Origin of the sequence: Corynebacterium mustelae (genome assembly GCF_001020985.1) — a bacterium.
Taxonomy (GTDB): Bacteria; Actinomycetota; Actinomycetes; order Mycobacteriales; family Mycobacteriaceae; genus Corynebacterium; species Corynebacterium mustelae.
The window spans coordinates 1-42,805 of sequence record NZ_CP011544.1 but is presented as its reverse complement, the minus strand read 5'-3'; the positions used below and the strand labels follow the sequence as shown (position 1 = coordinate 42,805).

General features: G+C 56.4%; 54 protein-coding genes. 51 read left to right on the top strand and 3 right to left on the bottom strand.

Going from position 1 to position 42,805, the window contains the following annotated elements; all coding sequences use genetic code 11:
• Nucleotides 1-159 precede the first annotated feature (159 nt).
• Nucleotides 160-1,398 (top strand): tyrosine-type recombinase/integrase, encoded by a 1,239-nt coding sequence (locus CMUST_RS15670; protein ID WP_144414121.1) that lies wholly within the window; start codon nt 160-162, stop codon nt 1,396-1,398.
• Nucleotides 1,399-1,686: 288 nt separating this feature from the next.
• Here the strand turns inward: CMUST_RS15670 and CMUST_RS15660 are convergent, their stop codons facing one another.
• Together CMUST_RS15660 and CMUST_RS16250 are read right to left on the bottom strand one after the other, a co-directional pair.
• Nucleotides 1,687-2,112, bottom strand: coding sequence for an ImmA/IrrE family metallo-endopeptidase (locus CMUST_RS15660; protein ID WP_047261462.1), 426 nt, complete (start codon nt 2,110-2,112; stop codon nt 1,687-1,689).
• Entirely contained in the window at nt 2,090-2,572 is a 483-nt protein-coding gene (locus CMUST_RS16250) for a hypothetical protein (protein WP_052844521.1), read from the bottom strand. The genes CMUST_RS15660 and CMUST_RS16250 overlap by 23 nt, the downstream gene beginning before the upstream one ends.
• A 199-nt stretch (nt 2,573-2,771) precedes the next feature.
• Here CMUST_RS16250 and CMUST_RS15650 point away from each other — a divergent pair, with 199 nt between their 5' ends.
• From CMUST_RS15650 to CMUST_RS16685, 12 genes are all read left to right on the top strand, one after another.
• Nucleotides 2,772-3,017 (top strand): hypothetical protein, encoded by a 246-nt coding sequence (locus tag CMUST_RS15650; RefSeq protein WP_047261463.1) that lies wholly within the window; start codon nt 2,772-2,774, stop codon nt 3,015-3,017.
• A gap of 52 nt (nt 3,018-3,069) precedes the next feature.
• Nucleotides 3,070-3,252, top strand: coding sequence for a helix-turn-helix domain-containing protein (locus CMUST_RS15645; protein ID WP_047261464.1), 183 nt, complete (start codon nt 3,070-3,072; stop codon nt 3,250-3,252).
• 13 nt (nt 3,253-3,265) lie between these two features.
• Nucleotides 3,266-3,490, top strand: a complete 225-nt coding sequence (locus CMUST_RS15640) for a hypothetical protein (protein WP_047261465.1) — start codon at nt 3,266-3,268, stop codon at nt 3,488-3,490.
• Between the two features lie 572 nt (nt 3,491-4,062).
• On the top strand, nt 4,063-4,554 hold the full coding sequence (locus tag CMUST_RS15635; protein WP_047261466.1) for a hypothetical protein: 492 nt from the start codon (nt 4,063-4,065) through the stop codon (nt 4,552-4,554).
• A 53-nt stretch (nt 4,555-4,607) separates the two neighbouring features.
• Complete coding sequence (locus CMUST_RS15630) at nt 4,608-4,934, top strand: hypothetical protein (protein ID WP_047261467.1); 327 nt, start codon at nt 4,608-4,610, stop codon at nt 4,932-4,934.
• Complete coding sequence (locus tag CMUST_RS15625) at nt 4,931-5,218, top strand: hypothetical protein (protein ID WP_047261468.1); 288 nt, start codon at nt 4,931-4,933, stop codon at nt 5,216-5,218. Before CMUST_RS15630 ends, CMUST_RS15625 begins: the two co-directional genes overlap by 4 nt.
• Nucleotides 5,219-5,238: 20 nt before the next feature.
• Nucleotides 5,239-5,619: a hypothetical protein gene (locus CMUST_RS15620; RefSeq protein ID WP_047261469.1), complete on the top strand. Its 381-nt coding sequence runs from the start codon at nt 5,239-5,241 to the stop codon at nt 5,617-5,619.
• 2 nt (nt 5,620-5,621) lie between these two features.
• The gene (locus CMUST_RS15615) at nt 5,622-6,113 is read left to right on the top strand and encodes a hypothetical protein (RefSeq protein ID WP_047261470.1); all 492 of its coding nucleotides are present in this window, start codon (nt 5,622-5,624) and stop codon (nt 6,111-6,113) included.
• Nucleotides 6,110-7,270: a DUF2800 domain-containing protein gene (locus CMUST_RS15610; RefSeq protein WP_047261471.1), complete on the top strand. Its 1,161-nt coding sequence runs from the start codon at nt 6,110-6,112 to the stop codon at nt 7,268-7,270. Before CMUST_RS15615 ends, CMUST_RS15610 begins: the two co-directional genes overlap by 4 nt.
• 12 nt (nt 7,271-7,282) lie before the next feature.
• Nucleotides 7,283-7,876: a DUF2815 family protein gene (locus tag CMUST_RS15605; RefSeq protein ID WP_047261472.1), complete on the top strand. Its 594-nt coding sequence runs from the start codon at nt 7,283-7,285 to the stop codon at nt 7,874-7,876.
• An 82-nt stretch (nt 7,877-7,958) separates the two neighbouring features.
• Nucleotides 7,959-9,956: a DNA polymerase gene (locus CMUST_RS15600; protein WP_047261473.1), complete on the top strand. Its 1,998-nt coding sequence runs from the start codon at nt 7,959-7,961 to the stop codon at nt 9,954-9,956.
• A gap of 34 nt (nt 9,957-9,990) precedes the next feature.
• A complete protein-coding gene (locus CMUST_RS16685; RefSeq protein WP_144414122.1) occupies nt 9,991-10,224 on the top strand; it encodes a hypothetical protein in 234 nt (77 codons plus the stop codon).
• Here the strand turns inward: CMUST_RS16685 and CMUST_RS17265 are convergent.
• Entirely contained in the window at nt 10,154-10,453 is a 300-nt protein-coding gene (locus tag CMUST_RS17265; protein ID WP_407922016.1) for a DUF4145 domain-containing protein, read from the bottom strand. The genes CMUST_RS16685 and CMUST_RS17265 overlap by 71 nt on opposite strands.
• A gap of 610 nt (nt 10,454-11,063) precedes the next feature.
• Between CMUST_RS17265 and CMUST_RS15585 the strand changes: the two genes are divergently transcribed.
• From CMUST_RS15585 to CMUST_RS15400, 38 genes are all read left to right on the top strand, one after another.
• Nucleotides 11,064-11,531, top strand: coding sequence for a hypothetical protein (locus CMUST_RS15585; protein WP_047261476.1), 468 nt, complete (start codon nt 11,064-11,066; stop codon nt 11,529-11,531).
• Nucleotides 11,494-11,790, top strand: a complete 297-nt coding sequence (locus tag CMUST_RS15580; RefSeq protein ID WP_047261477.1) for a hypothetical protein — start codon at nt 11,494-11,496, stop codon at nt 11,788-11,790. Before CMUST_RS15585 ends, CMUST_RS15580 begins: the two co-directional genes overlap by 38 nt.
• The gene (locus tag CMUST_RS15575; protein WP_047261478.1) at nt 11,787-11,975 is read left to right on the top strand and encodes a hypothetical protein; all 189 of its coding nucleotides are present in this window, start codon (nt 11,787-11,789) and stop codon (nt 11,973-11,975) included. The genes CMUST_RS15580 and CMUST_RS15575 overlap by 4 nt, the downstream gene beginning before the upstream one ends.
• Before the next feature lie 12 nt (nt 11,976-11,987).
• Nucleotides 11,988-12,230: a hypothetical protein gene (locus CMUST_RS15570; protein WP_047261479.1), complete on the top strand. Its 243-nt coding sequence runs from the start codon at nt 11,988-11,990 to the stop codon at nt 12,228-12,230.
• A gap of 99 nt (nt 12,231-12,329) precedes the next feature.
• Nucleotides 12,330-14,762 carry a virulence-associated E family protein gene (locus CMUST_RS15565; RefSeq protein WP_201779221.1) on the top strand — a complete coding sequence of 811 codons (2,433 nt, stop codon included), beginning with the start codon at nt 12,330-12,332 and terminating at the stop codon, nt 14,760-14,762.
• Between the two features lie 245 nt (nt 14,763-15,007).
• Nucleotides 15,008-15,319 (top strand): VRR-NUC domain-containing protein, encoded by a 312-nt coding sequence (locus CMUST_RS16485; RefSeq protein ID WP_047261480.1) that lies wholly within the window; start codon nt 15,008-15,010, stop codon nt 15,317-15,319.
• Nucleotides 15,270-16,625 carry a DEAD/DEAH box helicase gene (locus tag CMUST_RS15555; RefSeq protein ID WP_047261481.1) on the top strand — a complete coding sequence of 452 codons (1,356 nt, stop codon included), beginning with the start codon at nt 15,270-15,272 and terminating at the stop codon, nt 16,623-16,625. Before CMUST_RS16485 ends, CMUST_RS15555 begins: the two co-directional genes overlap by 50 nt.
• Complete coding sequence (locus CMUST_RS15550) at nt 16,622-16,897, top strand: thioredoxin domain-containing protein (protein WP_047261482.1); 276 nt, start codon at nt 16,622-16,624, stop codon at nt 16,895-16,897. The genes CMUST_RS15555 and CMUST_RS15550 overlap by 4 nt, the downstream gene beginning before the upstream one ends.
• On the top strand, nt 16,894-17,502 hold the full coding sequence (locus CMUST_RS15545) for a hypothetical protein (protein ID WP_047261483.1): 609 nt from the start codon (nt 16,894-16,896) through the stop codon (nt 17,500-17,502). Before CMUST_RS15550 ends, CMUST_RS15545 begins: the two co-directional genes overlap by 4 nt.
• A gap of 109 nt (nt 17,503-17,611) precedes the next feature.
• Nucleotides 17,612-17,899, top strand: coding sequence for an HNH endonuclease (locus tag CMUST_RS15540; protein WP_047261484.1), 288 nt, complete (start codon nt 17,612-17,614; stop codon nt 17,897-17,899).
• A 143-nt stretch (nt 17,900-18,042) separates the two neighbouring features.
• Complete coding sequence (locus CMUST_RS17260) at nt 18,043-18,747, top strand: bifunctional DNA primase/polymerase (protein ID WP_407922015.1); 705 nt, start codon at nt 18,043-18,045, stop codon at nt 18,745-18,747.
• Between the two features lie 15 nt (nt 18,748-18,762).
• Nucleotides 18,763-19,194, top strand: a complete 432-nt coding sequence (locus CMUST_RS16680; RefSeq protein WP_144414123.1) for a phage terminase small subunit — start codon at nt 18,763-18,765, stop codon at nt 19,192-19,194.
• A 4-nt stretch (nt 19,195-19,198) separates the two neighbouring features.
• Entirely contained in the window at nt 19,199-20,992 is a 1,794-nt protein-coding gene (locus tag CMUST_RS15525) for a terminase (protein ID WP_236690218.1), read from the top strand.
• Nucleotides 20,989-22,458 carry a phage portal protein gene (locus tag CMUST_RS15520; RefSeq protein ID WP_047261487.1) on the top strand — a complete coding sequence of 490 codons (1,470 nt, stop codon included), beginning with the start codon at nt 20,989-20,991 and terminating at the stop codon, nt 22,456-22,458. The genes CMUST_RS15525 and CMUST_RS15520 overlap by 4 nt, the downstream gene beginning before the upstream one ends.
• A gap of 24 nt (nt 22,459-22,482) precedes the next feature.
• Nucleotides 22,483-23,814 (top strand): VG15 protein, encoded by a 1,332-nt coding sequence (locus CMUST_RS16240; RefSeq protein ID WP_052844522.1) that lies wholly within the window; start codon nt 22,483-22,485, stop codon nt 23,812-23,814.
• Nucleotides 23,811-24,167 (top strand): hypothetical protein, encoded by a 357-nt coding sequence (locus CMUST_RS15510; RefSeq protein ID WP_144414124.1) that lies wholly within the window; start codon nt 23,811-23,813, stop codon nt 24,165-24,167. The genes CMUST_RS16240 and CMUST_RS15510 overlap by 4 nt, the downstream gene beginning before the upstream one ends.
• Nucleotides 24,168-24,302: 135 nt before the next feature.
• Nucleotides 24,303-24,854 (top strand): hypothetical protein, encoded by a 552-nt coding sequence (locus CMUST_RS16235; protein WP_052844523.1) that lies wholly within the window; start codon nt 24,303-24,305, stop codon nt 24,852-24,854.
• Nucleotides 24,855-24,907: 53 nt separating this feature from the next.
• A complete protein-coding gene (locus CMUST_RS15500) occupies nt 24,908-25,291 on the top strand; it encodes a hypothetical protein (RefSeq protein ID WP_047261489.1) in 384 nt (127 codons plus the stop codon).
• Nucleotides 25,291-26,331, top strand: a complete 1,041-nt coding sequence (locus tag CMUST_RS15495) for a major capsid protein (RefSeq protein WP_047261490.1) — start codon at nt 25,291-25,293, stop codon at nt 26,329-26,331. The genes CMUST_RS15500 and CMUST_RS15495 overlap by 1 nt, the downstream gene beginning before the upstream one ends.
• Nucleotides 26,332-26,345: 14 nt before the next feature.
• Nucleotides 26,346-26,633, top strand: coding sequence for a hypothetical protein (locus CMUST_RS15490; protein WP_047261491.1), 288 nt, complete (start codon nt 26,346-26,348; stop codon nt 26,631-26,633).
• Complete coding sequence (locus CMUST_RS15485; protein ID WP_047263768.1) at nt 26,617-26,991, top strand: hypothetical protein; 375 nt, start codon at nt 26,617-26,619, stop codon at nt 26,989-26,991. Before CMUST_RS15490 ends, CMUST_RS15485 begins: the two co-directional genes overlap by 17 nt.
• Before the next feature lie 17 nt (nt 26,992-27,008).
• The gene (locus tag CMUST_RS15480; RefSeq protein ID WP_236690156.1) at nt 27,009-27,353 is read left to right on the top strand and encodes a hypothetical protein; all 345 of its coding nucleotides are present in this window, start codon (nt 27,009-27,011) and stop codon (nt 27,351-27,353) included.
• Nucleotides 27,350-27,553: a hypothetical protein gene (locus CMUST_RS15475; RefSeq protein ID WP_047261492.1), complete on the top strand. Its 204-nt coding sequence runs from the start codon at nt 27,350-27,352 to the stop codon at nt 27,551-27,553. Before CMUST_RS15480 ends, CMUST_RS15475 begins: the two co-directional genes overlap by 4 nt.
• Entirely contained in the window at nt 27,528-27,761 is a 234-nt protein-coding gene (locus CMUST_RS15470; protein ID WP_047261493.1) for a hypothetical protein, read from the top strand. Before CMUST_RS15475 ends, CMUST_RS15470 begins: the two co-directional genes overlap by 26 nt.
• The gene (locus CMUST_RS15465) at nt 27,758-28,105 is read left to right on the top strand and encodes a hypothetical protein (RefSeq protein WP_047261494.1); all 348 of its coding nucleotides are present in this window, start codon (nt 27,758-27,760) and stop codon (nt 28,103-28,105) included. Before CMUST_RS15470 ends, CMUST_RS15465 begins: the two co-directional genes overlap by 4 nt.
• A gap of 29 nt (nt 28,106-28,134) precedes the next feature.
• Nucleotides 28,135-28,728: a hypothetical protein gene (locus CMUST_RS15460; RefSeq protein WP_047261495.1), complete on the top strand. Its 594-nt coding sequence runs from the start codon at nt 28,135-28,137 to the stop codon at nt 28,726-28,728.
• Between the two features lie 85 nt (nt 28,729-28,813).
• The gene (locus tag CMUST_RS15455; protein ID WP_047261496.1) at nt 28,814-29,140 is read left to right on the top strand and encodes a hypothetical protein; all 327 of its coding nucleotides are present in this window, start codon (nt 28,814-28,816) and stop codon (nt 29,138-29,140) included.
• 38 nt (nt 29,141-29,178) lie between these two features.
• Complete coding sequence (locus CMUST_RS15450) at nt 29,179-29,529, top strand: hypothetical protein (RefSeq protein WP_047261497.1); 351 nt, start codon at nt 29,179-29,181, stop codon at nt 29,527-29,529.
• A gap of 22 nt (nt 29,530-29,551) precedes the next feature.
• On the top strand, nt 29,552-35,374 hold the full coding sequence (locus tag CMUST_RS17105; protein WP_052844524.1) for a tape measure protein: 5,823 nt from the start codon (nt 29,552-29,554) through the stop codon (nt 35,372-35,374).
• Between the two features lies 1 nt (nt 35,375).
• On the top strand, nt 35,376-36,149 hold the full coding sequence (locus tag CMUST_RS15440) for a hypothetical protein (RefSeq protein ID WP_047261498.1): 774 nt from the start codon (nt 35,376-35,378) through the stop codon (nt 36,147-36,149).
• Nucleotides 36,140-37,033, top strand: coding sequence for a hypothetical protein (locus CMUST_RS15435; protein ID WP_052844525.1), 894 nt, complete (start codon nt 36,140-36,142; stop codon nt 37,031-37,033). The genes CMUST_RS15440 and CMUST_RS15435 overlap by 10 nt, the downstream gene beginning before the upstream one ends.
• Entirely contained in the window at nt 37,030-38,100 is a 1,071-nt protein-coding gene (locus tag CMUST_RS16225; RefSeq protein WP_052844526.1) for a hypothetical protein, read from the top strand. The genes CMUST_RS15435 and CMUST_RS16225 overlap by 4 nt, the downstream gene beginning before the upstream one ends.
• 11 nt (nt 38,101-38,111) lie before the next feature.
• On the top strand, nt 38,112-39,350 hold the full coding sequence (locus CMUST_RS16220) for a hypothetical protein (RefSeq protein WP_052844527.1): 1,239 nt from the start codon (nt 38,112-38,114) through the stop codon (nt 39,348-39,350).
• A gap of 16 nt (nt 39,351-39,366) precedes the next feature.
• The gene (locus CMUST_RS15420) at nt 39,367-39,777 is read left to right on the top strand and encodes a hypothetical protein (RefSeq protein WP_047261499.1); all 411 of its coding nucleotides are present in this window, start codon (nt 39,367-39,369) and stop codon (nt 39,775-39,777) included.
• A gap of 77 nt (nt 39,778-39,854) precedes the next feature.
• Complete coding sequence (locus CMUST_RS16215; protein WP_052844528.1) at nt 39,855-41,351, top strand: glycoside hydrolase domain-containing protein; 1,497 nt, start codon at nt 39,855-39,857, stop codon at nt 41,349-41,351.
• 2 nt (nt 41,352-41,353) lie between these two features.
• Nucleotides 41,354-41,842, top strand: coding sequence for a hypothetical protein (locus CMUST_RS16210; protein ID WP_052844529.1), 489 nt, complete (start codon nt 41,354-41,356; stop codon nt 41,840-41,842).
• 17 nt (nt 41,843-41,859) lie between these two features.
• Nucleotides 41,860-42,303 (top strand): hypothetical protein, encoded by a 444-nt coding sequence (locus CMUST_RS16205; protein ID WP_052844530.1) that lies wholly within the window; start codon nt 41,860-41,862, stop codon nt 42,301-42,303.
• Nucleotides 42,296-42,649 (top strand): hypothetical protein, encoded by a 354-nt coding sequence (locus CMUST_RS15400; RefSeq protein ID WP_047261500.1) that lies wholly within the window; start codon nt 42,296-42,298, stop codon nt 42,647-42,649. Before CMUST_RS16205 ends, CMUST_RS15400 begins: the two co-directional genes overlap by 8 nt.
• Nucleotides 42,650-42,805: the final 156 nt, after the last annotated feature.

The window sequence follows — 42,805 nt, the reverse complement described above, 5'->3', positions numbered from 1 at the left end:
CCCGGCGGCTCCACTGGTTGTGATTCCCCCGCCCCTTGTGGGTGGGGGTTTTATTGTTTTACCTGGTGTTTTGTTTTTACTATTAACCCGCTTATGTGGTCTGGGGTAGTCTTAGGTTGTCTTATATTTGGCACGTTTTTGGCACGAAAGATCTCCACCATGGCACAATTCGGAAGCATACGTAAACTCCCCTCTGGGCGCTGGCAAGCACGGTACAGCCACCACGGTGGTCAATACAAAGCACCCGGCACCTTCAAAACCCAACGGCTTGCCATAGCCTGGCTAGCGGAGGAAGAAAAACTCATCACATTCGGAGGGTGGACACCGCCCAGCCAACGCGAAGCTCCCACTACTGGGGCCACAGCCGCCCTAACGGTCGGTGAGTGGGTAACAGAGTACAACGAGGGGCTCCGCACCCGAATTAACCCGATTAAACCCTCAACACACGCCAACTACGTAAAGGTCACCGAGAACCGAATCACCCAGCCACAACCACCCGGCGACGCCGATCTCCGCATCACCGGCCTAGCCGCAACACCCCTAGCGGAGCTAACAAAAACCAAGGTGTATGCTTGGTGGTCCGCCATTTGCGAGACATACGACTCCCCGACAGTAAACCAACAGGCGTACAAACGCCTGAAGGCCGCATGCGCGGAGGCGGTCGAGCGCGAAATGATACCCCGCAGCCCCGTCGAAATTAAGGAAGCAGGTAGACGAGTCAAAAGCGACGAGAAGTATTTACCTACTGACGCGGAGCTGCACGCCATTTTGGGGCATATGAACCCGAGATATAAAGCTCTAACCTCGTTGGTTCTTTTCCACGGGCTGCGGTTAGGCGAAGCCCTCGCGCTGGAACAACACCACGTAAGGGTTACTGGGGAGGTGCCTTTTGCGCCTCGTGTGGTGGTGCGCGTGGAGCAGAATGCACAGCGGATCAATAAACGCGGCGAGCGGACGTACATGCTATGGCAGTCGCCTAAAACCACCGCCGGGTACCGCGACGTGCCTATCCTGCGGAGTCATACCCAGATATTTTTAGACCACCTTGCCAACTACGCCCCCACTGAAACGTGCGCCGTGCAGGTGTTTGAGAAAAACCGCGAAGCGCTGCAAGAAAAGCTGCTGCTGACAGTGACGGAGAAAGGTGCTCCGATGATGGATACCAGTTATCGTAGCGTGCTAGGCCGTGCGAAAGAACGCGCTGGGGTGTGCATGGACATAGACCCTCATTGCGGTAGGAACTGGCTGATTACTAGGTTGGCGGAGCAGGGGGCGCACTTGAAAGAGATTGGCCGACTGTTGGGACAAGAGGACATTTCGACGATCCTGGGGGTGTATATGAAGGTGCGTGCGGGGCGGGTGGATACGCTGATGGATCGCGTGGACGACTCGCTGTAGCCGAAAAAATAGGACCCTCTCCAATCGGGGAGGGTCTTTCATTTTATTGGTTTATTTGGTGCGCGGGGTTTGCGGGGTGCACACCTGCGGGCATCTGTGGCCTTTGCATACCCGGCGGGATTCTCGAAGGTTCTGGTAGTCGGTCTGCGATTTCGCACAGAACCCACAGTATCCCTGAGCTCATGAGGCCGGTCACCATGGTGGTGATTATGGATATCCCTTCTTCCGGATAGGCGAAGAAGGTTAGTATGCCGATTACTATTCCTATGGCGCTGAGGCTTCCGAACCCTATGGCGAGGTTTTTAAAGAGTTTAAGCACGCTGGTTTCCTTTCGTATATTCGTCTCCAGATGAGTACCGTTTGGCGGGCTACCCCGAGTTCGTGGGCTATCGCTCCTGGGTGCTCTCCGTATAGTTTCTCAGCTTCTGCATATGCTAGCGGATCTATGAGCAGCTCCGCAGCAAAACGGTCTGCTTGCCATTCCTGCCGGGTGTTAAAGCACCCCTCATGCCCGTGGTAGGCGTGGCCTAGTTCGTGTGCGAGTGTATGTAAATAGTCGCCCCTACCTAGGTCTTTGGCTAAGAGTATGGTACGGGCTTGTGGGAACCAGCCGCCGAGATCTAGGGGGTGCAGCACCCCTTGAGTGTCCGTGAGTACTTGGATTCCTAGGTCTTCGGCTAACTGGAGGAGTTTAGGCTCCTGATCCGTAATCATCGTCTCCTTCTTGTGGTTCTCTCATCCTCCTATCAGCAGCATAGCGGCTACCTCTTACATGAGACAGGTCGTCGATGTGGGTGACGCTCGCCGGGTTGAATTCGACCGGGCCTTCGGCGAGGTCGATCACGTTCGGGTCGGCGTCGTTTGTGAAAAGCAACCGCGCTTCGGGGTCGGAGCGTTTGAGTATTTCGTCAAGTATTTGCTGGTTGGTTGCTTTTCGCAAAGCATACTCAATACCGATGCCGTCAGTTTCGTGCTCATGGATGTAGCCGTTTTCAATCAGCCCAGTTATGGGCGACCGTCCATAGGAGCGGCATAGTGCGATAACCATTTCCGGGGATAGGGAACCTTTTTCCATCTGTCGTTGGATTGTGGTTTGTGCGTACCCGACTTTTGCTGATGCGCTCCGCATGGAGTCGGTGCCTATCAGGTTTTGTAACCATTGTTTAACATCCATGGGCCCCATCGTATAGCGTTTTGTGGTCAACGTAAAGCTGAGGGTAAAGAACCAGTTTAACGGCGTTGTTGGGGGTGACTTGTGGGGGTGTTGTCCATTTCAGGTTTTGCACACTGTGGTCATTCTTGGCAAACTGTGGTCACAGGTTGCAACACGGCAACACGGAAAACAAAACACAAAAACCGAAAGGAGAACCCCCATGCAAAAAGCACCACGCTACCGCTTCCGGCCAGGCGCACTAGACCACATCATGCGATCACGGAACCTCACCACAGACGAACAACTCGCCGCCTGCATCGGAGTAAACCCAGACGACATCACCCAACTACGCGCCGGGGCAGAAGTCACACCCCGAGTAGCCCTCAAAGTCGCCACCATCCAAGGCGACCCAACCTTCATCAGCGGATACTTCGACCTCGTCAACGACCCCCTAGTAGCTGCTTGAGACAAGCGCCCACCACAACCACCATCAATTCCTCATACCAGGGAAATAACCAATGACAACCGAAATGCCCCCATGGCTGACGGTAACCGCAGCCGCTGACTACATGGGCTGCTCCAAAGAAACCGTCCGACGCCTCATCAACGAAAGAAAACTCGTGGCCACCTACTTCACGCCACGCACACTCCGAGTAAGCCGCGAATCCATAGACAATCTCGCCGCAAAAAACACCGCATAGAAAGCAACTGACCATGACCCTCCTACTCACAATCGCACTGCTCCTCATAACAATCTTCCTCGCCGCGTGGGTGGCCGATGCCGACCGCAAAGCAGAACAAGCCCTCGACTACATCAACGAGCTAGAACTCCAACTCATCCGACAAGAAGCCCGAACCCATGGAACCCCTAACCGCCTTCATCGTTCTATGCACCCTAGTCAACGTGTTGTTACTGACCGTCATTATCCGACTGCGTAAACACGCGAAAAAGCATTTAGCGCAATTAATGCCGGAGCGCCAGCGGTAAACCCTGGTGCGGCCTGCCCCGGCCGGGAACACACATGCGTGGGGTTCGACTCCCCACCCAGGCACACAGCCCCCAAGAACCACCCCACAGTAAAACGTCTGGGCGGAACTCGGGTGGGCGCGCTTTTTGAAAACTCGATAGTGAAACGCCCCTCAAAGGAAAAATACTGGCGGGAGAGCGCACCACGTGAGTGCGCCACGACCCCGCAAGCCCACCACCGTACTGGGCAGGAACCCCGCAGTGGCACGCGGGAGGCAAAACAAGGGGGGCAGTACAAATGAAGAACCTTCACGGCCAAGGTACGGAAAACAGATTGGCCGAAAAAGGGCATGTGCATTTTCCAGTTATGCAACCCCCGGGTGCAACCCCTGGGCATGCCACGAGGCCACCCGGGTGTGACGCCCCGCCGGAACAGTCACCAGCGGGGTACAAGCGCCGCCATGAACCCCAGCTCTCGAACAGGGGGAGCGGAACCGCTGCACCCGGGCAGCCCCACCACACACCAAAAAAATAGGGAAACACCATGAACGACTACCTCATTCACCAACTAGTGTGTGACCTGCCCGAATACATTCGGGACGCCGCAAAAAGCAACGGTTACACACTAGCTGAAACCAACTCGCCCCCACGGTGGGACGAGGCACAGCAACAGCAAGACCTACTGATCACCATCGCCAGCCGGAACATCCAGGCACGCGACCAACTCATACGAAACCTAGGGCACGCACTCGACGCCGCGAACCGTGAACGTCTAAACGAACAATCCCGCGCCCAAGGACTCAAGGAAAAGGTCAATAACCAAAAAGACTCGCTTTCAAAGATTATCGAGGAGCGCAAGACGCTCCAGATCGAAATAAAGAATCTAGGGCGGAAGCTCACGGTGTGGCACCAACGCCAAGCCAAAGCACAAAAAGCCCTCTATGAGCTCCGGGGAAAACACCCCGAGGTGGATTACACCGACCTTGCCGATGCGCTTAGTCTCACCCTCGAAGAACAGGGGGAGGTGGGGGAGTGAGTACGAAACCCAACCCCCTCGACCTGCTAGCAAAAGCCAGTAGGTGCATCGCAATGGCTAGAACACTCTCGGGGTTCACCGCGAAAAACCACGAGGAACTCAACCAAGCAGAACGCTCCCTCACCCGGGTTCAGCAACGCATATTAGCTGAGAAACAACCCCCGGCTAAACACCAGCCACACCCCACACAGGTGCAGCTGATGCACACCGAACGCGCCCTTATCCTCCGCGAAAAGCAAATGGAACTGGCCGCAATCGCCGCTAAATGGGTCGCGCCACAGCGAACCATCTCGGCCATGCAGGATGCGATTGATGCACTGACCCTGGAGATCAACCGGATACACCAGCTGCAGAAAATCCCCAGTAGGGAGACAACATGACACCAATCCCGCCCTGCTACGAGGTCGTGAATCTCGACCTACCAACACGGGACGCAGACTTTCATACACGTATCCGCTTCGCGGAAACCGCCAGAGCCCATGAGGCTACCCACCTCCTCACCATCACCGGTGAGGTACGCACCTGGTTGCGCTTCGGCTGCAACCAATCTTTGCCCGTGCGGGAGCCAGGGCAAAAGCACATCGAACTGATCCCCTACACAAACATTTTCGCGCTGCTACGCCGACGTCGGAATAACACCGACACCGGCACGGCCGCAGCCTAACCCCTGAAAGGACAAACCCCATGGATCTAACCACCCGACTGCTGGAGATCGCACAGAACTACCTCACAAATGATCTCGACCCGATGACCATCGCCGAGATGCAGGAATCCGGAACCCTGCCAGACGTCGACCCGGAGGTTATCGAGGAAGCAATCAAACAACTTGACCTCGTGAAACTACACCAATCCACGCTGCTGCCAGAGGGCACGGAAACCCGAGTCGAGCCACTCGCAGACTCCATACGCGCCATTGCCGAGCATTGCTTCAGGAGCGTAGACATCGACAACCCGGTAGAAACCGCAACCCTGAAAATCAACATCCGGCTCGAATTGGAGGACAACGGAGAGTTCATAGAGTGCGATGCCCAAACCGATATCACCAAGTTTTTTAAGGAGGACTAGCCATGACACCCACCACGCAGATACAAGATTTCCTCAACGCCGCCGCCAGGGTCAAAGCTGGGCTCACGGATATGTATATAGCACTAGGCGCTATCGAGACGGTCGCCCTCGACTGGGCGGAAGCGTCCGGAAACCTGGGGGAGTACAACACCCCACCAGCCCCGGAACCTGTGGTGACACAGGCACCTGAACCCACCCAAACAACCGTGCCGGCTCAACCAGACCCGACACCCGAAAACACGCCACAGCCAGCACAAACAACCCTGCCGGCCGACGTGCCGGCCGAAGTCGAAAAACCCACGCCGGAACCCACACCCACAGCACCAGAGCTGACCTTCGAGGACGTAAGAACACGGCTCGTCGACATAGCCAAACAAGGCCACGCCGACGCGGTGAAAAACATGCTCACCAACCTAGGCGTCAGCAAACTATCCGACATCCCACCAGAACGCTACCCCGAAGTCATGGCACTAGCAGACGGGATCATCCAATGACCGAAACACACCACGCAGACCGAGACCACGCCGTACTATCCGCATCCGGATCACACCGCTGGCTCAACTGCACCCCATCGGCAACCATCGAAGCCGAACTACCCGACACCACAACAACCGCCGCAGAGGAAGGAACCGCCGCCCACGAACTAGCCGAACACAAACTAAAAAAGAAACTCAAACTCCTCAAACCCCGCACCCGGAAACCAAAATCCGAATACGACAGTGCGGAAATGGACCAACACACCGACGACTACGTCACCTACGTCCTAGAGGCCTACAAAGAAGCCAAGAAACTCAGCACAGATGCTGAAATAATCTTGGAGCACAAAGTCGACTTCTCCCATCTCGTGCCCGACGGGTTCGGGACCGCCGACTGCATCATCATCGCCGACGGAACCCTCACCCTCATCGACCTGAAATACGGGAAAGGCGTACTCGTCGACGCGTGGGAAAACCCCCAGCTGAAAATATACGCCCTAGGGGCACTCAACGACCTCGGCATGCTCTACGACGTCGAACGCGTCAAAATGGTGATTTTCCAACCGCGCCGGGAAAACATATCGGTTTTCGAGCAAACCGTGGAGCAGCTGAACACCTGGGCGCAGGAAACCCTCGTACCCCAAGCCCAACTAGCCGTAAACGGCGACGGGGAATTCAAAGCAGGCGAGTGGTGCACCTTCTGCAAAATCCGAACCACCTGCCGGGCTAGGGCGGAAAACGCCCTAAAGCTAGCAAAGCTGGAGTTCAAAGACCCTCCGGAGCTCACCGATGAGGAGATAGCCGATGCGCTGAAGATCATCCCTGATCTGAAACGCTACGCCGAAGCGCTTCTCAACTACGCGACGGAAAAGGCCATGCAGGGCCATAACTGGCCGGGCTTCAAAGTGGTCGAGGGTCGAAGCATACGAAAGTACACCGACGAGCAGGCAGTCATCAGCGCCTGCGAAGAGGCTGGGTTCACCGACATTTTCCAAAAGAAGCTTCTCACCATCACGGCGATGCAGAAGAAGCTCGGCAAGAAGCAGTTCGAGGAGCTTCTCGGTGATCTGGTGCATAAACCGGCGGGTAAGCCCGCCCTGGTGGAGGCTAGCGACCCGAGGCCGCCACTTCATATCCCTACAGCTGCGGAAGAATTCGCAGAATTTCTCAACTAGAAAGGTACATTCATGTCTGTCAAACTTGTAACCCCTGATGAGGTTCGTTTCTCCTACGCTAACGTGTGGGAACCCCGTTCGATCAACGGCTCCGAGAAGGAAAAGTATTCCTGCTCGATCCTGATCCCGAAGACGGCTACCCGCACCCTCGCCCTGATCGAGCAGAAGATCAAGGAGGCCCTGGAAGAAGGCAAGGCCAAGTTCAACGGAAAGATCCCACCAATAGGCTCGCTGAAGCTCCCCCTGCGGGACGGTGACCTGGAGCGCGAAGACGAAGTCTACGCCGGGCACTACTTCATCAACGCAAACGCTAATGCGGACTATAAGCCACAGATCCTTGGCCCCGACGGTACCCCCATCATTGACCGCAATGAGTTCTACTCCGGCTGCTACGGTCGCGTAAGCCTGCAGTTCTACACATTCAACGTTAACGGCAACCGGGGTGTGGCCGCAGGTCTGGGGAACATCATGAAAACCCGCGACGGTGAGAACCTCGGCGGCGCGGGTGTGCGCGCTGAGGATGAGTTCGCTGAATACATTCAGGCCGCGCCGAGCGTGGTGGCTACGGATGGGTTCGGTAACTCTCTCGGCGGGATGCTCTCCTAAACCGAGTCCCCGTTAACCGCATCAGCCCCAACAGGCCTATCAACTGTTGGGGCTGATGTGTTCGGAAAAAAGGGAAACCACCATGGAACTAGCTATAGACATTGAAACCTTCAGCGGAACCCCAATCACACACGGCGTGTACAAATACGCCGCCGACCCAGACTTTACCCTACTGCTGTTCGCCTACAGCATCGACAACGGCCCCGTCACCCTCATAGACGTGGCATCAGGTGAGAAAATCCCCCAAGACATCCTCGGGGCGTTAACCTCCCCGATGGTGCACAAGTGGGCATTCAACGCCCAATTCGAACGAGTATGCATATCCCGCCACCTACGAGACCACCACGGCCTGAACTTCGACCTCCCACCAAAAGGCTGGCGCTGCTCCGCCGTATGGTCCAGCGCAATGGGGCTACCAGCCAGCCTCAAAGACGTGGCCAAAGCCCTCGACCTGGACGCCCAAAAACTTGACACGGGTAAAAACCTCATCAAGATGTTCTGCGAACCCACCAACAAAAAACAACCATGGGAACAGCAAACCGAGCTCTTTGCCGTAGAAAGCGCGCAACGGCGCAAGCCCACTAACCACCCGCAAGAGTGGGAAGACTTCAAAAAATACAACATCCAAGACGTCGTCGTGGAAAACCAGCTACGGCAACACCTCACCCATCTAGGCGCCCTGCCCGACTGGGTATGGCACCAATACGAGGTAGACCAGCAGATCAACGACCTTGGTGTACGGATCGACACCACCCTAGCCGAGGCCGCTATCCACATCGACCATGTGCATAAAGAAGAATGCCTAGACGAAGCCCGGGAACTAACCGGCCTGGAGAATCCGAACAGCCCCTTGCAGGCCCTCGCCTGGTTCCGGGACAACGGTATGGCGCTCCCAGACCTGACGAAAAACAGCGTCGAACAGGCTTTACAGTACGCCACCGGCACGGTGAAACGCGTCCTGGAGCTACGGCAAGAGCTGTCCCGGTCGAGTGTGAAAAAGTACCAAGCGATGCTCAACGGCGTGTGCCCCGACGAGCGCGCCCACGGGTTGCTGCAGTTCTACGGTGCGGGGCGGACAGGCCGGTGGGCGGGAAGGCAGATCCAGGTGCAGAACCTGCCGCGTAACTATCTGGAAGACCTCGACGATGCTCGGCAAACCGCCCTCATGGGTGATGCGGATCTTATGGGCATGCTGTATGGGAGCATTCCGGATACGTTGTCTCAGTTGATTAGGACGGCGTTCATACCCGCCGATGGGATGCGCTTCATTGTTGCTGACTATTCCGCCATCGAAGCGCGGGTGTTGGCCTGGCTGGCGGGGGAGGAGCATACTTTACAGGCGTTCCAGGACGGCAAAGACTTGTACTGTGTGACCGCGTCCCGCATGTTCGGTGTGCCCGTGGAGAAACACGGGCCCAACGCCGAACTACGGCAAAAAGGAAAAGTTGCAGTTTTGGCCTGTGGCTACCAGGGTGGTGCTGGGGCGCTCGAAGCAATGGGTGCGCTGCGTATGGGGTTGAAACCAGACGAACTGCAGCCCATCGTGGAAGCTTGGCGGTCTGCTAACCCCAACATTGTGAATCTATGGTACCGGGTGGAGGATGCCGCCAAAGCGGCCATAGCTACCCCCGGGTTTCCTGTTCCCCTGCCCGGGCACGGTCTTACGCTCCAGGTTGTGGAAGACCAGCTGCTCATCACACTGCCTAGTGGTAGGAACCTCGTGTACCCACAGCCCCAGATGGGCACCAACCGGTTCGGTAAACCCTCCATCACGTGTATGGGTTTCGACATCAACCGGCGCTATACCCGCATTGAAACATATGGCGGGAAGCTGGTGGAGAACATCACTCAGGCGGTGGCTAGGGATCTACTGGCGCACGCGCTGACAGTTGTAGCCGAGGCGAATCTTCGGACGGTTATGCATGTGCATGACGAAATTGTTGTGGAGGCCCCCACGAGTATTCGAGTTGAGACCGTGTGCCGGTTGATGACATCCAAACCGGAGTGGATTAGCAAGGTACCAAGAAATCTGCCGTTGGATGCTGATGGTTATGAGTGCGATTACTACAAGAAAGACTAGAAAGACTTGCAGGGTCTAGAAAAGGTAGAAAACCATGAACGAAAACAAGCTGAAATCGTTAACCGAGGCACTCACTGAACTGGCCTCGGCCGAACGCTACGAAGCAGAACTTATCCTGAAAGCAGACCCAGACACGGTCATCGCCCAAACCGTCGCAGCAGTGCGCAGGAGCTTCGCACTAGACATAGAAAAGCTACTCACTGAGATGGGCTTTCTTGACCCGACGACGCCGGAAAAGTGTAGACAATCTGCAGAAGCTGGTACATAAAATCAATAGCTTTCTCGGCCGTATCCTTATCGATCGACGCGAGGTCATGCGTGGCCTTATTTCCCCATACCCTAATGGACTCTACCCACTGATTCCTTTGCCGTGCGGTAATAAACCCCTCATCAACGAGATACTGCAAACACTCATCGAAATTAGGTGAGAATCCGTTTTCCTTCTTTTCCGAAAGGCCCATTTCCACGGCCATGTGGAAAAGAAGTTTCCGGCACATCAACGTGCTACTGGTGTAGGCGGAAGCCGCGAAACAATCTAACGCCTCTTCCCAGGCCAATCTAACCTGCGAGCTTAGATGATCTGGAACGTCCTTAGGTCTTGCTTCTGGGACTTTTATCGACAGCGAGCCCCCGTAAATTATCCCCCATACTCCCTGGCCGCAAGACAAGCACAATAACCACACGGAACTGGAATAAATCTCGGGGTGACGCCAAGCCCCTGGCGGGTAGGTTTCTGCCAGCTTCAGCATCCTTTTGGTCCCACAACTGGGGCAATCAGTGCTGACATAACAGTCGCTGTCAGTCTCCGAAAAATCACCCGCACGGCCCCTGACAGACCACAAAGTATCTAGAAATCCCATGTATCAAATTGTGTCGCACTAGTGCGCACGAAACCAACAAACCACCCCCACACAGAAAGAAGACTCAATTGCGCATCATACGAAAAGCCAAAATTTACCAAGGGCGGAGCACTAGAAGCTGGGTAGTGCGGTTCCTCCAGCACTACCCAGAATTACAACAAACCGAAACGGTGGGGATGCTGCAAATGAAATCCCACTCCGAGGCTATACGCTTCGCACACACCTGGGTAAAAGGCGGTAAACAACCATGAGCAACTACACCCTCACAGACACCGAACTGCTCCGACGCCTCTACGAATACTCGCAAAAAGGGACAAGATACGACCCAGACAACGCTGCAAAAGGACACAGGGTTTACCCCGGGTCGGACGAGAGGGACACGTTCCTACAACTCCTCACCAGCCCCGACTACTTCGCTGAATACCTCCACGGCACACCCAATCGCATCGACTCTTATCTTCCCGAAGACCCGGCTCAGCCGAAGATCAACGCAGACGAGAAAATCGTCATCCTCGGAATCGACGACACCCACAGCGAAATATATAACTGCCAATGGGAAACCGACGAATACCCAGAGCCCATATTCGAAAACCTCACCCCGTCGCAGCTGCTGACAATCGGCATCGCCTGCATCAGCGGCGCGATCATCCAACAACACAACCAAGAAAGCCTCGATAATGCTCAACGCCGACATCATCAAGAAAAAGATAGCTGAGAAACAGCAAGAAATAGCCGACCTTAAAGAACAACTCCGAACCGCCGAAACCCCCGGCTTCCATCTAGGCGCAGGCTACAACGGCCTACAGCTACTCAAAGCCCCCGTAGGGACCATCGTACGCGACAGGCTTGGCACCGAATACATTTGCGCCGGACACCCAGTAGACACCAAGCAGACGTCGTGGGTGCGACTCGGGCGCCAACTATCACACGGCGCGACCTACACCATCATCTACCTACCCAAAGAAAAACCATGACCCACCGCGTCACCTTCAAATGGTGCCGAAACCACAAACTGTGGTGGCTCCAATGGGACGAAGGGGATCACACCCACCTGATAAGCATCGGACCAGACTACCCGATGATCTACGGAGACTACCTACGAGTACTAGAAAAAATACGCACCAATGCCACCGCGTTGTCCAAAAACACAAAACCATAAAGGATCCTAACCATGCCTGAAGCCGCCTTCACCTTCCTAGCCTTCTTCTTCAAACACGCACTAGACATGGGCGAGGACTTCAGCACCGAAGAAAACCGAAAACTCGTCAAAGACGTGACAGAAAACTGTAGCGACGAACTCCAAGCCCTCAGCCGCGCCATCAAACGACTACGAGACCGGGAAGGCATGCCCGAAATCAGCACCGTGCTGAAAGCTACCAACATATCCATGGCACTGCTACTACTCCGAGGATAACCAACAACCCCACCATTCGAAGCGCCCCTAGAGCCAGGTGGCTTGGGGCGCTTAACCATTAACCCCAGCAAAAACCAAGAGCAAAAGGAGAAAACCCCGATGACCACCCCGAGCCGAGAAATCAAACTAGCCACAGCCCCCACTCGGCTCGCACGCCGCTGGGAAAACACCCTCACAACCTGGCCACACCTCAAACAACGACTCCAAACCCCCAGCATCAGCCAAACAACCGTCGAAAAATACCACGCCCTCCCCAAAGCCCAACAAGCAGACCTCAAAGACCACGGAGGATTCGTCGGAGGCCACCTCCAACACGGACGCCGCAAAAAAGACGCAGTACTCTCCCGAAGCATCCTATGCCTCGACATCGACGACCCACCCCAAAACCTCCTCACCACACTACCCGACACCCTCACCTGCGAATGGGTAGCATACTCCACCCACTCCCACACACCCACCAACCCACGCCTACGACTCATCCTCCCACTCACCCGCGACGTCACCGCCGACGAATACGAAGCCATCGGACGCCGCATCGCCCAAGACATCGGAATCGATTTTTTCGACGACACCACCTACCAAGCCCACCGGCTCATGTACTGGCCCTCCAAATGCGTCGACGGCGAATACCTCTACCAAGAAAACCACGGCACCTGGCTAGACCCAGACAAAACCCTCAACCGGTTCGACGACTGGCGGGACGTCACCACCTGGCCCGTATCCAGCCGACAAGCAAACATCATCAAACACACCGCCGACCGGCAAGCCGACCCACTCGAAAAACCCGGCATCGTCGGCGCATTCTGCCGAGCCTTCACCATCCACGAAGCCATCACAGAATTCCTAGAAAACACATACGCCACATCCACCATCCCCGACCGATACACCTACACACCAGGCGAATCCGCCAACGGAGTCATCACCTACGACAACAAATTCGCCTACTCCCACCACGGCACCGACCCCGCAGGCGGCCAACTCTGCAACGCCTTCGACCTCGTCCGAATCCACCTATATGGCGGCGAAGACGACGACACCAACCCAAACACCCCACCAGCAGCCAAACCCTCCTACCAATCCATGGTACGGCTAGCCACAAACCACCCCGTAGTGAAACAAGCACTCGCCACCGAACGCATCCAACAAGCACAACAAGAGTTCGACGGCCTAGACGTAGACACACCCACCGAAGCAGGCGAATGGGAATCACTACTAGAACTCAACAAAAACGGAAAGGTCATCGATGTTTTATCCAACTACGTCACAATCCTCACCCACGAGAAAACCCTCCAAGGCATCGCCCTGAACGAACTCACCGGAGGGGTCGACATCCACCCAGGCAAACCAACCCCCTGGGCACAAACAAAACCAGGCTGGTCAGACACCGACAACGCCCACCTACGCGTACTACTACAAAAACGCTGGGGTTTATATCACGTCGGTAAAACCAAAGACGCCCTCGCGGCCGTATCAGCACAGCGCTCCTTCCACCCCGTCCGCGACTACCTCGACCAGCTACCCGCCTGGGACGGGGTTAAGCGTGTAGACCGCCTGTTCGTCGACTACCTCGGCGCAGACGACACCGAATACGTACGGGCCGTCACCAGAAAAACACTCGTCGCAGCAGTAGCTAGGGTACGCACACCCGGGGTGAAATTCGACCAAGTGCTTATCCTCAACGGCCCCCAAGGTGTGGGTAAGTCTACGATCTTCGCACGGCTAGCAGGACAGTGGTTCTCCGACGCCCTCACACTGCTCGACATGAAAGACAAAACCGGAGCCGAAAAACTCCAAGGCTACTGGATCCTCGAACTCGGCGAACTCGCCGGAATGCGAAAAATGGAAGTCGAAACCGTCAAAGGATTCCTCTCCCGCACCGACGACAAATACCGCGCCGCCTACGGCACCGTCGTAGAATCCCACCCCCGCCAATGCATCATCGTAGGCTCCACCAACGCCGAAAACGGATTCCTCCGCGACAACACCGGAAACCGCCGCTTCTGGCCCGTCACAGTCACAGACCACGCCACCAAAAAAGCATGGTCGATGACCGACGCCGAAGTAGACCAAATCTGGGCAGAAGCCCACCACTACTACCAGCAAGGAGAACCCCTCTACCTCACCGGAACACTCGCACACATAGCCACCCGTCAGCAGGAATCAGCCATCGAAACCGATGACCGCGCGGGACTAGTAGAAGCCTGGCTCGACATACCACTAGCCGACAACTGGGAAAACCTCACCCTGACCCAGCGCCGACAGTGGTTCCAAACTATGGACGACTTCGGACACGTCGACGACTACACCGGGGCACTCGTACGCCGCGAAACCGTCACGAACCCGGAGATATGGGCGGAATGCTGGGGCCAAGACCCATCCAGGCTACGACCAGCCGACTCCTACGCGATAGCGGCCATCATGCAAAAAATGCCCGGATGGGAAAAACAAGGAAGCAAGCGAAAAACCAAATTATACGGGCAGCAGCGAGCGTATAAGCGATGCGATGAACCCGAGGATCAACCACCATTCTGAAACGGGGGACAACCTCCGGGGGACAACCTCAAAAAGCTAAAAGTTGTCCCCCAAAACACAGGGGGACAAGAAAAAGTTGTCCCCCAGGTTGTCCCCCACAAAAACGCGAGGTAAAAACACGAAAAACGTGCGTAGGGGGACAAGTTGACAACTAATTCTAATGAGTAAACAAAAACCTGAACGTATCTGCGCGTATACGCAGAACTCCGCGCACGTATAGAAAAACGAAAGAAGTTGTCCCCCCCATGGACGAAAAACATGTAGAACAAGCACTCACGCGAGCCGTCAAAAACCTCGGCGGCCTATGCCTGAAATTCACAAGCCCCGGCCTCGCCGGAGTGCCAGACCGACTCATACTCCTCCCCGGAGGGTGCATCGCATTCGCCGAACTCAAAGCACCAGGCAAAAAACCCAGACCAATCCAACGGGTACGCAAAAATCAAATAGAAAACCTCGGAGTGCCCGTCCACATCATCGACCACCCCAACCACATCCACGAGGTGCTACATGAAATACAAACCACACAACTACCAACAAGAAGCAACAACCTTCATTGAACAAACCCCAGAAGCAGCAATCCTTTTAGGCATGGGATTAGGCAAAACCATCATCACCCTCACCGCCATCAACAACCTCATCTACGACCACTTCGACACACGAAAAGCCCTCATCATAGCCCCCTTGCGAGTAGCTAGAGACACCTGGCCTGCAGAACTCAAAAAATGGGACCACCTAGGGCACCTCCGCATGAGTAGCATCGTGGGAAGCCCCCAAAAACGACTCGAAGCACTCGCCACCGACGCCGACATCTACGTCATCAACCGAGAAAACATCCCATGGCTAGTAGACCACTACCAGCACGAGTGGCCATTCGACATGGTCATCATCGACGAACTCTCCAGCTTCAAAAACCACCAAGCCAGACGGTCCAAAGCACTCCAAAAAATGCGACCCCACATCAAACGCATCATCGGCCTAACCGGAACACCCAGCCCCAACGGACTCATGGACCTATGGGCCCAATTCCGACTACTCGACGGAGGCAAACGACTCGGCAGATACATCACCCACTACCGCAACCAATACTTCAACCCAGACAAACGCAACGGCATGCAAATCTTCTCCTACACACTAAAACCGGGGGCAGAACAACAAATCTACAACCAAATCGCCGACATCACCCTCAGCATGAAAACCACCGACTACCTCCAACTACCACAATGCACGCACACCAACCACGTAGTACACCTCACGCCAACACAAACCAAAACCTACAACAGGTTTAAACGCGACCTCGTCCTAGAACTAGGCGACGAGACCATCGACGCAGCCAACGCCGCAGCACTCTCCGGAAAACTCCAACAACTCGCATCAGGCGCCATCTACACCAAGGACGGCCACACCGAGATACACGACAAAAAACTCGACGCACTAGAAGACATCATCGAAGCCGCCAACGGCCAAACCGTCCTATGCTCCTACTGGTTCAAACACGAAGCAGAACGCATCCTGAAACGCTTCCCCCAAGCAACACACCTCGACACCGCCGAAGACTTCCACAAATGGAACCGCGGAGAAATACCCCTAGCACTCATACACCCAGCATCAGCAGGACACGGACTGAACCTCCAAACCGGCGGCCACATCATGGTCTGGTTCACAACACCCTGGAGCCTAGAGCTCTACGAACAAGCCAACGCCAGACTATTCCGGCAAGGACAAACCGAGCCCGTCAGCATCATCCACATCCAAGCGAAAGGCACAATCGACGAAGACGTACACAAAGCCCTAAGCCAAAAACACGCAACACAAGACGGACTCATCACCGCCGTCGCCGCGCAACTACGAAAGGAAAACCAATGAGCCCAACCAACCCACTCACCGCAACCATCTACAGCGCACCAGGATGCATGAAATGCCGCTACACCAAACGCGGACTAACCCGCCTCGGATTCACCATCATCGAGGAAAACATCCACGAACACCCCAACAAAATACAACTCATGGCTGACATCAAAGCCGCCGAACTCCCCCTCGTCGAGGCCACCATCCATGGCGAACCCCACACATGGACCGGATACAGCGACACACGCATGAGAAACCTAGCCGACACCATTCAGGAAGCCGACCAGTGAGCAACCTCAATAACAACCTCACAAACCTACTCTGGCTCGTCATCGAACTAGAACACATGCTAACCCTCCCACGGGTACCCGGAGGTGGGCGCAACCCAGGGCCCCCAGGGCCTACCGCACCAGTACCCGCCGCCGACATCGACCTCAGGCTAGAACTCGAAGACGAAATCCGAGACGTCGTCACCCAAATCCACAGCGCGAACGAACAAAGCTACGTCCACCTAGTGGGCAAACCCCTATCAGCCTGGGTCCGTTGGCTAGTCGAGCATCAGCACTGGCTATACGCACACCCTGAGCCGCAAGCAGTGGAGGACACCGTTGCGTACTGGACACATCGACTAGCAAACCGCATCGACCCCCGTGACGAACGCGAGCTAGCTAACCAGCCAGAGCCATGGCTCAACAGCCGAACGATACGCATAAAGCTAGAACGCAAAGGTCACCGCGTCAGCGCCGACCGGCTACGCCAATGGGCGCACAGAGGACACATAGCATCCAAGACAATGCAGATAGGCGGAAGCGAAGAAGTCCGCTACAGGCTAAGCGACGTACTGTCCTACCTGCTTAAACCCGACCGCAGCGCCCCCAAAAGTGCAAAAATTTGACAGCGCTGTCACGCCTGTTGATATAATCGACGCGACGACAACGTATATCTACATAACAAACCCCTAACAACCCTGTTAGGGGTTTTCGGCGTTTCAAGGGGGTCATCATATGTGGGACAGAAACAACCCGCGGTGCAGGACACCGGAATGGAAAGCCTTAAAGAGACAAGCCAAACGACAACTCCAAAATGAGTGCGCCGAATGCGGGCATCGCGAGGGGCTGGAGCTAGATCACATAACCCCGCATTTCGAAGGTGGGGCCGACAGCCTGGAAAACCTCCAATGGCTATGCGGACCGTGCCATAAGCGGAAGACCGACGAGGAGTCGATTCGGGCGAGGGCGAGGAAAGCGGCGACGCTTCGGCGGAGGCCTCGGCTGCCGTTCGGATTGGCCTAGAGGGCGGTATCGAAAATGAAGCCCAATATCGAATGTGAAGCACTTCACATCAGCTACCCCCACCTGGGGGAGTATCCCCCTCCCGAGCCACGGCGCCGCCGGAGGGCATAGGGCCTGACAGTCTGTACGGGTTTGGGCTTTCGATGTTGCGGGCACCCTGCGCGGGGCCCAGCGTCGCGCGAGTCGAACCCAACCGCAACCGGCGAGGTTTTTCGATTTCGGGGAAGCCAAACGCCCTCGCAGCGCCAAGTTGCGCCAAGAAAAATAAAAACCGCTGTTCATGGCTTTATTTCGTAACGTTTGGTAAAATTAAGGGCATGAAAAGGGCGTGTCAGCAGTGCAGGAATGAATTCGAAGCGGAAGGCTCACGGGGACGGACCCCGAAATTCTGCTCATCCGCCTGTAAGCAACGCGCCTACAGACACCGGAAAGCAGCAACTCGACGCTTGCCCGAACTTTTAACCCAGCGCGCATCGTGGGCAAGGGCCAAGGGGAAACGCCCCGTGCAGCCAAACGGTATGCCCGCGTCATCTACTGACGCCTCGACGTGGGCGAATTTTCAGGACGTTACCCGCGGTGAAGGCGATGGGTTCGGAGTAATGCTGGGTGGCGGGTTAGGCTGCCTGGACTTGGACAATTGTTTTCAAGGTTCACGGCTCACACGTTGGGCGCGCAAGGCGATAGAGAAGCTTCCTTTTGAAGTGGTGTTCGCCGAACGGTCCATGAGCGGCCGCGGCCTACATGTTTTTGTTAAAGCGCCGGAAATGCCCGGAAGGAAGCGCGGGGGCGTTGAGTTTTACAGTCGCGCACGGTTTATTCGGGTGACGGGCGACGCGTTTTCGATTTAGCTAGCTAGTGAGGGGGTGGTTTCTTTGCCGGGGCCGCCGCCGAAGAAAAACGCCCGCAGGCGTAACGCACGACCAGACTGGGTGACATTGCCTGCGGAAGGGCGCAAAGGCAAGGCGCCGAAGTGGCCCTTGAAGGGGCGCAGCCCAGCGGGGTGGACGGCGCTATGGAGAAAACCGCAAGCCGTAATGTGGGAGCGCAACGGTGACGATCTTCTAGTGGCTAGGTATTTGCAAATTTCTAACCTGGTGCAAGAAAACCTCAGCAGCGGGAAAGTACCTACCAATGCCTTGGCCGAACAGCGGCAGATTGAGGACCGACTCGGGTTGTCCCCAATGGCAATGAAGCGCTTGCAGTGGGAAATTTCGGAGGACGTTTCGGAGGTGAAAAAACCCTCGGACAGCGGTGTTGTGATTGAGGCGGGTGATCGATTTGCAAACCTCATCTGACTTGATGGTCCCGCGTTCGGAGCTGGAGTTACCTCCGGGGTATCGGAGGGGCTCGCTGGGTGAGTGGGTGACGCTTCCGTGGCCGTCGTCGCCGGAGAAGCGGAAGGCTCTTATGCGGAATTCCCTGGGCCCTGGGTTGATTGATTGGGCGGAGTGGCGCACCGACGAGCCGGGTCTTTTAAATGATGAGGGTCAGCCGTGGCGCTACACCGATGGTCAGGCTAAGTTTTTGATCCTTTGGTATGCGTTTAATCCGGAGACGGGTAGGTTTTTGTACCGCCGTGGGGTGCGCCGTGGGGCGAAGGGCACGGGTAAGGATCCTTTTGCCGCTGCGGTGATGAATAGTGAGTTTCTTGGGCCTTGTGAGTTGTATTTTGATGAGGAGTTGGGCCGTTGGGCGGGGCGGCAACGGTACATGCCGCTAGTTCAGGCGGCGTCGAACTCGGAGACACAGTCTAAAGACCTTTTGCGTGTGGCAAATTCTCAGCTCGGTGCGGAGGCGGTGGCGTATTACCGGCTTGATAAGGGCCAGACGGCGACGATGGTGAAGGATTCGCCCGCCCGTATGGAGGTTTTGACGGCTTCGGAGTCGTCGGCTGAGGGTGATCCAGCCACTTTTGCGGTTTTGAATGAAACTCACCATATGACTGATTCGTCAGGCGGAACTCGTGTGGCAGCTGTGGTTCGCCGGAATGTCGGTAAGTCTAAGCGGTCGGTGCAGGCTCGTGTTTTGGAGCTAACGAATGCGCATATGCAGGGATCGGATTCGGTGGGTGAGCGGACTTTTGAGGCGTGGCAGAAGCAAATGTCAGGCAGGTATAAGGGTCTTGCTCGGGATATTCTTTATGATTCGATTGAGGCCGACCCCCGGTTGGATTTTTATGATGCTCAGAATCGGGATTTGGCGCTTCGTCAGGCGTATTCGGATGCATGGTGGGCTGATATTGATCGCCTTAGTAGTGAAATCGTTGATCCGGAGCTGGCCGCAGCAGATGCGATCAGGTTTTATTTGAACGGTGTCGCGGAAGCTGAGGATGTGTATGTGTCGGCGCAGTCTTTTGCTGCGCTTGCGGATCCGAGCAGGACGCTTCAGCCCGGCGACGACATCGCCATGTTCTTGGATTGCTCAAAGTCGGAGGACGCCACAGGGTTTATGGCGTGTCGCATTCAGGATGGGTTTAACCAAGTCCTTGGTGTGTGGTCTCGGCCTCGTGGTGAGCGGGGTAAGGGTTTTTTGGTCGATCGGAATGCGGTCGATGCGGAGGTTCGTGAGGCGTTTTCGCAGTACCGGGTGTGGTGGTTTGGTGTGGATCCGTCACCGGCTAAGGATGATTCGACGGAGGCTGCGTATTGGGCGGACATGATCAGTACGTGGCATCGGGATTTTGGTCGTAGGCTATGGGTGCCTGCCACGCCTGGGCCGCGGGGTAACGCTGTGCTGTGGGATATGCGGTTGTCTGCCCCGGGTGGCGCGGACCGTAACCGGAGATTCAGTCAGGAGGTGGAGGTTATTCGTGCACTGATTGAGGATGAGGGTTTGAATGGGCCGTTTAGGCATGATGGTGACCCAGCTTTGGTGGCGCATGTGAATAATGCGAAGGCTCGGTGGAATAAGTTCGGGCCTACGGTCGGTAAGAAAACTCGTGATTCTTTACGTTCGGTGGACCTATGCGTGGCGATGATCGCAGCTAATGTTGGGCGCCGCATGGTGTTGGAGTCGGGTAAATACCGGAAAAATGGTAATGGTGGTGGGCGTCCGAGTAGGGCGCGGCGAACAGGGAGGGGGCTAGTGGTATGAGTCGGGTAGAAGACATTGAGAATGGACTTCTTGGCCAGTTGCGGTCGCAGCTGCAGCTGCATAGGCCGAAGAATCAGCGGCAGTGGCGGTTTTACGACGGCAAGGAGGCCGTTAAGAATCTTGGTATTGCTATCCCTCATTCGATGGTTGGTGTCGAGGCGGTTATGGGGTGGCCTGAGATCATCGTTGATGCGCTTTCGGAGCGTATTCAATGGGAGGGCTGGACTACCACTAGTGGGGAATCCGAATTTCTTCGGAGCCTGTGGCTGGGCTCGGATCTTGCTGACCAGTTCAACCGGGTGAAGCTGGACGCGCTTTGCACTGGCGTGGGTTTTATGGCGTTCACGAGTGCGGAGGATGCGGCTGAGGAGGCTGTTACGGGTCCAGTAATTGCTACGGCAGTGTCTTCGCAGGATGCCACGTTTATGTGGGATGGGCGCCGTAATCGGGTGCGGGCTGCGTATTCGGAGCAGACTCTGGAGTCCGGCGCGTTGCTTCGTCGGCTGTATTTGCCTTCGGGTACGTGGTTTGTGGAGGAGCTTAATGGTGCTGAGGAGCGCCGGTGGGTGCCACATGATCATGATCGGTGTAATCTCGTTGCTTTCCCTAACCAGCTTCGGGCTGGTGAGTACTTGGGTCGGTCGGAGATCACGTCTACAATTCGGTATTACACGCAGCATGGTATGCGCACCATTTTGGGTATGGAGTATAACCGGGAGATTTATACCACTCCGCAGAAGTACATGATTAATGTTCTTCTTGACCAGGTGGGCATTGACCCTGAGGCTCCTGCGGATGTGCAGCGCCAGCAGGGTATGCGGGCGGCGATGACGAAGGCGTTGGTTATCGAACCTGTGGATCCTGATGAGTGGGGTCCTGGGGGGCCGCCGAAGCCTGAGGTGGGTCAGTTTACGGCTGCGCCGCCTACGCCGTATATCGAGGAGTTACGTATGGTTGCGCAGCTGGTGTCGGCTCAGTCGGGGGTTCCTGCGACGTATTTGGGTTTCACGCATGATAATCCGCCGTCGGCTGATGCTATTCGGGCGTCTGAGGCGCGGTTGGTGAAGAGAGCTGAGGATAGGCAGAAGGCGTTTGGCCGTGTTTTGCAGCGCGATGTGGCGTATTTGTGCCATGCGATAGGTAAGCGGGCGGTTCCGGAGTCGTCGTTTGTTGCGTCGGTGGTTCCGCTGTGGCGTGATCCTTCTACTCCCACTTTGGCGTCCAGTGTGGATGCGGCTGTGAAGTTGGTTCAGGCGGGTATTGCGCCGCCGGGTTCTGAGGTTGTGTGGGACATGATAGGTCTGTCTACGCAGCAGCGGGAGACGCTGAAGCGTGAGTTTGCGGAGCTGCGGGCGGCGCAGCGGGCATCGTCGTTGTTGGAGGCGGTTCGCGCTACGCAGGTTTCGGAGGACGTGACTAGTCTGGCTCGGGCTAACCGTCCGGTGGGTGAGTCTGGTTTGGGCTGAGGCTAGCCCGGAAGGGGGTTAGTTTTGGCTAGGGATCTGGTTGCGGAGCGGGAGTATCAGCGGTCTTTGGATATGCTTCGGATTCTGGCGCAGCGTGACTTTGTTGCGTGGTGGGAGCAGGCGTATCGTTTGGGTGTTTTGGAGCGGCAGAAGCAGGCTGTGGAGCTGTTGCATGCGGTAGCGTCGCAGTATGGTGAGCAGGCGGCGTATGCTGCGGCGGATTATTTGTTTCGGTCGCGGCAGCTGGATGATGTGCTGGCACGTCTTGATTATCCTGAGGTGGCTGATCCAGCTGGTTTGGAGCAGGCGGAGGCGTCGTTTGGGTGGGCGTTGAACACGTCTCGTAAGGAGGGTGTTCTTGATGTGGAGTTGGCGAAGCGTAAGTTGGCTGGGGTTTTGAATCGTCTGGTTTTGCAGCCCGCTCGTGAGACTGTTGCGGAGGCAACAAGGGTGGCGGGCACCAGGTTTGCTAGGGTGCCTCAGCCTGGGGCGTGTAATTTTTGTTTGATGTTGGCATCTCGCGGTGATGTGTATTCGGAGAAGACTGTTTTGCAGCGGTCCCGTGGCGGGTCTTATCACGATAATTGTTCGTGTTTGGCGATCGAGGTGCAGACTCCGGCGGATTTACCGGTGATTAATCAGCAGTTGGAGGAGTTGTGGGCGGAGTCTACGGCGGGGGTTTCTGGGTCGCAGGCTCAGCGGGATGCTTTCGCGGCGGCGGTGCAGGAACGTCGGTCTAGAGTCGACGTTACACAGCAGCGCGCTAGTATAAATGTTCGGAACCAGGCGCGGTTGGCTAGGAAGGTTGAGAACGAGAGGGGTAATGAGGCTCCGGCCTGGGTACCGTCAGATGCTGTTCTGGTTGAGGCAAAGCCTAAATACGCGACTAGGGTTCCTAGTTCTAGGAAAACCGTGAGTGAGCTCTTGGATTTGGGGCTAGTTGACCACCCAAGTGTTCGGCGAAAGGGTGGGCTTTCTAAAAGTGAACGGGAGGCTGAAGAAAAGGAAGTTTCTGCGGTTAAGGTATTAGAAGGTGCTCTAGGCGGTTCGGATGGCGTTTATCGTGTGGCTCGGGCGCAGGAGATAGGTTTGGAGGGTGTGAAGACCCCGGACTTTGTGGTTTTGGGTGAATCAGTCGATATTAAGACGCTCGATTCTATCGGAGGTATTAAGAACCGGCTCCGTGGGGCGTCCCAGCAGGCTGAGTACGCGGTATTCGATGCGAGGGGTTTGGAAGTGACCGCTGAAAAGATAACGGAAAATTTGATAAAGGCTGTGGATAAGCAAGGCCACGTGGTACGTGGTATTTTAGTTATTAGCAACGTCGGTAACTTTTATTGGAAAGGAGAGAAATGATGTCTGTTGAACCAATCGTTATTGTTCATACTGAAGGCTCAGATTCCTTCTCCCGCCACGTTGTTAAGGAGATCGAGCAGAGAGTTCTTGGTGGTTTCCCAAGCGGCGAGAGGCCAATTCTGCGCTTTACTCCGACACAAGACGATTTTGAGGATTGGATTGGGTATTTCTGCACGCTTAAAGACATTTCACCTGCAAGTATCAAGGCTATTGATCGGGTGTACAGGGAGCTAGAAGCGAATACTGATTGGTCTATTGAGTTGGATTGGGCTGGTCTTGAGTATCCAGAGAATTTTGACGCGGTGGATGATTTTGGTAATCATGTGCGCAATCGGGAGAGATTGCGCACATAAGCGTTGATTTGGTGATTTCGCCGGGTTCGATTCCCGGCAACGCACGAGAACCCCACAACTTTTCGGTTGTGGGGTTTTGTTATGCGCCGAGCCGGAACGGCGGCGTTACCGAAAAGGAAAAATTAGGAGGAAAACATGAAGAAAAACGTCCCCTTTTGGGTTCGGAACATTGAGGGCGTAAACGACGGCTCGGGCTCAGCAACCTCAACCAATGACGAGGCTAAAGAGGGTGCTGGTGAAACATCGGAGTCTGGAAAAGGCTCGGGTGGGGCAACCGACGATGCTGATCACTGGAAGGCTCAGGCCCGTAAGTGGGAGAAGCGGGCTAAGGAGAACCAGTCTGCCGCTGAAAAGCTGAAAGAGCGTGAGGATGCGGAAAAATCCGAATTACAAAAGGCCGAAGAGCGACTAGCGGAAGCGGTAAAGGCCAGGACGGATGTGGAGTCGCGTCTTGCGCGATCCGAGATAGCTCTGGAATTCGGGCTGTCTAAGAGTGATGCTGACATGTTCTTGCATGGCTCTGAGGAGGATATGCGGCAGCAGGCTAAGAAGCTTGCGCAGCTAGGTAAATCCACGGGGTCTAAGGGTTCTGCGGCTTCTGATCCGTATCAGGGTCGGGAATCGGGTTCGTCCAGTAGGAAGGACGCGGAGTCGTGGGCGGAGCGTCTTTTAGGTAGCGCTCATTAGTTTTCCTTCTGTGAAAAGCATTTTTGTGATCATTTTTAAGGAGGTGGCTTACTATGCAGCTAGCTGTGAGTAAGCAGGATTTTGGCGGGGATAACCGGTCGTGGTTAGGTTCCGCGCATGGTGTAGAGGGTGCTCGCACCGTAACGCTCGACGGTACAAAGTTCGCGGCGTTTAAGAAAAACGGGACTATTCCCTCGGGTATTCCGTTGAAGGAGGCGGACGGGAAGTTCGAGCCTGTCACCGATAACGGTGACAAGTTGGCGGGCTTTTTGCTGACCGCCCAGGAGTTCAAGGAAAGCGCGGGTGATGTGGTTGCTCCGATGCTGGAGCGCGGTCGTGTTCGTGTAAGCCGGCTGCCGTCTGGCGCGCATGATGTTACTGCGCTGACGACCCCTAATCCGTTGTTTGTTCTTGTTAAGAAAGGAAGTGGTCGTTGATGCGGCTATGGACTGATCTGGTGTCCCCTTATGAGCTGACTATGGTGGCTCGTAAGACGGTGGAGCAGGATACTAAAAACGTTAAGTCGCTGGCGCGGTTTTTCCCAGCGGAGCTTCATGAGGGCATGAAGTACGATCTGAAAAAGTACCGTACGGGCTCCGGCGGCGCGGCGATGTTCCGTGCGTATGATGCGGAGACATCCATCGGCCGGTCGCAGGGTGGTACGCAGACCACCGTCAAGCTTCCGGCGTTGGGGCGTAAGACGCATGTGTCCGAGTATGACGAGCTGGTCGCTAATGCGTACGGTGGTGATAATTCCCGGTTGAAGGACATCATCGGGCGCGAGGCCATGGCTAATGCGCGAGCAGTTGCTGAGCGCATGGAGCTGGCTCGGGGTGAGCTTTTGGCTACCGGTAAGCTGACCATCGACGAGGATGGCTTTAAGGCCGTTGTTGATTTCGGTCGGGATAGCCGCCTGTCGGTGGAGGCCGGCACGAAGTGGGATTCCACCGACAGCGCTAAAGCGTTTACTGACTTGGAGGCGTTGCGTAACGCTTACGAGGATGTGAACGGTTTCCGATGCGGCACTATGTTGGTGTCCCGTAAGGTGATGGGCCTATTGCAGCGGTCGGATGAGATTCGGAGAATGTTCCCGAATACTCAGGGTTTGGTGAGTCGGGCGGATATTCAGGCGTTGTTTGATTCGCATGATTTGCCGCGTATTGAGGTTTTTGATTCTCGGATCGAGGACGAGAACGGCAACTTTGTTCGCGTTATTGACGAGAAGACGGTGGTTTTCTTGCCAGATGCGGATGAGGGTCGTTTGGGTACTCAGGTGGGTCGTACCGTGTGGGGTCGCACTTTGGAGGCGTCGGACACTCGGTATAAGGTTCTGGGTTCTGAGTTGGCTGCTCCGGGTGTGGTTGCTGGTGCGTATAAGAATGAGGATCCACAGTCTACGTGGGTTCGGTCGGCTGCGATTGGTATGCCGATGTTTGATGACGCGAACTGGGCGGCCACATTGAAGGTTTTGGCCTAGAAGGGGTGGTTGTTGTGGCGCGTATTCGTCATGATTTCGTTGGATCGGTTTTGGTTCACGCTTCTTCGGGTTCTTTGTTTTTGGTTGCTGGTGATGAGTTGCCGGACGGGGTGGCGTGTGATGCGTCGCTTTTGGAGGCGGACTCGGATACTAGTGATGAGGTGACTCCTGAGGCCGAGCCTGAGGCCGAACCTGCAGCGGTTGAGCCTGAAGCCGAGCCTGAGGCCGAAGCCGAAGCCGAAGCCGAAGCGGCTGCACCTAAGGTCACACCGAAACGGACTCGCCGTGCTAGCAAGACTTGATGACGTAAAGGACCGGCTTCCCGAGGACACCGTCATCGACGAGAGGGAAGTCCAAGGGCTGCTCCACGAAGCTACCATCCTCGTAGAGGGGCACCTCGGTAAAACCTTCCGCGAGCCCGAAATACCCGAGGCCGTCCGGGTGGTCGTGTCTCGTATGGTGGCCCGAGTCCTGCAGGCACCGAAACAGTCGCAGTTTCAAGAATCTGTACAAGTGGCTGCGGGGCCTTTTTCTCACTCCGGTAAATTCGCTGGTGGCGGATCCGGCGGCGCGCCCTGGCTGTCCGCGTCGGATAAGCAAGCCCTGGCGGCGTTTCGGAAGCGCCGCAGGGGCGGGGTGTACTCCGTAGACCTGGTGTAGAAAGGGGGTGAGTATCGGTGTCTCTATCCCCATTTGTGCAATACCCAGTACAGCGCATTCGGCGGTTCAAGGACGGCACGGATAGTCTCGGCAACGATAGGTTCACGGAAACCACGGAGACGGTGTATGTCGCCGGCTGGGGTGCTCCGCCGGGTGATGAGCCCAAACTGGCGGGGCATGACCGTCGCACGGTCCGCGTTGAAATGTATGCCCCCGTGGGCTCGTTCCAGCACAAGGACGCGGTGGTGCTGCCTGGCTCGGCTGAACGTTTGGAAGTTTTGGGCGAGCCGGGAAACTACGAGCATAACCCGTTCGGGTGGTCCCCTGGTTTGGCAGTCGTGAATCTAGGAGGTATCGAATGACGGATACGGTGACGCGGCTACTGCGGGTTGAGACCCCAGTCGGGGTGGACACGGTGCCATGCGGCGCGACCGCTTTTGACGGCGGCTCGTTGATTCTCTTTCGGGATGCGGCGCAAACCGATGTTGTGGCCGCGTATTCTCCGATTGGCTGGTGTCACGTGAGGTGGGATGATAATGAAAGCTCGGTACGTACCGAATAGCGAGGGCTTGGAGGAGCTCCTGCGCGGTAGGGTCGCACAGGATTTGGTGAAGCGTCATGCTGACCGGATAGCCTCCGAATGCGGGGACGGTTATGAGGCCTCGTATCAGCAGGGTGCGTCCAGGTATCGCGGCATTGTTTTTCCAGACACGTGGTCCGCGAAGGCTAGGGAGCGTCGAGATAACCGTATGGTGAGGGCTCTCGGGTGAAAGCTAGCCAGGTTGTTGCGGTTGAGGTTTTGTCACGGGGGTTAGGTGGTGTGCGGGTTTCGACTCGTAAGCCTGATCCTGCGCCGAATATGTTTGTGGTGGTGTCCCGTATCGGCGGCGGGGAGGCCACTATAGCCACGAGAGACCCGAGGTTTCTGGTGGAGTGCTTCGCGAGATCTGAGGATGATGCTGAGGATTTGGCGGAGCAGGCACGTGCTGTATGGCGATCGTGCCGGAGTCGGGAAATCCATTGGGCGTATGTGGATAATAACCTCACACGGTTTGATGATCCCGACCCTAAGCTATTCAGATTTCAGTTCACCGCTGGCTTGTCACTGATGTAGCCAGCGGTTTTTGTTTTGGAGGGAAGATAATGGCGGTTAATGTCGCTAACGCCTTTGTTGGCGCGCCACCTATTGATGGTGGCGTGTTTTATTCCGCGCCTTTGGGTACCAAGTTGCCTACCACGGCGCTGGAGAAATTGAATACGGCTTTCGTTGATCACGGTGCGGTGAGTGAGAATGGTTTCTCAGTCAAGCCCACTCGTAACAGCACTACGGAAAAAATGTTCGGTGGCGGTGATTTCATTGCACTCCAAACCGACTACGGTGTAGACATAGAGATCACGTTCATGGAAGACGACAACGATGCGGTCATTAAGACCGCGTTCGGCGATGCGAGCGTCGTCGAGAAGGCCGCAACATCTAACACGGGTAAGCAGCGCACGATTTACTACACCGATGAGCCTCTACCGGTGAAATCGTATGTGTTGAAAGCTATTTCGGGTGCGAAGTCCAAGACCTATGTTGCGGAACGCGCACAGGTTATCTCGGTGGAGAAGACTCCGGATGTGCATAACGCGACCACTAAGACCACGGTGAAGCTGAAGGCGTATAAGTCTACGGCGGCGGAGCTTCGCGGCGCGTATGTGGTTGAGCTTCGCGATGATGGCGTTCACTCCGGCTAGTAGGTAGATTGTTGTCGTCAATGTCCTCGGCAGGGTTTCCTTGCCGGGGTTTATCTATAAAAAGTGTATTTTTAAGGGGTTTATTGTGGCTTTTGTTATTGATACTTTTGATCTTTTGGAATTCGATATTCCCGCGGCGGAGGGTACGGGCAGGGTTCGTATCAAGATCCCACCGGTGGACTGTGTCAGCAAAACTGATCTGGACGCTATCCACTCCGGTATGAGTGACGAAGTGAAATCAGAATTGGGTGTCGAGTACATTCGTGGTTTCTTGCTGCATTTCAATACGGGCGAGGAAGAAACTGCGGCTATCAAGGCGTTGGTTCCCCGCCAGGTACTGCAGATTAATACGATTGTGTCGGAACAGTCTGAGGCTAACCTGGGGGAATCCGAGCCCTCTGCCGATTCATAGAATCAAATCGGATAGAGGATGCGCTGCGTGCGGATCTGATGGAGCGAGGCCTGTCGTTGCGGAATCTCGGCAGGTCTTTCACGTGGGCTGATCTGCGCGCTTTTATCACCCATTTGCCTGAAACTTCACATGTTCGTAGGGCGCTAGATCCGGCTGCCGCTCGGCGGGCGGAGTGGTTACGGCCAGAAGTTCAGATGCTGGGTGTCATCGCGGATTCGTATGAGACATGGCAGCTGTTGCGGCAGGGGGCTCCTGCGGAGTCATTGCCGCAGGTGGGTGTTATTCGGCGGATTTTAGACGCTGACAAGGCCTCGGAAGATGTTCCGCCGGTGTCTCGTCAATTGTCCGCGGCGGAGATCCGTGCGGCGATTTCCGCACGGGATACATAATTTTTAGATGGGGTGAGGGTGTATGGGTGCTGAACTCGGCGTGGGCTATATTTCGATCGTGCCTGAGGTGTCGAAAATCAGCCCGGGCATTGCTAAAGCCTTGGGCGATTCGGCTGCGCAGGCTGATCCGGCTGGCCGTAGCATTGGTGAGAAACTGTCGGGTGGTTTGGTTACCACGCTGAAGGCTGGTGCGCTGGCTGGTGGCGCGGCTGCTGGTGGTGTGCTGGCGACGGCGATCACCAAGGGTTTCGGACGTTTGACCGGTATCGAGAACGCGCAGGCTTCTTTGCGCGGTCTTGGTCATGACGCCCAGTCTGTTCAGACCATCATGGATAACGCCCTCGCCTCGGTTAAGGGCACAGCTTTCGGGTTGCAGGACGCGGCGCAGGTGGCGGCCCAGGTTGTTGCTGCTGGTGTGAAACCAGGCCAGGAGTTGGAGCAGGTTCTGAAAACTGTGGGTGACACGGCACAGATCGCTGGTGCCTCCATGGGTGAAATGGGAACCATCTTCGGATCGGTTGCGGCGCGCGGCAAGCTTCAGGGCGATGACATGCTGCAGCTCATGTCTCGTGGTGTGCCCGTCTTGCAGCTTTTGTCGGCTGAGATGGGTAAAACCTCGGCTGAGATTTCCGACATGGTGTCTGCGGGCAAGGTGGACTTCGCCACCTTTGAGGCAGCTATGCGTAGAGGCATGGGCGGTGCCGCCCTTGAAGCTGGAGAGACGTTCAAGGGCGCTGCGGCGAACGTTGGTGCGGCACTGGGCCGTTTGGGTGCCACGGCGCTGACGCCGTTTTTTGACGCGACCAAGACGGGTATGAATTCTGCCACTGAGGGTATTGATGCACTGAATGCGAAGATCAAGCCTACGGCGGAGCGATTGGCGTCTTTCATCACTGGCACTGTTGTTCCTGGTTTCGAGCAGGGTAAGGCCGCCCTGGAGGGGTTTGCGAAAAGCCCCGAATTCCAAAGTGGTTTAGGCCAGGCGAAGGGGCTTTTGACCGACTTTACTGGGCTGGCCAAGGAGCTGGCACCGACTGTGGTTAACGTGGGCTCGGCATTAGGACAGGCGTCGGCTGCGTTGGGTGTATCCTCGTGGGATATCTTCGTAGCTACGTTGAAGATTGCTGGTTCTGCTTTGCATTCTGTTGCAGGGCCGTTGGAGTCTGTGAGCGGGTTTCTTTCTGACCATCCGGGGCTTGTGGCCGCAGCTATTACCGCTTGGACGGGTTTTAAGACCATCCCTGGAATAGTGGATCGGGTGGCGTCAGTCATCGGGCCACACAAGGAATCCTTGGCTGGTTTGGCTAGCGGGGTTAGTGAGCTTAAGGATTATTACGCTGGCACGGGGCGGCAGATTAGCACGTTTGGTGCCACTATGCAGTATGCGGCGACGTCTTCTAATACGGCGTTGGCGGGCATGGCCACGGCGTATACCAATGCGGCTAATTCGGGTGAGAGCTTTGCTAAGACTACCGGTGTGGTTGCGGCGGGCATGTCCGGCATGCGGTCCGCTGTAGGCGGAGTTCTTAACTTGTTCGGCGGCCCCTGGGGGTTGGCTTTTATCGCAGCCGGCGCTGCGATCACTTCGCTTTCTTTAGCTAATGATCGGGCTACGGAAGCCCAGGAGCTCCTGGCTACGTCCGCATCGCGGGCGGCTTCCGCACAGGTCGAGCTTATGGCCGCAGTCGCAGGTACGACGGGTGCGCTTAATGATCAGGCTACTAAAGCGGCGGAGCAATTCGCGGAGGCGTATACGGCTAAATTCCTCGCCGTGGGTGAAGCCCTAGATGGGTTTATTTCTAAAGACCCGACGAAAACCTTCAGTGAGCGTATGCAGATGACCGGCTACGAGCTGGCGAAGCACGATCAGGAGCTGCAGGCTACCCGTGAGGCGTACGACCAACTCAAGGCGTCTGGTTCTGAGTTTGGTATCAAAATCGGTGACATCGGCAAGGTTGTTGCCGAAGGCGGAGATAACTATAAGGCGCTTATCGCAGATCTGCGTGAATCCGGTGAGGCGGGTGTTCATGCGGCAGACAAGTTAGAGGCCACCCGGGCGGAGTTGGACCGCATAATTGAGGCGGCTCGCAGGGTAGATCCGGCTGCTGCGCAAGCAGCTGCGGGCATTGATGTTTTGGGTGATTCGTCGTCCTCGGCGGAAGATAAGTTGAAAGCTCTGGAATCCGTCTTACAGGCGATGGGCTTGGCACCGAAGGACGCTGAAAAGGCCATGATGGACGCAGCCGCTTCGGTGGACGAGATTGTGGCTAAGGCGGAGGAAGCGTCACGGCCGTTAAACGAGCTGGGTGAAAACCTGGGCGATATTGGTAACGGGAAGCTAGACCCGGCTAATGCGTCTGCGCGTGATTTAGCTGCGGGGTTGAACGAACTGCGGGAGCAGCTGGTGAATGTCGCTGTAAACGGTGGCGACATTCAGGGCGCTTTCGACAATATGCAGCCTGCATTGGACGCGCTTGGGCGGGAATTCGGCTTGACGTCGGAGCAGGTGGCCAAGCTGGCCGAGTCCTACGGGCTGGTGCCCGATGTGATCGAAACGGCGGTTAAGGTCGAAGCAGGCAGTGTTTCGGCGGAGCTTCTGGAGGTGTACGCGGCGCTGCGTCCCCTCGAAGAGGGGGCGACCGTTGAGGTAAGCGCGGTTAGCGATCAAGCCCTTCGGGTTTTGGAAGACCTTGGCATCAAGGTGGAGGAAACTCCGGACGGCAAGAACATTGTTTTGACCGGTACTAATGATGATGCTTTGGCTAAGCTCTTGCAAACGTCGAATGAAATGACGCGCGTTCATGAACAGAAGGTGGAGCCGAAGATCAGCGTAGACAATACTGCGGCGATATCCGGAGTGAATAAAGTCATCGCAGCACTGACCAGCATTCCCGCGACTAAGGTTGTGTCGATCGTCGCTAACCGAATTGGGGACTGGTTTACCGGGTCGAGTTCGTCTCAACCTGGCCGTGCTTTTGGCGGCCGCCTGCCTGAGACGGGGCCTGGTACTGACCGGGTTGATGGGTTCCTCGGCGTAGACCACCGGGGTATGCCGATAGCCCGTGTTGATGCAGGCGAGTGGGTCATCAACCGCCGTTCGTCGGCAAAATATGACCGTGAGCTAGCCGCCATCAACCGAGGCACATTCCCGAAGATCCCCGGCTACGTTAACGGCGGTATCGTTACCGCCAGGGAGATCGACCGATATGCTCACGGTGAAGCGGTTCGGGGCGCTAAAGCCTCACGGTCGCTGGAGGGCTCGCCGTATGTGTTCGGCGGGGTTAACTGGGGCGACTGCTCCAGCACTGCGGGACAGCTAGCTAGCTTTGCTATCGGTAAGCCCACAACTGGGCGTGTTTTTGCGACCGGTACGCAGCGGGCTTGGGCGGATAAGAACGGCTTTATTCGCGGTATCGGTGGTAACGGCACGTTCACCATGGGTTGGCTGAATGGTGGCCGAGGCGGCGGGCACACGTCAGTAACTGTACGAGACCATAGCGGTATCACCAGGTCGTACGAGATGGGCGGAGGTCGTGGGAATGGCCAGATCGGCGGGCGGGCTGCTTCGGCGTCACACCCGCAGTACACCGACCACGCGTACGTCCCCCTTGCGAAAGACGGAGGTGGGGCACCGGGTAAGGGTGCGGGTGCGGGTGATTTCGTTGCCACCAGCGTGGACGGGTTCGTTACAGGCGGTGGCCGGAGTGTGTCGTTCGGTGAGGCCAGCAACCTCTACGAAGACGCGCTGAAACACATTAAACGCGTTGGTGTATTCGACACCGGCGGTATCCTGAATCACCTCGGATTGGCGTTTAATGCGTCTGGACGTCCGGAGCGTATCCTCGACCCGGATATGACTGTGGAGTTTGAAAAAGCCCTGAAGGTCATACCGGAGTCGGCGCGGAGCCTGGATAAAACCGCGAAGGTGTACGAAAAAATCGCCGTATCTGAAGGGCGAACCTTCGGCGGGGAATTCATCAGCAACGCGGGCGTGGTTCGGGACGCGGAACAGGGCCTGCTGGAAACACGCCGGGCTGTGGCTGAAGAGCTGGAGGAAGTGGGCGAGAAGGAGCGGAAGCTCAAAGCAGCCCGCGAGGAGCTCCGGAAAATCGAAGCCGAGGGCAAAGGCGGGCTGACGAAGCAGGACCGGCGGAAAATCGCCGACGCGGAGGAAGCTGTCGCTAAGGCCCGTAAGAGCGGTAAAGCCGACAAAATCGCGGCGGCGGAGAAGCGGCTGGCTCGCGCCCGTGAAGATGTTGGTGACCGGCTGGAGAAATCGTCCGATAAGAACGCCAAGGCGGTTAAGGCGGCGCAGGAGAAGGTCAATAAGGCCACTGATGCGCTGGCGGATGCGCAGGAGAAGGCTGCGGATCAGGCCCACCGGCTGGAAGCGGCGGAACGGGCAGTCACCGCCTCGCGGTTTGTTGCGGTGCAGCAGATCATCGAGAAGGTTTCTGGTGGTATTTCTGCTGGGTTTACTCGGATTTCCGAGTTCCTCGGTGAAATGGCGAAGCTCGCCGAGATCGTGGAGCGCACCCGGCAGGAAGTCTCGAAGCTGCAGATGCAGCAGCAGACGAACGAAGCGGCGCGTATCAAGAGCCTTCAAGATTTACAGCTGAAGGAGATGGACACGCAGCGCACCCGCTATAGGGGTGTGTTGGCGATTCTTAAGGCTGAAGCTGAGGTTGAGAAGGCTCGTGGGCTCGCTGCGAAGCGGGGCTCTACGTCGATTGAGGCGATGTCTGGGGCGATGGACCGGTTCCGTCGTACCGGTGTGTTCTCTGTGGAGACGGTCGCACAGTCGGTGGTGGATAACTCGAAGGAAGTGCGGGCTGCGGAGTGGGCTGTTAAGGTCACCCGTGCGCAGACTGCTCTGGAGTCCTTGGAGGCTGCCCACGGGCAAAGGTTAGCGCAGCTAGCGGTTGCGGAGGCCACCCTGACGCAGGCCTCTGCGGCAAAGCTGTTGCATGCGCACACGGAAGCGCTACAGCAGCAAGCCCAAATGCTGTACGGGTTGTCATCGAATCAGCTGTCAGGTGCGTCTAAAGGCTTTAGTGGCATCGGCCAGGTTGCTGGCGGTGTGGGTACGTTCTTCGCAGGTCTGGCAGCTGCAGCGGCTGGTTTCGCCACGGCTGGGCCGCTGGGGGCAATCCCTGGTGTGCTCATGGCGTTCAAGGGGATCAGCTCCATCGCTAAGGGATCGATCGATATTCACACCAACCGTAAGGAGATCGGCGAGACGTGGGGCAAGCTCGGACATGGTGAGCGCGCCGCAATCGTTTTAGGGTCTCTCGGTGCGGCTGGTGGCGGTATCGCGGGTGCGCTGGCGACGGAGAAGTACGGACCCGAGGCTGCTAAGGCCGGGTCTGAGGTTGGTGCTGCGTTCACGGAGCTGACCCTCGGTTCCCTGGAGCACTCGATTAAATCCCGGATCGAAAAATCGGCACGCGACGCCGAGGACCGTATTAAGAAAATCCAGCTGGAGACCGACCAAAGTTCGCTTAAGTTGGCGTTGGATCAGGCGTCGGAGAAGTTGAAGCATGCGCGTGAGAAGGACCGCCTGGAAGCGGAGCTTGAGTATGCGAAACTTCAAGAGCTTCTGGTGAAGTCGGACTCGGAGCGGGAGAAGGCAGCGTTGCGGGCGGCTGCGGAGATTGAGAAGTCCCGAGCCGCGGCAGCTGCGACGGGTGCGGAGCACACGGAGCAGTTTAGGCGCATGAACACCTTGCTTGAGGAGCTGGTGCGGCTATCGAAAGAACCCCGACAGGCACAGTCCACCCCGGTTAGTGCTGCGTCGTCTCGTATCACGGGGTTGCAGTATGCAACATCGAAGTTAGGAGGTTAGCGTGTCGCGTAGGTGGCGGGTTAAATACATTTCACCTGATGGTACTAAGTGGGATCTAACGTCAGAGAGGTGGGTGGCTGGGCTGAAGGCCGGTGGTATCAAGGGGTTGGTTGGGAGTCTCGATGCGCAGGTTATCACGCCTATCGGCGGTGTGGGTCAGCGCGTGGTTGGCTTCCGTCCGGCCCCTAGGTCTGGGTCTTTGACGGTGCTTCTTCGCCCGTCGGAGCCGTTTTCTTTGCCTGATGTGTGGGTTGATTTCCGGTCGGGTTTCGTCGCGGGCCAGTACGGTTGGCTTGTGGTGAAAACCCCTTCTGGGGATTGGCATTTGCGGGTGCGCCCTGGTGGTGAGTTACCGGAGCCGGAGTATGACGATGCTGACGCTTCGGCTATGACGGTGGATATTCCCCTCATTAGTGATGAGGGGGTGTGGTGGTCGGAGGAAAAGGAGGCGTCGCGGGTGGCTTCGTTGGTAAACCCCGGGGCTGTGCCGATTTATCCGGTTATTACGTGGAGTGGAGCTGGTGGAGAGGTGACTTTGCCGTCCGGTGCGAGGTTTACGCTGCCCCGTACAGGGTCTGCGCGTGGTCTGTTTTTAGACCCTGCGGAGTCTTTGGTGGTTATGGACACACGGCAGGTGGTTGACCACGAGTTGTGGGCGGCGCTACGTAAGACCGCTTTGCCGGAGGGGGTTCCTCCAGGCTCAACGGGTCAGTATGTGCTACCTAATGGTGCTAGTTGTTTGTGGCGTGTGGGGGTGTTAGATCCATGGCGATGACGTTGACCGACTGGTTGAACCATAAGCGGCACAGGGATCAGGTCGCGGAGGATTCGGGGCAATGGATTGGGCTTTTCGATGATAATTGTGAGCCGTTATTTGATTGCCCGGAGCCGATGGAGGCTACCGCCCCGTCTACGAAGAACGCTCCTGCGGATGGGGCTTTTTCGTTCCCTATCCGGTCCCCTCGTGGGGTTGTCCACCCGATTGCTACTGAGTTGCTGTCTGACCGGCTAGGTAGGACGGATGCGCAGGGGCGACTAACGGTTATCCCCGATAGGCCTTTGTTTATTGGGTTTAAGCGACGTGGGTGCCCGTTGGTGTTTTTCGAGGTTACCCATGCGGTCGCTGAGGGAGAGGGCGAGGTTCCCTCTACGCTGCAGGTTAACGTGGTGTCGCTGTTGAATGTGTTTCGACGTATCCCGGCTATGTCGGCTCCTACCTCGTGGACAGGTGTGTGGCATACGTTTGAGCGGGATTGGGTTGGCCCGGCTGACGCTGCAGTGACGTTTAAAAAGCCCCGTGATCTGCAGGATATTAAGCTGGTTACGGTTGCGGACGGGGTGACCATTGAGGGGCCTGCTGATGTGGCTATAACCCGGCTGGTGCAGGAGTCGGTGACGGCGGCGTTTAAAGCTATGGGTGTTGCCGATGATGTTATTCATGTGGTGCCGGTCAACAGCCCAGCTCCCTCGTCTCCGCATGTGTTGATTCGGCCTACGGATCAGTCGCTGTGGGAGACCTGTGGGGCGTTGGCGCAAAGCGCTGGGGTTCTTTTGTCCGCCCATATGACGGTTCCGGGTGAGGATTCACACCCGCTGGACCGGTCGTTTGCTAAACCCACCTTGGTGGTGCGGGCGCAGCAGCTGGAGGTACAAGCGTGATTCGTACGGATGTGGTTTTGTACGCGTCTGGTGGTGAAATGACGGTTGGTCGTCGTGTGGCCACACATGTGTATGGGGCGTTTGAGGTGGTGTTGCCGGAGGGGCAGGAGCAGCACTCTTCGGTGGTTGATCCTCGTATCCAGAATGGGTATATTTGCCGACCGTTTAAACCCGTCGCGCCGGGTCGGTTTAATTTCGGTTTTGTTCGGGCTGATGTGACGCTGAATTTGCAGTCTCAGTCGTCTGATTTGGAGCGTGTGGTTGATGCTGCGCAGGAGCGGGTGTCTGGTGACGTGTTCTTTGAGCGTGATATCGGTGTGGAGGGCCTAGGTCGTTTTGTCCCTACCCGGCATTTTGACGTGGGGGATACGGTGTCGGTTGCGGTGTGGGGTCTGCGGGTTCCTGCGGTGGTTACGGGTATTGATGCGGTGTCGGATGCTGAGTCCGGTTTGTTGGCGTGGAGGGTGCATGTGGGTGGCCAGCTGGTGAGTGATTTGGATGCGGTGTCGGCTAATAATGAGCAGATTCGTAGGCAGATTGCTCAGGAGCGGGCGCAGCGGTTGCGTGAGGCTGGTGCTTTGAGTACCAAGGTTGCGTCTGTGGAGAGTAAGGCCGAGGAGGCCGAGTCTAAGGCTGCGCAGGCGGGTGAGAGTGCGGAGGCTGCAATGCGGCGGGCTATTGCGGCTAATACGGAGGCGTCTGCGGCTAATGCGAGGGCGATTAGGACGAATCAGTTTGTGTTAAGCGGTATGCCCCGGTTGCTGCATATTGACACTAATAAAACGAATGCGTTTACCAGTTCGGCGGGTGAGCTGAACAACGGTGCTGATTTTGGCTATTTGTTGTGGACAGGTGGCCTGTTGTCTCCGCAGGGGGAGGTTACTTTCACTGCGACTGGGGCGTGGACCGGGGCTATTTTGATGCATGCGGTTACGGGGGATGGTTATTCGGATGTGACGACTGCGTTCATTACCGCTGATACCCGCAGCCACGTTTCTATCGCCGGGGCGCTTTTTCAAAATTATAAATCTGCGACGGTGTGGATTTTTCCGAATCCTACGGTTTAGGAGGTGTGTGTGTGAAAAATATTGTTTTTGATGTTCGGGATTTCGGTGGGCAACCGCATGCGGATGATGTGCTGGTGCTGTGGTCACCGGATTTGCGTGGGTCGGTATCGCGTCCCGATGGGGTGGTGGCGCCGTATGTGCGTCGTGTTCCGATTAGTGGCGGTTCGGCGCGTGTTGCGGATGTGGAGCCGGGTAGGTTGTGCGTGCGTTTGGAGCGGTGTCATGCGGGTGCCACGGATATTGTCACTGTGACGGTTCCGTCGGGTAGCGGTGATGTGTCTTTCCGACAACTGTTGGAGGCCTCGGTGCCTTATGAGGAGCCAGTCATCACACGCGTTTCGGAGCTCGCAGCTACCGCGTCAGTCGCAGCAGATAGGGCGCAGCGCGACGCAGAACTTGCGTCGTCGGCACGCGGCGCCGCTGTGGCGACGGCTGCTGCTTCTGCCCGGGATACGGCAAACGCGATCAGGTCCGAGATTAGTGGGCTGTCGGAGCAAGCGCGTCGGGCCTCTGAGTCGGCGGGGACGCATGAAACCCGGGCCCGGGGTCATGCTGACCGGGCAGCGTCGGCTGCGGCTGATGCTGTGGCTCGGGCGGTTAACCAGTTGAAGGGGGCCGCACCTGCCGCGTTTGATACCTTGGCGGAGATCGCGGATCGTATCAAGGCTGGCGGTTCTCTTGAGTCGGAGCTTTTGCGAAAGATTGCGGAGAAGGCGTCGAATGCTGATTTCCAGACGCTGAAAACGCGGGTGGATCGTCTGGGTATTTCCGCTGTTTCGGGTTTGGTTTCTGCGTTGGCAGGTAAGGCTGATGCGTCTCATAGGCATTCGGCCTCCGATCTTACGGAGGCTACCCCTAATGTGATTCATAACTGGTTGGTGAAGCGTGATGCTGCGGGGCGTGCTCAAGTAGCGGCTCCCGCGGGATCAACAGATATCGCTAATAAGGGTTATGTGGATGCTAAACACATGGTCCTAGGGCCCGCCAGCGGAGGTTCAGGTGTTACTGCTAGGAAGACCGGGCGTCTGGTGATGGTGCGAGTTGAGGGTGCTACGGCGGGAAACAAGGGGACTCTTCCGGCCGGTTATAGGCCTATTAGTACTGTTGATTTTTTTCTTACGAACCCTAATAGCCGGTCCTATCCGGGGTGGTGCAACATTCTCACGGATGGGACGGTTTTTGTTAATTTTTCAAATTCGTCGGGCTCTAACAGCGGCTACGGCGTTGTTACTTACATTTCGGATAGTTAGAAAGGGGGCTGTTTTTGTGATTTCGCAAATTAAAAGCCAGATAGAGCGGCTTTCTACGGGCGCTATCGGTGAGCTGGTGGGATGGCTGCTTACGTATCACGAGGATCGGGTTAATCGTGATCGGTTTGCCCCTCAGGCGGAGGCGGAGGCGATCCGGCAGTTACAGGAGGAGGGGAAGTTGGAAATGCCCGATGCTCTGAAAACCCCGCCACGGGATGTGGAGGATGCACCCGAATGGCAAAACCCGGTGCAAGGCGGACGGACTCATCTGCACCAGTGTTACCACTCCGGCGACATTGTGCAGCACGACGGCAGGTTGTGGAAATCCGTGTATCCGCATCTCAACCATGAGACTCCTGGTGAGTCTGAGCTATGGGTGCAGATCGAGCCCGCCGCGGCAGAAGAGCCCTCGGAGCACACCGAGTAAAACAAGCATCAAGAAAGTTTTCAACCCCAGCAATAATGCTGGGGTTTTGTCATTGAAGGGAGAAAAATTTGCCGACAGTGATCGATTACTCTGCCGGGGTGCCGCCCGCTGCGACGGTCGCACACGCGGGCCATATCGGGGCAGTCCGGTATGTATCACCACCTCGCGCGGGGGCTGAATGGATGCGTGGTAAGCCGATTCACCCACCCGAGGCGCATGACTATCATCGCACCGGGTTGAAGTTGGCTTTCGTGTGGCAGTACGGCAAGGAAGCTGATGCGGATGTGTTGCGTGGCTATGAGGGCGGTAAGGCGGATGCGCGTGCCGCGCAGAAGCAGCTAGATGAGCTTGGATACAGTCAGCAACCGGTGTTTTTCGCGGTTGATTTCGACATCACCCTAGCCCAGTGGAATGACGTTGCGGTCCATTATTTCCGGGGTGCTGCTGAGGTGCTGGGAAAAAACCGGGTTGGTATCTATGGACACTCTCGTGTGTGCCATTGGGCGGGCCCTGATGATGGTGTGGTGGCGCAGGTGGCGCCGGGGCGGTGGCTGTGCTGGGTGACGCGTGCGTGGAGCCGTGGAGAGCGTGGTGATGGCTATGCGGTGTTGTATCAGCACACGCTGGATGTGCCGCTTGCTGGTGCTGATCTGCGTATTGATGTTTCCGATGTTTTACACGATGAGTGGGGGTGGCGTCCGCTGCCAGCCCTGCAAGAACAACCGAAGGAGGTTGTCGTGCCTGACCAAGGTTTTGATACGGATCGCCGTGACGTGATCACGTTCGGTCGGCCAACTGCGGGTACTAAGCGCATCATCATTACGCACACGTCGGAGAATAACTTTGGTACTCCGGCGTTGAATGTTCTGAATTATCAGGCGCGTATGCGTAATGGTTCGTATCACCGCATGATTGATGAGGTGAACGGGGTGGCCAATATTTTGCTTGCCAATTCCGATGACTGGCAGGTGTGGGCTACTGGCAATAAGGGTAATGACATTGCGCTGCATGTGTGCGTGATTGGGTGGGCGAAGACTACTCGTGAGGAGTGGCTGGAGCACCCTGCGTTGTTGTATGCGTTGGCGCGTGTGTATGCGTTTTGGTCGCGGAAGTATGACATTCCGTTGCGAAAGCTATCACGGGAGGAACTGGCTCGTGAGGAGCCGGGCGTGGCTGGGCACTTGGAGGCTCAGGTGTGGGGGAATACCGATCACTGGGATCCGGGGTATCACCTGCCGTATGACGTGGTGCTGGAGATGGCACGCAAGATTAACAGCGCTCCTGCTGCTCAACTGGAGCGTGAAGATACATTTATGGAGGCAATTATGAGCAATAAGATTCAATCGCTGATCAACCCGGAGAAGGAGTTCGACGCTCCGTTTTTCTTTGGTCTGCAAGACCGCATGGCGTGGGAGAACCGCAAGCTCTTAGAGGGTTTGTATGGCGTCCTTGGGCTTGATGCGGAAGCGACCATTGCGAACGCGGTTGCTAATGATCTTGCTGGGATCCCATTCGCGGGTGCTGTGCCAGCAGCCAAGAAGGCAGCACCCATTTCTACTCGGAAGGAGAAGTAATTATGGCTAAGCATGTGAAGGTTTTCGACGACGCCTTTAACCAGGCTTTAGGGGACGCGTTTGAAAGTGTACTCGCGGAGCAGCCGTGGGTGATGCGACGGAAGGACTCGTTGACGGCGGCGTTGGGTACGGTGCTGCAGGTGTTGAACCTGCTTGTGATGCTGGCGGGCGAGTGGCCACTGTGGGCACACATAGCGCTCGGGGGTGCTATCGGCATCGTGCAGATCGGTATCCATGCGCTAACCCCAGGCTCTGTCACTCCGAGCCAGCAGGCGCGTATCCGTGAGGCAGCCCCAAGCATTAAGTTGCCGGGGCCTGCTGAACCGCAGGATGCTTTGAATATGCTGGCGGGTATCGTTGAAGCGGTTAATTCTCATCGGCGTCGGGAGTTTGGAACCGAGGGTTTCGGCTCGGATGCGACTCATGCTGAGGCGGGCTCGAGTATTGATAATTTGCGTCGGTCTGGTGCGCAGCCGGTAGGCGACGTGTGAGGCTAAGGAGGCTGCTTATGCCTATTGAGCATTTGCCTCCTCGGTTTAAACCTGCGGCGTATCGACTGCGCGCGGCGTTGATGTCTGATGCTGCGGCGATGTTGATTGCTGGGGTGATGGCGCAGGCTAAGGGGTTTACATATCTTGCTCGGCCTGCGTTTTATCACCCCGCCGAGTCGTGGGTTGAGCTGCATACGTGGGCAATCATCTGGATTATCGTGGGATCAGCGAGCGTGTTCTCGGCGATGATCCCACGCACGTGGTTCGCGTCGCTTGCTTTCGGCGCTATCGTCGGAATGAATGTTTTATGGGGTTTGTCGTATGCCTGGGGGTCGATCATTAGTGATATGAACCTGTGGGCATCGGCGATTAACCATTGGGGCATTTCGACTTTGGTGGTGTGGGCTGTGTGGCGCGGGTCGCGTCAGCATATTCGGTTTGAGGGAGGGGCTAGTGAATGAGTATGTGACTGCGATTCTGACGTCTCCTGCGAATATGGTGATCGCTATTATCACTGCGATATCGGGCTATCTTGCGGTTCGGCAGAAAGCGAAGGCGGATAAGTATATCGCGCGTGGCCCTGATTGGGATGCGTTTGCGGAGCATCAGAAGGGAATGATTGATTCTCTGCGGTTGCAGGTGGAGGATCTGCAGAAGCTTTATCAGGAGCTGAAGGAGGAATTGGCTGCGTGGCAGAAGAAGTATTGGACTGCGATTCGGCATATTCGGACTGTGCATGATAAAAATCCGCAGCTGCGGGACTCTCAACCAATCCCCGAAAACATCGCTGACGATGTTGAGCTTTGACATCGGTAAGCGGTATTAACCCCCTCGGTCGTGTTCTGGATTTCCAGGGCTAGGTCGAGGGGGCTCTTTTTTGTTTTGGCATGATCTTGGCACGTAGCGCTAAACTAACTTACCAAAGCCGCGATTATCTGGGTTTATTTGTTTATTTTGTGGATA

Excerpts from the sequence above, each read along its gene's own strand:
- CMUST_RS15670 (WP_144414121.1), top strand. The coding sequence starts at position 160 with ATGGCACAATTCGGAAGCATACGTAAACTCCCCTCTGGGCGCTGGCAA.
- CMUST_RS15660 (WP_047261462.1), bottom strand. The coding sequence starts at position 2,112 with ATGATTACGGATCAGGAGCCTAAACTCCTCCAGTTAGCCGAAGACCTA.
- CMUST_RS16250 (WP_052844521.1), bottom strand. The coding sequence starts at position 2,572 with ATGGATGTTAAACAATGGTTACAAAACCTGATAGGCACCGACTCCATG.
- CMUST_RS15650 (WP_047261463.1), top strand. The coding sequence starts at position 2,772 with ATGCAAAAAGCACCACGCTACCGCTTCCGGCCAGGCGCACTAGACCAC.
- CMUST_RS15645 (WP_047261464.1), top strand. The coding sequence starts at position 3,070 with ATGACAACCGAAATGCCCCCATGGCTGACGGTAACCGCAGCCGCTGAC.
- CMUST_RS15640 (WP_047261465.1), top strand. The coding sequence starts at position 3,266 with ATGACCCTCCTACTCACAATCGCACTGCTCCTCATAACAATCTTCCTC.
- CMUST_RS15635 (WP_047261466.1), top strand. The coding sequence starts at position 4,063 with ATGAACGACTACCTCATTCACCAACTAGTGTGTGACCTGCCCGAATAC.
- CMUST_RS15630 (WP_047261467.1), top strand. The coding sequence starts at position 4,608 with ATGGCTAGAACACTCTCGGGGTTCACCGCGAAAAACCACGAGGAACTC.
- CMUST_RS15625 (WP_047261468.1), top strand. The coding sequence starts at position 4,931 with ATGACACCAATCCCGCCCTGCTACGAGGTCGTGAATCTCGACCTACCA.
- CMUST_RS15620 (WP_047261469.1), top strand. The coding sequence starts at position 5,239 with ATGGATCTAACCACCCGACTGCTGGAGATCGCACAGAACTACCTCACA.
- CMUST_RS15615 (WP_047261470.1), top strand. The coding sequence starts at position 5,622 with ATGACACCCACCACGCAGATACAAGATTTCCTCAACGCCGCCGCCAGG.
- CMUST_RS15610 (WP_047261471.1), top strand. The coding sequence starts at position 6,110 with ATGACCGAAACACACCACGCAGACCGAGACCACGCCGTACTATCCGCA.
- CMUST_RS15605 (WP_047261472.1), top strand. The coding sequence starts at position 7,283 with ATGTCTGTCAAACTTGTAACCCCTGATGAGGTTCGTTTCTCCTACGCT.
- CMUST_RS15600 (WP_047261473.1), top strand. The coding sequence starts at position 7,959 with ATGGAACTAGCTATAGACATTGAAACCTTCAGCGGAACCCCAATCACA.
- CMUST_RS16685 (WP_144414122.1), top strand. The coding sequence starts at position 9,991 with ATGAACGAAAACAAGCTGAAATCGTTAACCGAGGCACTCACTGAACTG.
- CMUST_RS17265 (WP_407922016.1), bottom strand. The coding sequence starts at position 10,453 with ATGTGCCGGAAACTTCTTTTCCACATGGCCGTGGAAATGGGCCTTTCG.
- CMUST_RS15585 (WP_047261476.1), top strand. The coding sequence starts at position 11,064 with ATGAGCAACTACACCCTCACAGACACCGAACTGCTCCGACGCCTCTAC.
- CMUST_RS15580 (WP_047261477.1), top strand. The coding sequence starts at position 11,494 with ATGCTCAACGCCGACATCATCAAGAAAAAGATAGCTGAGAAACAGCAA.
- CMUST_RS15575 (WP_047261478.1), top strand. The coding sequence starts at position 11,787 with ATGACCCACCGCGTCACCTTCAAATGGTGCCGAAACCACAAACTGTGG.
- CMUST_RS15570 (WP_047261479.1), top strand. The coding sequence starts at position 11,988 with ATGCCTGAAGCCGCCTTCACCTTCCTAGCCTTCTTCTTCAAACACGCA.
- CMUST_RS15565 (WP_201779221.1), top strand. The coding sequence starts at position 12,330 with ATGACCACCCCGAGCCGAGAAATCAAACTAGCCACAGCCCCCACTCGG.
- CMUST_RS16485 (WP_047261480.1), top strand. The coding sequence starts at position 15,008 with ATGGACGAAAAACATGTAGAACAAGCACTCACGCGAGCCGTCAAAAAC.
- CMUST_RS15555 (WP_047261481.1), top strand. The coding sequence starts at position 15,270 with ATGAAATACAAACCACACAACTACCAACAAGAAGCAACAACCTTCATT.
- CMUST_RS15550 (WP_047261482.1), top strand. The coding sequence starts at position 16,622 with ATGAGCCCAACCAACCCACTCACCGCAACCATCTACAGCGCACCAGGA.
- CMUST_RS15540 (WP_047261484.1), top strand. The coding sequence starts at position 17,612 with ATGTGGGACAGAAACAACCCGCGGTGCAGGACACCGGAATGGAAAGCC.
- CMUST_RS17260 (WP_407922015.1), top strand. The coding sequence starts at position 18,043 with ATGTTGCGGGCACCCTGCGCGGGGCCCAGCGTCGCGCGAGTCGAACCC.
- CMUST_RS15525 (WP_236690218.1), top strand. The coding sequence starts at position 19,199 with ATGGTCCCGCGTTCGGAGCTGGAGTTACCTCCGGGGTATCGGAGGGGC.
- CMUST_RS15520 (WP_047261487.1), top strand. The coding sequence starts at position 20,989 with ATGAGTCGGGTAGAAGACATTGAGAATGGACTTCTTGGCCAGTTGCGG.
- CMUST_RS15510 (WP_144414124.1), top strand. The coding sequence starts at position 23,811 with ATGATGTCTGTTGAACCAATCGTTATTGTTCATACTGAAGGCTCAGAT.
- CMUST_RS16235 (WP_052844523.1), top strand. The coding sequence starts at position 24,303 with ATGAAGAAAAACGTCCCCTTTTGGGTTCGGAACATTGAGGGCGTAAAC.
- CMUST_RS15500 (WP_047261489.1), top strand. The coding sequence starts at position 24,908 with ATGCAGCTAGCTGTGAGTAAGCAGGATTTTGGCGGGGATAACCGGTCG.
- CMUST_RS15495 (WP_047261490.1), top strand. The coding sequence starts at position 25,291 with ATGCGGCTATGGACTGATCTGGTGTCCCCTTATGAGCTGACTATGGTG.
- CMUST_RS15475 (WP_047261492.1), top strand. The coding sequence starts at position 27,350 with ATGACGGATACGGTGACGCGGCTACTGCGGGTTGAGACCCCAGTCGGG.
- CMUST_RS15470 (WP_047261493.1), top strand. The coding sequence starts at position 27,528 with ATGAAAGCTCGGTACGTACCGAATAGCGAGGGCTTGGAGGAGCTCCTG.
- CMUST_RS15460 (WP_047261495.1), top strand. The coding sequence starts at position 28,135 with ATGGCGGTTAATGTCGCTAACGCCTTTGTTGGCGCGCCACCTATTGAT.
- CMUST_RS15450 (WP_047261497.1), top strand. The coding sequence starts at position 29,179 with ATGGAGCGAGGCCTGTCGTTGCGGAATCTCGGCAGGTCTTTCACGTGG.
- CMUST_RS17105 (WP_052844524.1), top strand. The coding sequence starts at position 29,552 with ATGGGTGCTGAACTCGGCGTGGGCTATATTTCGATCGTGCCTGAGGTG.
- CMUST_RS15435 (WP_052844525.1), top strand. The coding sequence starts at position 36,140 with ATGGCGATGACGTTGACCGACTGGTTGAACCATAAGCGGCACAGGGAT.
- CMUST_RS16210 (WP_052844529.1), top strand. The coding sequence starts at position 41,354 with ATGGCTAAGCATGTGAAGGTTTTCGACGACGCCTTTAACCAGGCTTTA.
- CMUST_RS16205 (WP_052844530.1), top strand. The coding sequence starts at position 41,860 with ATGCCTATTGAGCATTTGCCTCCTCGGTTTAAACCTGCGGCGTATCGA.